This is a genomic window from Halarchaeum nitratireducens (assembly GCF_014647155.1).
Taxonomy (GTDB): domain Archaea; phylum Halobacteriota; class Halobacteria; order Halobacteriales; family Halobacteriaceae; genus Halarchaeum; species Halarchaeum nitratireducens.
Genome location: NZ_BMOQ01000008.1, coordinates 54,002 through 111,483, shown reverse-complemented (window position 1 = coordinate 111,483; position 57,482 = coordinate 54,002). Strand labels below are relative to the sequence as shown.

At 60.4% G+C, this 57,482-nt stretch carries 50 protein-coding genes, 10 pseudogenes and 1 CRISPR repeat array (1 of these 61 cut by a window edge); of the genes and pseudogenes, 33 read left to right on the top strand and 27 right to left on the bottom strand.

Features of this window, described 5'->3' with window-relative positions; all coding sequences use genetic code 11:
• The 3 genes from IEX91_RS14155 to IEX91_RS14145 form a co-directional block, all read left to right on the top strand.
• Positions 1-202, top strand: the 3' portion of a protein-coding gene (locus IEX91_RS14155; protein ID WP_188879796.1) for a carbohydrate ABC transporter permease. 725 nt of this gene lie to the left of the window's left edge; the window shows 202 of its 927 coding nt (coding positions 726-927); the start codon falls outside the window, past its left edge; its stop codon occupies positions 200-202.
• A complete protein-coding gene (locus IEX91_RS14150) occupies positions 202-1,167 on the top strand; it encodes a carbohydrate ABC transporter permease (protein ID WP_188879795.1) in 966 nt (321 codons plus the stop codon). Before IEX91_RS14155 ends, IEX91_RS14150 begins: the two co-directional genes overlap by 1 nt.
• Positions 1,168-1,230: 63 nt before the next feature.
• Positions 1,231-2,400 carry an ABC transporter ATP-binding protein gene (locus tag IEX91_RS14145; RefSeq protein WP_188879793.1) on the top strand — a complete coding sequence of 390 codons (1,170 nt, stop codon included), beginning with the start codon at positions 1,231-1,233 and terminating at the stop codon, positions 2,398-2,400.
• A 95-nt stretch (positions 2,401-2,495) separates the two neighbouring features.
• Here IEX91_RS14145 and IEX91_RS14140 read toward each other — a convergent pair whose 3' ends face one another.
• Both IEX91_RS14140 and IEX91_RS14135 read right to left on the bottom strand, forming a co-directional pair.
• Positions 2,496-3,527 (bottom strand): LLM class flavin-dependent oxidoreductase, encoded by a 1,032-nt coding sequence (locus IEX91_RS14140; RefSeq protein ID WP_188879791.1) that lies wholly within the window; start codon positions 3,525-3,527, stop codon positions 2,496-2,498.
• Positions 3,528-3,529: 2 nt separating this feature from the next.
• Entirely contained in the window at positions 3,530-4,738 is a 1,209-nt protein-coding gene (locus IEX91_RS14135; protein WP_188879789.1) for an enolase C-terminal domain-like protein, read from the bottom strand.
• A 181-nt stretch (positions 4,739-4,919) separates the two neighbouring features.
• Here IEX91_RS14135 and IEX91_RS14130 point away from each other — a divergent pair, with 181 nt between their 5' ends.
• The gene (locus tag IEX91_RS14130; protein WP_188879788.1) at positions 4,920-5,951 is read left to right on the top strand and encodes a zinc-dependent alcohol dehydrogenase; all 1,032 of its coding nucleotides are present in this window, start codon (positions 4,920-4,922) and stop codon (positions 5,949-5,951) included.
• A gap of 186 nt (positions 5,952-6,137) precedes the next feature.
• Here the strand turns inward: IEX91_RS14130 and IEX91_RS14125 are convergent, their stop codons facing one another.
• The gene (locus IEX91_RS14125; RefSeq protein WP_188879786.1) at positions 6,138-6,899 is read right to left on the bottom strand and encodes an IclR family transcriptional regulator; all 762 of its coding nucleotides are present in this window, start codon (positions 6,897-6,899) and stop codon (positions 6,138-6,140) included.
• Positions 6,900-7,149: 250 nt separating this feature from the next.
• Between IEX91_RS14125 and IEX91_RS14120 the strand changes: the two genes are divergently transcribed.
• The 3 genes from IEX91_RS14120 to IEX91_RS14110 all read left to right on the top strand — a co-directional run bounded on the left by IEX91_RS14120 (position 7,150) and on the right by IEX91_RS14110 (position 11,093).
• A complete protein-coding gene (locus IEX91_RS14120; protein ID WP_188879785.1) occupies positions 7,150-7,827 on the top strand; it encodes an IS6 family transposase in 678 nt (225 codons plus the stop codon).
• A 209-nt stretch (positions 7,828-8,036) separates the two neighbouring features.
• Positions 8,037-9,992 (top strand): CocE/NonD family hydrolase, encoded by a 1,956-nt coding sequence (locus IEX91_RS14115; RefSeq protein ID WP_188879784.1) that lies wholly within the window; start codon positions 8,037-8,039, stop codon positions 9,990-9,992.
• Between the two features lie 216 nt (positions 9,993-10,208).
• Positions 10,209-11,093: a sugar phosphate isomerase/epimerase family protein gene (locus IEX91_RS14110; RefSeq protein ID WP_188879782.1), complete on the top strand. Its 885-nt coding sequence runs from the start codon at positions 10,209-10,211 to the stop codon at positions 11,091-11,093.
• Between the two features lie 538 nt (positions 11,094-11,631).
• Here the strand turns inward: IEX91_RS14110 and IEX91_RS14105 are convergent.
• The 3 genes and pseudogenes from IEX91_RS14105 to IEX91_RS14095 form a co-directional block, all read right to left on the bottom strand.
• Positions 11,632-11,847 (bottom strand): annotated as a pseudogene (locus IEX91_RS14105) (ATP-binding protein); the annotation flags it as partial.
• Between the two features lie 267 nt (positions 11,848-12,114).
• On the bottom strand, positions 12,115-12,549 hold the full coding sequence (locus tag IEX91_RS14100; RefSeq protein ID WP_188879781.1) for a type II toxin-antitoxin system VapC family toxin: 435 nt from the start codon (positions 12,547-12,549) through the stop codon (positions 12,115-12,117).
• On the bottom strand, positions 12,550-12,798 hold the full coding sequence (locus IEX91_RS14095) for an AbrB/MazE/SpoVT family DNA-binding domain-containing protein (protein ID WP_188879780.1): 249 nt from the start codon (positions 12,796-12,798) through the stop codon (positions 12,550-12,552).
• Positions 12,799-13,090: 292 nt separating this feature from the next.
• Here IEX91_RS14095 and IEX91_RS14090 point away from each other — a divergent pair.
• Both IEX91_RS14090 and IEX91_RS14085 read left to right on the top strand, forming a co-directional pair.
• Positions 13,091-13,207, top strand: a pseudogene (locus tag IEX91_RS14090) (IS6 family transposase); the annotation flags it as partial.
• A 60-nt stretch (positions 13,208-13,267) separates the two neighbouring features.
• A complete protein-coding gene (locus IEX91_RS14085) occupies positions 13,268-14,413 on the top strand; it encodes a hypothetical protein (protein WP_188879779.1) in 1,146 nt (381 codons plus the stop codon).
• 128 nt (positions 14,414-14,541) lie between these two features.
• Here the strand turns inward: IEX91_RS14085 and IEX91_RS14080 are convergent, their stop codons facing one another.
• The gene (locus IEX91_RS14080) at positions 14,542-14,916 is read right to left on the bottom strand and encodes a Rid family detoxifying hydrolase (protein WP_188879778.1); all 375 of its coding nucleotides are present in this window, start codon (positions 14,914-14,916) and stop codon (positions 14,542-14,544) included.
• Positions 14,917-15,115: 199 nt separating this feature from the next.
• On the opposite strand from IEX91_RS14080, the gene IEX91_RS14075 reads away from it, so the two are divergent.
• Positions 15,116-15,934, top strand: coding sequence for an SDR family NAD(P)-dependent oxidoreductase (locus IEX91_RS14075; RefSeq protein ID WP_188879777.1), 819 nt, complete (start codon positions 15,116-15,118; stop codon positions 15,932-15,934).
• Positions 15,935-16,080: 146 nt separating this feature from the next.
• Here the strand turns inward: IEX91_RS14075 and IEX91_RS14070 are convergent, their stop codons facing one another.
• The 9 genes and pseudogenes from IEX91_RS14070 to IEX91_RS14030 all read right to left on the bottom strand — a co-directional run bounded on the left by IEX91_RS14070 (position 16,081) and on the right by IEX91_RS14030 (position 24,735).
• Complete coding sequence (locus IEX91_RS14070) at positions 16,081-17,247, bottom strand: mandelate racemase/muconate lactonizing enzyme family protein (RefSeq protein WP_188879776.1); 1,167 nt, start codon at positions 17,245-17,247, stop codon at positions 16,081-16,083.
• Between the two features lie 116 nt (positions 17,248-17,363).
• The gene (locus IEX91_RS14065; protein WP_188879775.1) at positions 17,364-18,209 is read right to left on the bottom strand and encodes a carbohydrate ABC transporter permease; all 846 of its coding nucleotides are present in this window, start codon (positions 18,207-18,209) and stop codon (positions 17,364-17,366) included.
• Complete coding sequence (locus IEX91_RS14060) at positions 18,206-19,144, bottom strand: carbohydrate ABC transporter permease (RefSeq protein ID WP_188879773.1); 939 nt, start codon at positions 19,142-19,144, stop codon at positions 18,206-18,208. The genes IEX91_RS14065 and IEX91_RS14060 overlap by 4 nt, the downstream gene beginning before the upstream one ends.
• Positions 19,145-19,153: 9 nt before the next feature.
• Positions 19,154-20,491 carry an ABC transporter substrate-binding protein gene (locus tag IEX91_RS14055; RefSeq protein ID WP_188879771.1) on the bottom strand — a complete coding sequence of 446 codons (1,338 nt, stop codon included), beginning with the start codon at positions 20,489-20,491 and terminating at the stop codon, positions 19,154-19,156.
• Between the two features lie 58 nt (positions 20,492-20,549).
• Positions 20,550-21,359 carry a creatininase family protein gene (locus tag IEX91_RS14050; protein ID WP_188879769.1) on the bottom strand — a complete coding sequence of 270 codons (810 nt, stop codon included), beginning with the start codon at positions 21,357-21,359 and terminating at the stop codon, positions 20,550-20,552.
• 2 nt (positions 21,360-21,361) lie between these two features.
• Positions 21,362-22,465, bottom strand: coding sequence for an ABC transporter ATP-binding protein (locus tag IEX91_RS14045; protein WP_188879768.1), 1,104 nt, complete (start codon positions 22,463-22,465; stop codon positions 21,362-21,364).
• A 181-nt stretch (positions 22,466-22,646) separates the two neighbouring features.
• Positions 22,647-23,414 carry an IclR family transcriptional regulator gene (locus IEX91_RS14040; RefSeq protein WP_188879767.1) on the bottom strand — a complete coding sequence of 256 codons (768 nt, stop codon included), beginning with the start codon at positions 23,412-23,414 and terminating at the stop codon, positions 22,647-22,649.
• A gap of 18 nt (positions 23,415-23,432) precedes the next feature.
• A complete protein-coding gene (locus IEX91_RS14035; protein ID WP_188879766.1) occupies positions 23,433-23,780 on the bottom strand; it encodes a hypothetical protein in 348 nt (115 codons plus the stop codon).
• A gap of 278 nt (positions 23,781-24,058) precedes the next feature.
• Positions 24,059-24,735 (bottom strand): annotated as a pseudogene (locus IEX91_RS14030) (IS6 family transposase).
• A gap of 589 nt (positions 24,736-25,324) precedes the next feature.
• On the opposite strand from IEX91_RS14030, the gene hemG reads away from it, so the two are divergent.
• A complete protein-coding gene (gene hemG / locus IEX91_RS14025; RefSeq protein ID WP_188879764.1) occupies positions 25,325-26,641 on the top strand; it encodes a protoporphyrinogen oxidase in 1,317 nt (438 codons plus the stop codon).
• 41 nt (positions 26,642-26,682) lie between these two features.
• Here hemG and IEX91_RS14020 read toward each other — a convergent pair whose 3' ends face one another.
• Positions 26,683-26,907 carry a plastocyanin/azurin family copper-binding protein gene (locus IEX91_RS14020; RefSeq protein ID WP_229772895.1) on the bottom strand — a complete coding sequence of 75 codons (225 nt, stop codon included), beginning with the start codon at positions 26,905-26,907 and terminating at the stop codon, positions 26,683-26,685.
• 114 nt (positions 26,908-27,021) lie between these two features.
• On the opposite strand from IEX91_RS14020, the gene IEX91_RS14015 reads away from it, so the two are divergent.
• Together IEX91_RS14015 and IEX91_RS14010 are read left to right on the top strand one after the other, a co-directional pair.
• Positions 27,022-27,657: an IS6 family transposase gene (locus IEX91_RS14015; protein ID WP_188879762.1), complete on the top strand. Its 636-nt coding sequence runs from the start codon at positions 27,022-27,024 to the stop codon at positions 27,655-27,657.
• A gap of 126 nt (positions 27,658-27,783) precedes the next feature.
• Positions 27,784-28,701: an HpcH/HpaI aldolase/citrate lyase family protein gene (locus tag IEX91_RS14010; protein ID WP_188879760.1), complete on the top strand. Its 918-nt coding sequence runs from the start codon at positions 27,784-27,786 to the stop codon at positions 28,699-28,701.
• 40 nt (positions 28,702-28,741) lie between these two features.
• On the opposite strand, the gene IEX91_RS14005 is transcribed toward IEX91_RS14010, so the two are convergent.
• Both IEX91_RS14005 and IEX91_RS14000 read right to left on the bottom strand, forming a co-directional pair.
• The gene (locus IEX91_RS14005) at positions 28,742-30,040 is read right to left on the bottom strand and encodes an OFA family MFS transporter (RefSeq protein ID WP_188879758.1); all 1,299 of its coding nucleotides are present in this window, start codon (positions 30,038-30,040) and stop codon (positions 28,742-28,744) included.
• Positions 30,041-30,196: 156 nt separating this feature from the next.
• Entirely contained in the window at positions 30,197-30,940 is a 744-nt protein-coding gene (locus IEX91_RS14000; protein WP_188879757.1) for a helix-turn-helix domain-containing protein, read from the bottom strand.
• Positions 30,941-31,158: 218 nt separating this feature from the next.
• Between IEX91_RS14000 and ggt the strand changes: the two genes are divergently transcribed.
• From ggt to IEX91_RS13970, 6 genes are all read left to right on the top strand, one after another.
• Positions 31,159-32,757, top strand: a complete 1,599-nt coding sequence (ggt, locus tag IEX91_RS13995) for a gamma-glutamyltransferase (protein WP_188879756.1) — start codon at positions 31,159-31,161, stop codon at positions 32,755-32,757.
• A gap of 238 nt (positions 32,758-32,995) precedes the next feature.
• A complete protein-coding gene (locus tag IEX91_RS13990; RefSeq protein ID WP_188879754.1) occupies positions 32,996-34,702 on the top strand; it encodes an ABC transporter substrate-binding protein in 1,707 nt (568 codons plus the stop codon).
• A 1-nt stretch (position 34,703) separates the two neighbouring features.
• Positions 34,704-35,663 carry an ABC transporter permease gene (locus tag IEX91_RS13985; protein WP_188879753.1) on the top strand — a complete coding sequence of 320 codons (960 nt, stop codon included), beginning with the start codon at positions 34,704-34,706 and terminating at the stop codon, positions 35,661-35,663.
• Positions 35,663-36,553, top strand: coding sequence for an ABC transporter permease (locus IEX91_RS13980; protein ID WP_188879751.1), 891 nt, complete (start codon positions 35,663-35,665; stop codon positions 36,551-36,553). Before IEX91_RS13985 ends, IEX91_RS13980 begins: the two co-directional genes overlap by 1 nt.
• Entirely contained in the window at positions 36,550-37,620 is a 1,071-nt protein-coding gene (locus IEX91_RS13975; RefSeq protein WP_188879749.1) for an ABC transporter ATP-binding protein, read from the top strand. The genes IEX91_RS13980 and IEX91_RS13975 overlap by 4 nt, the downstream gene beginning before the upstream one ends.
• Positions 37,617-38,741, top strand: a complete 1,125-nt coding sequence (locus tag IEX91_RS13970; RefSeq protein ID WP_188879747.1) for an ABC transporter ATP-binding protein — start codon at positions 37,617-37,619, stop codon at positions 38,739-38,741. The genes IEX91_RS13975 and IEX91_RS13970 overlap by 4 nt, the downstream gene beginning before the upstream one ends.
• 193 nt (positions 38,742-38,934) lie before the next feature.
• Here IEX91_RS13970 and IEX91_RS13965 read toward each other — a convergent pair.
• A pseudogene (locus tag IEX91_RS13965) lies at positions 38,935-39,315 on the bottom strand (amidohydrolase family protein); the annotation flags it as partial.
• A gap of 376 nt (positions 39,316-39,691) precedes the next feature.
• Here IEX91_RS13965 and IEX91_RS13960 point away from each other — a divergent pair.
• Together IEX91_RS13960 and IEX91_RS13955 are read left to right on the top strand one after the other, a co-directional pair.
• A complete protein-coding gene (locus IEX91_RS13960) occupies positions 39,692-41,047 on the top strand; it encodes an urea ABC transporter substrate-binding protein (protein WP_188879745.1) in 1,356 nt (451 codons plus the stop codon).
• Position 41,048: 1 nt separating this feature from the next.
• Positions 41,049-41,999: an acetamidase/formamidase family protein gene (locus tag IEX91_RS13955; protein ID WP_188879743.1), complete on the top strand. Its 951-nt coding sequence runs from the start codon at positions 41,049-41,051 to the stop codon at positions 41,997-41,999.
• Between the two features lie 201 nt (positions 42,000-42,200).
• Here the strand turns inward: IEX91_RS13955 and IEX91_RS13950 are convergent, their stop codons facing one another.
• Positions 42,201-42,428 (bottom strand): hypothetical protein, encoded by a 228-nt coding sequence (locus IEX91_RS13950; protein WP_188879741.1) that lies wholly within the window; start codon positions 42,426-42,428, stop codon positions 42,201-42,203.
• Between the two features lie 104 nt (positions 42,429-42,532).
• Between IEX91_RS13950 and IEX91_RS13945 the strand changes: the two are divergent.
• From IEX91_RS13945 to IEX91_RS13930, 4 genes and pseudogenes are all read left to right on the top strand, one after another.
• Positions 42,533-43,075 (top strand): annotated as a pseudogene (locus IEX91_RS13945) (IS6 family transposase); the annotation flags it as partial.
• A 179-nt stretch (positions 43,076-43,254) separates the two neighbouring features.
• Positions 43,255-43,890, top strand: a complete 636-nt coding sequence (locus IEX91_RS13940; protein WP_188879738.1) for an IS6 family transposase — start codon at positions 43,255-43,257, stop codon at positions 43,888-43,890.
• A gap of 344 nt (positions 43,891-44,234) precedes the next feature.
• Positions 44,235-44,537: a hypothetical protein gene (locus IEX91_RS13935; protein WP_188879737.1), complete on the top strand. Its 303-nt coding sequence runs from the start codon at positions 44,235-44,237 to the stop codon at positions 44,535-44,537.
• The gene (locus tag IEX91_RS13930; protein ID WP_188879735.1) at positions 44,538-45,050 is read left to right on the top strand and encodes a hypothetical protein; all 513 of its coding nucleotides are present in this window, start codon (positions 44,538-44,540) and stop codon (positions 45,048-45,050) included.
• A 56-nt stretch (positions 45,051-45,106) separates the two neighbouring features.
• Here IEX91_RS13930 and IEX91_RS13925 read toward each other — a convergent pair whose 3' ends face one another.
• Together IEX91_RS13925 and IEX91_RS16785 are read right to left on the bottom strand one after the other, a co-directional pair.
• On the bottom strand, positions 45,107-45,325 hold the full coding sequence (locus IEX91_RS13925; protein ID WP_229772894.1) for a hypothetical protein: 219 nt from the start codon (positions 45,323-45,325) through the stop codon (positions 45,107-45,109).
• Between the two features lie 3 nt (positions 45,326-45,328).
• Positions 45,329-45,373: pseudogene (locus tag IEX91_RS16785) on the bottom strand (hypothetical protein); the annotation flags it as partial.
• A 3-nt stretch (positions 45,374-45,376) separates the two neighbouring features.
• Here IEX91_RS16785 and IEX91_RS13920 point away from each other — a divergent pair.
• The 6 genes and pseudogenes from IEX91_RS13920 to IEX91_RS16780 all read left to right on the top strand — a co-directional run.
• Positions 45,377-46,345, top strand: coding sequence for a hypothetical protein (locus IEX91_RS13920; protein WP_188879731.1), 969 nt, complete (start codon positions 45,377-45,379; stop codon positions 46,343-46,345).
• Positions 46,342-46,914, top strand: coding sequence for a CRISPR-associated protein Cas4 (locus IEX91_RS13915; RefSeq protein ID WP_188879730.1), 573 nt, complete (start codon positions 46,342-46,344; stop codon positions 46,912-46,914). The genes IEX91_RS13920 and IEX91_RS13915 overlap by 4 nt, the downstream gene beginning before the upstream one ends.
• A 2-nt stretch (positions 46,915-46,916) precedes the next feature.
• Positions 46,917-47,909: a type I-B CRISPR-associated endonuclease Cas1b gene (cas1b, locus tag IEX91_RS13910; protein WP_188879729.1), complete on the top strand. Its 993-nt coding sequence runs from the start codon at positions 46,917-46,919 to the stop codon at positions 47,907-47,909.
• On the top strand, positions 47,910-48,170 hold the full coding sequence (gene cas2, locus IEX91_RS13905) for a CRISPR-associated endonuclease Cas2 (protein ID WP_188879728.1): 261 nt from the start codon (positions 47,910-47,912) through the stop codon (positions 48,168-48,170).
• A gap of 101 nt (positions 48,171-48,271) precedes the next feature.
• A CRISPR array of direct repeats spans positions 48,272-50,213; the repeat unit is 30 nt; unit sequence GTTTCAGACGAACGCTAGTGCGGTTGAAGC.
• A gap of 20 nt (positions 50,214-50,233) precedes the next feature.
• Positions 50,234-50,815, top strand: a pseudogene (locus tag IEX91_RS13900) (IS6 family transposase); the annotation flags it as partial.
• Positions 50,816-50,994: 179 nt separating this feature from the next.
• Positions 50,995-51,317 (top strand): annotated as a pseudogene (locus IEX91_RS16780) (hypothetical protein); the annotation flags it as partial.
• A 53-nt stretch (positions 51,318-51,370) separates the two neighbouring features.
• Here IEX91_RS16780 and IEX91_RS16660 read toward each other — a convergent pair.
• The 4 genes from IEX91_RS16660 to nrdR all read right to left on the bottom strand — a co-directional run bounded on the left by IEX91_RS16660 (position 51,371) and on the right by nrdR (position 55,112).
• Positions 51,371-51,595, bottom strand: coding sequence for a hypothetical protein (locus IEX91_RS16660; protein ID WP_188879726.1), 225 nt, complete (start codon positions 51,593-51,595; stop codon positions 51,371-51,373).
• A 187-nt stretch (positions 51,596-51,782) separates the two neighbouring features.
• The gene (locus IEX91_RS13890) at positions 51,783-53,477 is read right to left on the bottom strand and encodes a ribonucleoside-diphosphate reductase subunit alpha (RefSeq protein ID WP_188879725.1); all 1,695 of its coding nucleotides are present in this window, start codon (positions 53,475-53,477) and stop codon (positions 51,783-51,785) included.
• 2 nt (positions 53,478-53,479) lie between these two features.
• A complete protein-coding gene (locus tag IEX91_RS13885) occupies positions 53,480-54,490 on the bottom strand; it encodes a ribonucleotide-diphosphate reductase subunit beta (protein WP_188879724.1) in 1,011 nt (336 codons plus the stop codon).
• 133 nt (positions 54,491-54,623) lie between these two features.
• On the bottom strand, positions 54,624-55,112 hold the full coding sequence (nrdR, locus tag IEX91_RS13880; protein ID WP_188879873.1) for a transcriptional regulator NrdR: 489 nt from the start codon (positions 55,110-55,112) through the stop codon (positions 54,624-54,626).
• Between the two features lie 393 nt (positions 55,113-55,505).
• Between nrdR and IEX91_RS13875 the strand changes: the two are divergent.
• Together IEX91_RS13875 and IEX91_RS13870 are read left to right on the top strand one after the other, a co-directional pair.
• Positions 55,506-56,119, top strand: a pseudogene (locus IEX91_RS13875) (hypothetical protein).
• A 644-nt stretch (positions 56,120-56,763) separates the two neighbouring features.
• Positions 56,764-57,330 (top strand): annotated as a pseudogene (locus tag IEX91_RS13870) (MFS transporter); the annotation flags it as partial.
• Positions 57,331-57,482: the final 152 nt, after the last annotated feature.

The window sequence follows — 57,482 nt, the reverse complement described above, 5'->3', positions numbered from 1 at the left end:
GAACTTCTCGATGGTGTGGGTGATGACGAAGGGCGGCCCCGGTTACTCGAGCACGACGCTCCCCGTGATGATCTATCGCTCGGCGTTCGTGGACTTCAACATCGGCTTCGCGTCCGCGCTCTCCGTCATGCTGTTTGTCGTCCTGCTCGTCTTCTCGTACTACTACATCAAGGTCTACGACCGCGTCCAGGGTGAGTTCTAATGAGCACCGAAACCACCGATCCGACCGAGGAGTTCCGCGAGAATCAATCGTGGCTGTTCGACACGACCGCCGGCGTCTACCTCCGGAAGACGCTGGTCGGCCTCGTGACCGCCGGCGCTGGCCTGTTCGTACTCTTCCCGCTGTACTGGCTAGTTGTGACCGCGTTCAAAACGACGGCCGAGATCCAGCAGATCCCGCCGACCATCGTCCCCCAGAACTGGTCGCTCCAGGGGTTCAGCGTCGTCATCGAGTCCTCAATTCAGGCGGGCGGCTACCAAGTCTTCTTCGAGAACACGCTCGGCGTCACGATCACGTCGGCGATAGACATCAACGTCCTCCAGCTCGTCTTCAACAGTCTGAAAGTGTCCGTCGGCGCGGGTCTGATCGCGGTGGCGTTCGGGACCGTGGCGTCCTACGTCCTCTCGCGGCGTGACTTCCGCGGGAAGAACGTCCTGATGAGCCTCTTCCTCGCGTCGCTAATGTTCCCGGGGACGGCGATCATGGTCCCGGAGTGGGAGCTCATCAACATGCTCGATCTCTACAACACCCACGTCGCGCTGGTGCTCATCTACGGTGCGATGACCGCGCCGTTCGTCGTCTGGCTGATGAAAGGGTTCTTCGACGACTTCCCCGGCTCCATCATCGACGCGGCGCGGATGGACCAGTGCTCGCCCTACGAGACGTTCCGGTACGTCGTCGTCCCGATGGCGCGCAACTCGCTCATCGCGTCGTTCATCTTCGCGTTCCTGCTCGCGTGGAACGAGCTCGTCTTCGCGCTCACCCTCCTCGGGAACGCGAAGTACACCGTTCCGCCGGGCCTCCTCACGTTCGTGCAGGGGTTCAACACACAGTGGAACGTCGTCGCCGCTGCGTCCATCCTCGTCTCCGTCCCCGTGCTGCTCGGCTTGGCGTACATCCAACGCTACTTCGTGCAGGGGCTGACCGGCGGCGCGATCAAGGGATAGCCGTCGGTCACGTCGCGGCGCGAGACACTAATTTTAATATATGCGGGATAGTGGGTTACCTGTATGACGCGGCTGGAACTCGAACACGTAACCAAGCGATTCGACGGGCCGAGCGGTGACATCGTCGCGGTCAACGACCTCTCTCTGGAGGTCGACGACGGCGACTTCCTCGTGCTCCTCGGGCCGTCGGGCTGCGGGAAGACGACGACGCTCCGAATGATCGGCGGCCTCGAAGAGCCCACGGAGGGCGACGTCACCTTCGACGGCGTCCGGGTCAACGACGTGAAGGCCCGGAACCGCGACGTCGCGATGGTGTTTCAGGACTTCGCACTCTACCCACACATGACGGTCGGAGAGAACCTGGGGTTCGGTCTCAAGCGCGAGGACAACGGGCTCGCGGAGAACGAGATCGACGAGCGCGTCGCGGAGGTCGCGGAGATGCTCGAAATCGGCGATCTGCTCGACAAGAAGCCGTCGTCCCTCTCCGGGGGGCAAAAACAGCGCGTCGCGCTCGGCCGCGCAATCGTGCGCGAGCCGCGGCTGTTCCTGTTCGACGAGCCGCTCGCGAACCTCGACGCTCAGCTCCGAAAGACGATGCGAACGGAGATCGACGAACTCCAGTCCCGCATGGGGATCACGTCCGCCTACGTCACGCACAATCAGGAGGAAGCGATGACGATAGCGGACGAAATCGCTATCCTCAACGACGGTACGCTCCAGCAACACGACACGCCGGCGCGGATCTTCAACTCCCCGAACAACCTCTTCGTGGCGCAGTTCGTCGGGAGTCCCGACATGAACATCTTCGACGGGACGATGACCGAGGAGGGCGAGCGTTATCGCGTCGAGTTCGCCGGCCGCTCGTTCCACGTCCCGCGCGACCTCTTCGAGGACGTCGCCGAGGACGTGAGCGACGTCACCATCGGATTCCGGCCGCAGGACCTCTTCAGGGAGGCGAGCACGGAGGGCCGGCAGGGGCACGCCGGACCGGTCATCGACAGCGAGATCCGCGTCATCGAGCCGCTCGGGACGGACGCCATCGTCCACGCCGAGATCGACGAGGGGACACTGACGTCGACGCTCACGCGGTTCCACGAGATCGACGAGGGCGACGCCGCGACGTTCACCATCGCCCCCGAGCACATCTACGTCTTCGAGCGCGACACGGAACGCCTCATCAAGGGTCGCGTCGACACCGAGACGGACGAGGTCGGCGCCGTGATGAGCGACTGAGGGCCGACGGCGGGCGACGGCGGTCCGGAAAAGCGGGGTGGCTCGGCGTCGGGTGCGACGCGCGAACGGCCGAGCGGAGGAGCTCGGGGGTGGCGTTACTGGAACTGCGGCATCACTTCGTCGGCGAACAACTCCATGCCCTCGAAGTCGGGGTAGTCGACGAACCACCCCTGGAACTTCGTGACGCCGGCGTCAATGCGCGCTTCGATAGCGTCGGCGCACTCCTCCGGCGTCCCCATGATGAAGTAGTCGCGGGCGTCCGCCTTCGTCGTGATGTCCGGTTGGTCCTGGTACTCCTCCTCGAACTGGATGGGGAGCATCACGTCGAGGAGGCGTTCGAGTTTCTCCTCGTCGCGCGTGCAGATGACGTGGCCGTCCCACGAGTACGTGAGCTCGTCGGGGTCGCGCCCGACGGTGTCACAGTGGTCCTCAATGACGCCGATCTTGTGTTCGAGCGTCTCGACGTCGCCGTTGAACACGTCAGTGTTCCAGACGTCCGCATGCTTCGCGACGAGCTTCAGCGTCACCTGCTCGCCCTGCCCGCCGACAAGGATGGGCGGGTGGGGGTCCTGAACGGGGCCGGGCGTGCAGTAGGCGTCGTCGAGCCGATAGCGCTCGCCGTCGAAGCTGACGCCGCTTCCGTCGTCGTCCCATAGACGCTTCACGAGGCGAATCGACTCGTCGAGGCGCATCAGGCGCTCGAAGCCGTCGCGGTACTCCCAGCCGTAGGCCTCGTATTCGGGTTCGTGCCAGCCGGCACCGAGGCCGAGTTCGAGGCGGCCCTCCGAGACGACGTCGAGCGTCGCGGCCATCTTGGCGACGAGCGCGGGGTTGCGATAGTCGTTGCAGAGGACGAGCGATCCCATGCGGACGTCGTCGGTCAGCCCCGCGATGGCGCTGAGGAGTGTCCAGCACTCGTACTCCGCGTGGTCGCGCCCGAGCATCAGGTGATCGGGCGCCCACACGGCGTCGAAGCCGAGTTCCTCGGCCTTCAGGATGCCCGCTTCGGTCGTCTCCCAGTCGAGCGACTCGTACATCGGCGTGTCCCGATGGACGGGCTCGGTGGCTCCCTCGTCGGGCGCACCGGCGAACACGGGGACGTTGTACTCGAAGGATACCTCGGACATGGTCACTCGACGCGGAAGTGTTCGAGCGCCTCGCGGTTCAGCTCGGAGTTCGTCCCCGGGCCCTCGGGGACGGGGATGGCGCCGTTCTCCGCGTTCGGCGGGTTCGCGTAGATAGCGTCGGCATACGTCGACTCCTTCTCCTCGTTCTGCCGCTCCTCGTACCACTCGGGGATAGGGAAGTACTCCGCCATCGGCGCGTTCGTCGACGCCGCGATGAAGTGGAGGTGCGGGTTCGTCCCCGAGTGCGGGATGACGGGGACGTCGTGCGCGCTCGCCATGCTGTCGATCTTCAGCAGCTCGGTGAGCCCGCCACAGCGGTGGACATCGGGTTGGAGGATGTCGAGGGCGTCGCGTTCGAGGAGTTCCTTGTGCCCCCATCGGGTGAACTCGTGTTCGCCGCCGGAGATGGGCATCGGGGCGGCCTCACGGACCTCCGCGTAGCCGTCGATGTCGTCGGGGATGACCGGCTCCTCGACCCACTCCATGTCGTAGGGTTCGAGGCGGTCGAGCATCTTCTTCGCGTACCGAACCGACCAGCCCATGTAGGCGTCGCCGGCGATCGCGATCTCGTCGCCGACGGCGTCGCGCACCGTCTCGACGATGGCCTCGTTCTCCTTCATCCCCTTGCGGCCGGCCTCGGGTCCGTACCGGAAACGGAGCTTCATCGCTTCGAAGCCCGCCTCGGCGTACTGCTGGGCCTCCGATGCGAGTTTCTCGTAGTCGACAGGATGGAGGTTGCTCGCATACGCGGGGATCTCGTCTTTCGTCTTCCCGCCGAGGAGTTCGTACACCGGCTTCCCGGCCTCCTTGCCGGCGATGTCCCAGAGCGCGAGGTCGACCGCGCTGATGGCTTCGATGGCCGCGCCCTTCCTCCCGAAGGGGATGGTGGCGCGATACATCATGTCCCAGAGGCGCTCGCGGTCCGCCGGGTCCTCACCGACGACGAGCTTTGACAGCGTCTCTTCAACGATCGTGGAGATAGCGCCGGTCGCCCAGTTCCCGGCGCCATATCCCGTGATGCCGGCATCGGTCTCGACTTCGACGACGACGTCGCCGACCGGGCCCATCCACTTCCGTCGCGCCTGTGGGTTGTCGCCGTCGGCGTTGTTGTACTCCTCGTACCCGCTCATCACCGTGACGAGCGGGAACTCGACGAACTCCCCCCACGAGTCGGTGCTGACGTCGGTCGTCCGGATTTCAGTAATTTCCATGTCTGGCCTCCAGTGGCGTCGCGTCTCCTGCAACCATACATCAGCCGCAATGAGGTGGACTATTATAAATGTACGTAATGGGCGGGCGCCGCGTTCGGGGCGGACCCAGAATTATAAATAGCCAGGATAGGTAGAGCCAGGTAGTTCGTCGGCAAGCAGTCAGTCGACGGTGAAGCTACAAATGGATGCAATCGTCCAAACCGGTGCGGAGAACGTAGAGATACAGGAACGAAAGGTGCCGACACCCAACGCGGACGAGGTGGTAGTACGCGTTCACACGGCCGGGATCTGCGGCAGTGACGCGCACGCCTACAAGTACGACGAGAGCTATCACTGGATTCCCATCCCCCGGATCATGGGCCACGAGTACTCCGGGACCGTGGAGTCGGTCGGCGCGGACGTCACGACCGTCGAGCCGGGCGAGAAGGTCGTCGAGGAGCCGATCCACGACTGCGGCGAGTGCTTCCAGTGTAAGAACGGACAGCCCAACGTCTGCCAGGATTTCTCCATCACGGGGATGCACCGCGACGGCGCGTACACGGAGTACGTGACGGTCGATCCCGAACACCTCCACCGCGTCCCCGAGGGCGTCCCGCTTCGGGACGCGGCGCTCACGGAGCCGACGAGTATCGCGGCGCGCGCGGTGCTGACGCAGTCGGCCCTCGAACCGGGCGATGCCGTGCTCGTACAGGGACCCGGACCGATCGGCGTGCTGACCGCCGCGATCGCCGATTCGCTCGGCGCGAACGTCGTCGTCTCCGGGCTCGGGAAGGACACCGCGTATCGGCTCCCGCTCGTCGAAGAGCTCGGCATCGAGACGGTCAACGTCGCGGAGACGGAGCTGTCCGACGTCGTCGAGGAACGCACCCAGGGCGGTGGGTTCGACATCGTGTTCGACGCCACCGGCCACCACTCCGGCGTCGAGATCGGCGTCGAACACGTCCGAAAGGGCGGGCAGATCGTGATGGTCGGGATCCCGAACGGCGTCAGCGAAGTCGGGCTCGCGGACTCCGTGCGCGGCGAAGTCGACATCAACACGTCCTACGGGTCGACGTGGCGCAACTTCGAGCAGGCGCTCCGCTTGCTCGAGGACGGCGCCGTCAACGCCGCGACGATCATGGACACGTCGTACTCGACGGACGATCCGGCCGCGGCCTTCGAGGCGTTCCTCTCCTCGGAGACGTGCAAGCCGGTCTTCTCCTTCGACGCGTGACGTAGGCCGTCGCTCGACCCGCCCCGACTCCGCGCACGAACGAGTCGGGTGGTACACGCGTTCGGTAATACCGGAGCGTCGAGCACCGGCTACCGGGCGGGGAATTACAGAGATATAGTCGTAAAATCGCCGGCGGAAAGCGTTCGTCCACGCCGCTCGACTCGGGTAATACCGAATCACGGGCCGCTACGAATACTTCAAGTTGACCTCGATGACGTTCGCGGCGCTCTTCACGCGCTGGGGGAGGTCGTTCTTCAGTCGGTCGTCGTGCATCCGGCTGGCGGGCCCGGAGACGCTCACGGCGGCCAAGACGTCGTCGTTCTCGTCGAAGATCGGGGCCGCGACGCACCGCATCCCGTCGACGCGCTCGCCGTCGTCCGTCGCGTACCCGCGCTCGCGGATCCGCTCGAACTCCTCGTAGAGCGTTTCGCGATCCGTGATCGTGTTCTCGTTGATCCGCGGGAGGCCGTGCTCGCCGACGATCGCCTCAACGTACTCCCGCGAGTGATGGGCCAGGATCGCCTTGCCCATCGCCGTCGTGTGCACGGGGACGCGCATGCCCGAGTGGGTGTCGATGGTGACCGCGTCCTCGCCCTTCGATTTGTACAGGAAGACCGCGAGGCCGTGTTCCTCCATACCGAGGTTCGCGTGCTCGCCCGTCTCGGTGGCGAGTCGCTTGACCACGGGTCGTGCGACGCGGAACACGGGCATGTTCTCGCGCGCGTAGCCGCCGTATTCGAGGAACCGGGCACCGATCCGGTACCCGTCGGCGTCGGCGACGGCGAGATCGAGGTCCGTGAGCGTCGTCAAGTGATCGTGTGCGGTGCTCTTCGGCACGCCGATGTGCTCGGCGATGTTCGTCACCGTCGGCTCGTCCAACTCTTTGATCGCATCAACGACGTCGAACATCGTCCCCGCCGACTTGACACGCAGTTCCTCGCTCGACATACGAGTACAGAACCATCTAAGAATCATTAATCATTCGGTATTACCCAACGCCAGACGGCAGGCAAGACGAAGCGACCCCCGGTCGGGTGTGCTCGCGGCCGGCGTCGCGGCGTCGAGTCGGGTCGCCGTCAGTCGAAGGGTGAGGCGACACCGGACCGATGACGGGACGCGATAGCCGGGTCGTTTTGAGGGCACTGTCTAGTTAAGCCAGTTTGAGGAACGAGCAGGTCGTTGAGTAACTTGTCTAGAGATGCTCGCAGACCTGTTCAGCGAGTCCTTAGAACCAGATTTAGAAGAAGCTTGGGAGCGTGAGCGAACGGCGACGCCCGTCAGGGCGTTCGCCGTCCGGCTCCACGCGACCGATTGTTCGCTTCGAGAGCCAAAAGAGATTCTTCGGCTATTCGGCGTAGAACGCTCGCATCAAGCGATCTTTCAGTGGGTACATCGCGTATCTGATAGCGTTGGCGACCCGCCTGAGGCGCAACCGAAGCGGGTCGCCGTTGACGAAACCGCTATCAAAATCAACGGCAAGTGGTCTTGGTTGTACGCTGCAATTGACCTCGACACGAAGCTGATCCTCGACGTCAAGTTATTCGGACGGCACGGCACCGATCCGGCGGCTGCGTTTCTGCACGATCTCCGCGAGAAACACGACCTCTCCGACGCGGTGTTTCTCGTCGATCAGTTTGGTTATCGGACTGCCCTCGTTCGAGTAGGATTGAACGGTCGGGTGGACTATACCGACCGGAACCTTATCGAACAGTGGTTCCATACCCTCAAAATGCGTATCGACCGTTTCCATAACTCGTGGGTGGGCAGTCGGTTGAGTGCACGCGAATGGCTTGAACAGTTCGCGCATTACTACAACCACCAGAGACCGCATCAATCACTCGATGGAAGAACGCCTGTCAAGGAGGTGCTAAACTAGACAGTGCCGTCGGTGGTATTCACGCGGAATTATAATAGTATCTCATATTATGTAATTATTAATAATATATAACACATACTAATTTGGCCACGTCGACATCGAATATCGTCGAAAGCCGGCCGAAAGCGCACGCAGTCCACCGGAAGTCGCATCTCTGGCTATCTCGGAACTACCCAAACAATTAATATAGACAACAGTTCGTTAGAGACATGGACGAGACCGATGGCGAGCCGAAGCGGTACGATGCGGATGATATAACGTTCATTGCGGAGGAGTATCGTCCGCGGCCGACACAGATCGATCCGGAGGCAGCGGCGGAGTTGGGCGACGTCACGAACGCGTATTTTGATGGCTACCCACAACTCGTCGCAGGAGAGCCGCCTAGCACTGACCTCGACACCGACTACGACGGCCCGAGCGACGTCGAGGCCGGCTCGGACGAAGCACGACTTGACGCCGGTATCGACATCGAGCGCGACGTGATGGTGTCGCTCCATGACGACGCGGAGCTCGCGGTGAACACGTATCGGCCGTCCGAGGTTGGCGACGACGGCGTTCCAGCCCTTCTCGCGTGGGGTATGTGGGGGAAAGACGCACAGGAGGCGGTGTTCTGGCTTCGGGATCATCCCCAGCCCTACCAGGAAGCACCGTTCTGGGACGGAAGCCTCGAAGCGGGCGATACGCCGTATCTCGTTGAGCAGGGATACGCTCACGTCGTCCCCGACCCCCGCGGGATCGGTGAATCAGGCGGCGGGCCCGTGAAGAACCTCTTCGACCTCCACGACGCTGCGGATATCACCGACCTCGTCGAATGGATCGCCGACCGATCGTGGTGTGACGGGACGGTCGGCATGATCGGACCGTCCTCGTTCGCGTTCTCCCAAGCGATGGCGGGACAGGACCCACCGGACGCGTTAGAGGCTCTCTTCCCCATCGCGTTCTGGTTCCCGGGCGACTACACGTTCACGGGGATGCGGGACACGAGCCTCTACAACATCTTCCACGGTGGACATATGTACGACAGCACGCATCCGCTGTCGCTCGACGAATACGACTCGCCGATGACGAAGGACGCCCTCGACGACGACGAGTTTGATGCCCTCATCGAGACCGTGACGAGCGATCCGGACGTGAAGTACAACCCCAAATACCTCACAGCGTTCCAGTATCCGGAGAAGGATCCGATGGCCTTCGACCTCTTCGTCAACGAGTGGTTCCAGCCACACGGTGCGCCCGGCGACATCTCCGAACTCGACATGCCGACGTACGTCGGCGGTGTCCTCCCCGGCGGTGCCCACCACCGCCTTTACTGGAGCGCGTTCGAGGCATGGGAGCGCATGGGAACCCCCGACGACGAGAAGAAGCTGATCGTCCTCCCGCCGGGCGAACTCGCGCGACCGTGGGTCGACTACCAAGACGAGGTGGTTCGCTGGAACGATGAGCTACTGGGTGACGGAGAGACCGGGATCCTCGACGAACCGGCAGTGAAGACGTACGTCATGGGGGTCGATAAGTGGACGTTCGAGCACGACTGGCCGCCCGAGCGGACTGAGTGGACTGAAAAACACCTCCACGCCGACGGTAGTCTATCGAATGACGAACCCGACGGCGGCGACGTGAGCTGGTATCAGCCGCTTCCGCTCGACGACTCCGAGGTCACTTGCGTCACGTTCTCGGAGACGATGGACGAGCCACTCGAGCTCATCGGCCCGATCGCGCTCCATCTCGAAGCGGCCATCGACGACGAGGACACGAACTGGATCGTCGATCTCGTGGACGTCGGTCCCGACGGCGAGCGCCAGCTCGTCAGTCAGGGATGGCTCCGGGCATCGTATAGCGGTCTCGACGAGGATGCGTCGATGCGAGGGTGGCCGATTCACACGACCGAACAGACGCCGGTCAACGCAGGCGAGATCCGGCAGTACGACATTGCGATGGCGCCTACGGCAGCCGTTATCGAGGAGGGCCACGAGCTGCGACTCGTCGTCCGCAACCAGGACGACATGACGAGTCAACTCGCTGATCGGGGGGTCTACTTCCTCCCGCTGATGCGCGACGTCACGCATACCATCGAGACCGACGGCGGCTCCTACCTCGACCTCCCGGTCACCGGACGGGGCGACGAGATACGGGATCGACTCGACAACGGCGCCGCCCTCGACTGAGTGCTTCTCGGCAGCTACCGGCGGAGCTAGCCCCGTACGCTCTCTTGGTGTCGCCACCTCGCTCCCATTCTTGCTACTACCTGAAAATTTATGATAGTATTTGGTCAATGATACGGTGAATCATCAATGGCTGACGGAAACGTGTACACGGGACGTCGAACGTTCCTGAAAGCGACGGGTGTGGGATCCGGCGCAGCATTGGTCGGGAGTGGAACAGTGAGGGCGGACGAACGCGCAGAACAGACGGGGCGACACGACGACATCGAACTCCACGGAACGTACTGGACGCTCGCCGGGGACACGAACCCTGCACCGATACCGGGCCGCGAGTGGAGTCGGTTCAGCCTCGAGGAACGCGTCGAACTCGCCGCGGAAGTCGGCTTCGAGGGGTTCGGTCTCTGGCACGCCGACCTCCAACACATCATGCGGGAAAAGAGTCTCGCCGAGATCGCCGCGATATTCGACGACTACGGTATCGACTACATCGAGCTCGAGTTCCTCGGGGCGTGGTTCCTCGACGAGAGTGACGAGCGGCGCCAAGCGGCGGAGGAACGATGGCAGCTCCTCTTACAGGCAGCCGAGGCACTCGATGCCCACCACATCAAGGTCGGCAACATCCGCGGCTTCGAAGCACCGCGTTCGCAGGTCGCCACCGCCTTCGAGCGCCTCTGTCAGGAGGCAGCTCGCCACGGAACGAGTGTCGGCCTCGAAATCATGCCTGTCGACCCGAACGTGACGTCCCTCGACGAGGCCGCCGCGGTCACCGGCGCTCCGAGTAACGGCGGTATACTGCTCGACACGTGGCACATCAGTAAGATGGAGATCTCGATGGAAGACCTCACGCAGATCGACCGAGACAACCTCGTGCACGTCGAGCTCAACGATGGCTACAACTCCGGGGAGAGCATCACCTACCAGACGACACGCCAGCGCATGCTCCCCGGTGAAGGAACGTTCGACGTCTCCGGGTTCATCGACTCCGTTCAGGAGATCGGGTACGACGACCCGTGGGGCGTCGAAGTGCTCTCCGACTACCTCCGCGGACTCCCAATAGAGGCCGCGTTCCAACGCACCTACGATCAGACGATGGCCCAATTCTGACGCTGAAAAGTACTCGAAGTGCCTTGACCTCGTAGTGGACGTCGTCATCACGACTAAGTGACGCGTCGAGTGAGATCTTGCGCCCGTCCGAACCGGTCTCGTCGCGCGACGCTAGGTAGAGAATGCACGCGCTGTGAGCGGGATAAGAGACCGAGTAGCGCGAGCGACACCGCACGTGTGTCGTAGCAGAACGCCTACGCGAGGGTCTCCCGGGTGCGTCGACCCGTGACGTGGGCGACACCGAAGCGCGTGGGACCCCGAATTTTATATATCGAAATATGATTCATCAAAAACCAGCTCCACCATCCCATCTTTTGTGTTGTTTGGTTGTCTGACCCAGACAACAACGCACCACAAAAATTAAGCGAATAGATTGTATCGCTCTATCCACTCAGAATCGTGCCCTTAGAACGCCATACCACCGAGCACGCCGTTTTCTCCGTAATCAACGGCTGATCGAGGAAAGATAATGACGACGAGCGTGTATTCGGACGTATGAGTGGTAAGACCACGGACGAAGCGCTCCCAGACGGCGCCACGAGGCGACGTCGATGAACTCGTCGAGTTGGAACTGGGCAGTGGTCTCGGTCCCTTGGTAGACAACGGCGTCGTCTCGATCCCGAAGTGAATGTTGGGCGAGCTGGGTCTTACCGAGACGGCGCCGACCATAGATGACTGCCAGTTCCCCCCGATCGGATTCGTAGCACTCACGCAGTCGCGAGAGCTCCTCATCGCGGTCCACGAAACGCTCCATAGGCACCCGGCGTGCCCGACCGCTAAAATACTCTTGAATAGCCTAATTCAGAATTGGCTATTTCAGAATTGTCTAAAATATAGGTGGGGAGGTTCGTCTTCTCTCGCGTTTCATTTATTCGGACACCGTTCCGTCTCGCGCAACGAGAGAAAAGCGAGGTAAGTCGACCTCGCGGTTACCGAAGCTCTTCAGTCAGTCGTACCGCTCCGTCATGGCTGCGACAGAATCGTCGAGGTCGTCGAAGCGGGCATAGATTGCCCCCATTGGCTATTCGGGCTGATAGGGGTTGGTCGCGGTGTCGAGGCGGTAGACGTCGGCAGCGGCGTCGAAATCGTCGTCGAACGCGTAGAGGTAGCCGAGTCCCTCAGTCTGCATGTAGGCGACGATGCACGCGTCGACGAACGAGAAGCGTTCGTACTGCCGAAAGAGCGCCTTCGCGGTCGCGAATGCGTCACTGGACAACGACTCGAGGTGGAAGCGGGCGTTCTCCTCGATGCGGTCGAGGAAATCCGTCGCCGCGTTGTGGCTCGCATGCGTCGTGAGTCCGTTCAACGCCTCGGCGAGCACGTAGTCGAGGACGACTGCCTCCGGAAGCTCCGCAGTATCGACGCCCCGGAGGATCGGGAGGGCGGCGTCGTGATGACTGTCGCGTCGATATGCGGCCGCGAAGAGCACGCTCGTGTCGATGAGTGCGCGCGGCATCTACTCGACGTCGACGCCCCAAGCGTCGTGGTCAACTACCACGTCAGTCTCTTCCTCGCCCTCGTAACCGTCGAAGTCGCTGAACGTTCCGTTGCGCTGCTGGACGACTTCGACCCGCAACGCTCCGTTGTCTTCGACCTGCCAGCGGAGCCTGTCGCCGTCGTCAATGTCGAGCTCGCGGCGGATGCGGGCAGGGATGTTCGCCTGATTCCCCGAAACCGTGCTTTCTGAATCGACGCACTCACTCATACGAGAGACGAGGAGTGCAACGTCCATAAGTATAGTGTGCCACCACACTACCCTTCGCCTGCATCGTTCTTTGGCGCCACGACGGTGGCTTGTTCTCTTACAGGAACAGCGTCGTAACCGATTCGCTCGGTGGCCTGGTAATCCTAAGGGTACGACTCTATGAGAGTAGCGCGATATAATTTGAGATATTAGTTTTTGTTGTGCGTTGACGTCACGTCTGGACAACTAAACAACACTCTACCGCGGCCAAAACCATCTGTTAGTCTATGAATTATATATCGATATATCAAATTTTCGTCCTATCGTCTCTCGTACTTCCTCGTTTAGCAATAGTTTCAGCCACACCAATCCAGATACCGCAAAAACATGGCCGCAGGCCTTCGTCGTCTGGTGGAACTCGCTTAACTAAACACGATGGACGGTTTCTAGCGAAGCTATTTGTACAGTCATAACGCAGTTTACGCCGTCTATGCAGTTCACAATGTGGGCGTACCCATGGGACCTTCGTGATGAAGGTGTTGATTCCGCCGCTGCTCGCCTCCAGCAATGTGGCGTTGATGAAATCACTCTCGCGACGAACTATCATACCGTACAGGCGTTCACGCCACGTAACCCGAAGCGCCGTACGTTCTTCGCGCGTTCTAGCGCGTATTTCCAGCCAGAGGAAGACTATGGGTTGCTTGAGCCGGTTCCCTATGAAGGTATGGCTGGTGACTGGCTTGCTGAAATCGCTGTAGAACTTGCTGAGACCGACATCTCTCTCTCCTCATGGACCATCGGCTGTCATAACTCTCGGCTCGGGATGAAGAATCCGGAGGTCACACTTGAGACAGCACATGGAGACGACCTGGTCTTCGGTCTTTGTCCGTCTCAACCCGCTGTTCAAGAATATCTGTGTATGCTCGTCCACGACCTTGCCACGCGTGGTATCTTCGAGCGCATCGAACTGGAGACGTTCGACTACTTCTACGGAACAGGTTTCGGCTGGCATCACCAGAAGATTCATGCCGAACTCGGAACTCTTGGTGAGTTCCTCTTCGGTGTCTGTTTCTGCGAGCACTGTCGTGCGAACGCAGCTGATGCAGGTGTTCCCGTCAAGTCGGTTCGTGAGACCGTCGCTACGACTGTCGACGAGATCATCACTGGGGACGTGCCATCTACCCTCTCGCCCGAGCGGTGGGTCCGTGCTCACCCTGCTGTCGCGGACTATCTCGCTGTTCGCGAGCGGACTCTCGAGTCTCTCTACGCGGATCTTGCGTCGGCAGCTGGGGATACGCCGATCGGGTCTTACGTCGGGATGCCCGAACCCGGAAATGAGTGGCTCTGTGGTGTCGATCTCAAGCGTCTCGGGACGCACGTTGATTACTACTGCCTCCCGGCGTACGAGTCATCGCCGGACGCCGTTCTCGAGGCGTATCATACCGTCGAGGCGCTGACATCGGATGTGCCCGTCCATGTCGGTCTCCTACCAGGCCAACCGGCCGTTCACGACGGTGAGACACTTGAGACAATGGTCGTGGCGCTCCGCTCCGTCGACGTCCCCCGGGTCTCCTTCTACAACTACGGGCTTCTTCCTGAACAGTCACTCGACTGGATCGAAAATGCGAGTGAGTAACAGCAACCCATGACTGAAGTCGTGTGTATTTTCTCGGCTACTATCTACAATCGTTGAGGAGACCCGCCACACCCAGAGGCGTATGATATTGACTATTCGATGCGCGGATCGTCTACATGTTCGTGCCGCTACATCGAAGCAACGACTTCGATTTCGACACCAATGTCGATGGGAAGATCATCAACTTCGACGGCGCTTCGCGCTGGATATGGCTCACTCATATATTCGCCGTAGACCTCGTTAATATCGTCGTAGTAGCGCATGTCGCGTACGAAAACCGTCGTCTTGACCACGTCGTCGAGCGACGCTCCCGCTGCTTCGAGAACGGCGGCAACGTTCTCAAGGGTTCGTTCGGTCTGTTCAGTAAGTGTTTCGCCGACGATGTCCCCTGTTTCAGGGTCGACGGGTCCCTGCCCGGAGACATAAATTGTCTCACCGTCGATGATTCCCTGTGAGTACGGTCCGATACTCGCGGGCGCGTCCGGCGTTGCTATCTCTTCCATCCTATCGGTGGTATATCGGCGGAGGCCAAAAGTGTTCGGCTGCGTCACTCACCAGTCTGGTAGCGGCATGTTTTATGGTCACGTCTAGCGAAGTATATGCCGTACGCATGAACCAGCTCCGCCCAGCAGTTCACCAGCTGCGTCTATCGCCACCCGTATCTCCACCTGATTCAACCGACCTCATAGTGGAGGACGATAGATGATCGTAGACCTTGATGATGACGTGGCTATCGTCACCGGCGCTGCGTCCGGGATCGGGCGCGCAATCGCGGTACGGTTCGCTGAAGCCGGTGCGGACGTCGTTGTAGCGGATATCGATGCCGATGGTGGCGCCGATACTGTCGCCCAAATCGAGGACACTGGTGGTACTGGCGTCTTCGTCGACGTTGACGTGAGCGACGGTGACGACGTCGGTGCGATGGTTGAAGCGACGTCGGAGCGCTTTGGTGGCATCGACATCCTCGTCAATAACGCGGGCGGTTCGCTCGCTGGTGACGATAACCTCCACCGGATCGACGAGTCGACATGGCGGACAAACATCGATGTCAACCTGACCGGGTCCTTCCTCTGTTCGAAGGCTGTTCTCCCTGAGATGGCTGCAGGCGGCGGTGGACGCATGGTTCATATGTCCTCAGTGAACGCTCTCATGGGAATCGGGCTAACATCCTATTCGTCCGCCAAATCCGGGCTCTTCGCTCTTTCGCGGACCATCGCGACGCAGTACGGCCGCCACGGCATCCGGTCGAACGTTATCTGCCCAGGAACTATCGAGACGGAGAATCGGCGCCGCGAGATGGAAGCCAGCGGCGGGTCAGACGTTCGTGACGAGTGGCTCGAACAGTACGCGCTCGACCGTTTTGGCACACCAGATGACGTCGCTGATGCGGCGCTCTATCTCGCATCCGATATGTCCTCCTTTGTCACCGGAACTGAACTCCTCGTTGACGGCGGTCTTACGACCGGACTCGATCATAGCCTCGAGCAGGCCATCTACGGTGTCGACGAAGTCCCAGAATAGCTACCCGAGCCCCCCATCTTCGATATCGACCCCTTGTCAGTCCCGACATAGCCAAACGGCGAGTGCGGGGCTTGCAGCCGACGCAGAGTGCTCAGTGGGACGGCCTACTGTCGCGTCGGGTTCGCTATTCAGTCCCGATGGGAGCCCTATATCTGGAACCGTTCTACAGCGTCCTGGTCAACATCGATACCGAGGCCGGGCTCGTCAGGGACGCGTATTCGGCCGTTGGTGACCTCGAACGGGGACTCGATGACGTCGCCCTCCCAGGCGTAGTAGGTGGTGTCCGGGGGGAGCGAGAAGCCAGGGATACCGTGGGCTGCATGCAGGATCACAGCTGTTCGGATTCCAAGGTCGAACGCGCAGTGATGCGTGAACGGGATACCGGCATCCTCGACGATGGCGGCCTGCTGGCGTAGACCCCCGATGCCACCTGCTGGCGTGAGGTCGAGGACGGCGATATCCATGGCACCGGCTTCGATGAGCGAGCGGAGGTTATGGGGGATATACGTGTCTTCGTTCGGTGCAATAGGCTGGCGGAGCCGACTCGTAAGATTCGAGAGCTGCTGGTGGGCGTTGGTTCGGATCGGCTGCTCCATATACTGAAGGTAGATTCCAGAATCTTCGAGGGCAGCGCCGACACGGATCGCCTGATCGACAGTCCACCCCTGATTCGGATCGAGTCGGAACTCAAGCTCACCATCGACCTCGTCGTGCATCGCGCGAATCCGCTCGACGTCCTGCTTCCAGTTCTGTCCGGCTTTCGTCTTGAGGACGGAAAAGCCAGCGTCGAGCGCTTCGCGAGCCTTCACCCGGGACTCTTCCGGCGGAAGAATGCCGAGGCAGAACGCGAACTCTATTTCCTGTTCAGCCGCCGGTTCCGCGTCGGCGGCGTCTCGGTTCCGTGCCGTCGTTTGCTCGGGCGCGCTCCAGCCACCAAGGAGTTCGTAGACTGGTTTGCCGACCGCCTGCCCGACGATGTCCCAGCAAGCGGTTTCGACGGCAGCGAAGAATAGCTCGATGTTGGTGTATTCGATGAACACCTGTCGACGGAGGCGCTCTGTCTCGAAGGGGGATTGACCGATAACGAGCGGACCGATACCGTCTTCGATGATGGCCTCGGTCGCGCGCGGTGAGAGGAAGACGCGCATTTCACCCCATCCGGTGAGGCCCTCATCGGTATCGACGCGCACGAGAACGCGTTCCATCGACTCGACCTGTCCGTGGTTCGTTACGTAGGGGCCGATGCCGAGTGTCTCATCAAGTTCGCGCAGCGGTACATCGACAGTTGTGGCTGTAATGTCTGTGATTTCCACACAAGATATCGTGTACGCGAACAGCATAAAATCCACCGTTGGCTGTCGAATCTTCGACGTTCTCCAAGGCTAGAATCTGCCTGCAATGAACGGGAGAACCGAGAGCGGAAGGCCGCTCAGTCTTTGACCGCGCCGGCGGTCATTCCAGAGACGATATACTCCTCAAGGACGGCAAAGAGGATCAAGAGCGGGATGATACCGATTACCGATGCGGTAAGCATCATCCGCCAATCCGTCTGGAGCGCTCCAACCATTGAGAAGACACCACGTGGCACGTTGTACTTCGATTCCTCGGTGAGGAACGTGAGCACGAAGAGTAGCCGGTTCCACGCGTAGAGGAACGTGTAGGTGACGCTGGCAACCAGTGCCGGCTTCGTCAGCGGCAGGATGATCTTCGTCAGGATCTGGAGCATGCTCGCGCCGTCAATGCGTGCCGACTCCTCCAACTCGATCGGGATCGTCTTGAAGTAGCCGTAGAGCATCCAGACGTTGAACGGGAGCGTGAACGCAGCTGCCGGAATGATAACGGCGAGATATGAGTTGTAGAGGTTGAGAGCGACGAAGACATCGAACATTCCCACGATGAGCACGACGGGCGCGAACATTTGCACGACGAGCACCGCGAGAAGGAACGCACGCTTGCCGACGAAATCGTTTCGGGCACACGCATATGCCGCCGGAATTGCCAGCACGAGCGCGATTGCGACTGTTCCGAGGGAGATCAAGAAGCTGTTCCCAACCCAGATCAGGACGTCGGTCTGCGTCCAGACCGATAGATAGGCGCCAATAGTCGGGTCCGCCGGGATGAGCGTTGCTGGTGAGCTAAATATCTCCGACTGCGGCTTCAACGTGCTCGCGAACATCGTGTAGAACGGCAGCATGACGAGTCCGAGCAGGCCGATGAGGACACCGTAGATGCGTACACGACGGAGTGTACTCGGCTCGTGGCCGGCCATCGTCATAGCTCCTCACCTCCACTCGTGTAGACCCGGAGGTAGATGATGGCGAACACCGCCAGGATGAAGAAGCCGATGACGCTGTACGCCGCTCCCAGCCCGAGATTCCCCTGATCGAACGCCGTCTTGTAGATCCAGATGACGAGTGTTGCGGTCGTATTGACCGGGCCGCCACCCGTCATCGTCCAAATCACGTCGAAGCTCACGAACGTCCAAATCGTCGAGAGTAGCGTCGCAATGAACAGGACGTCCTTCAGCTGTGGGAGCGTGATGTAGCGAAACTGACTCCACTTTTCGGCGCCGTCGACTGCGGCGGCCTCGTATAGCTGCTCCGGAATGGACTGAAGGCCGGCTAGGAAGATGATAGCCATGAACGGCATTCCGATCCAGACATCGGCGACAACGACGCCGAGCCACGCTATATCTGGGCTACCGAGGATACCGATGCGTTCATGAATCAACCCGAGTTTCAGCAGGATCGAGTTGAGGTAGCCATACTGGGGGTGCTCGATCCATCGGAAGACCACAGCCGAAATTGCGTACGGGATTCCCCAGGGAATGAGGAATGCGGTCCGGAAGAACTTCCGGCCCTTTATGTTACCTTTCAGGTGGAGTGCGATGAGTAGACCGAGGATCGTTTTGAGAGCGACGGCAACGACGATCCAGCGGCCGGTTTGCCAGAGCAACTGGTAGAAGATATCGCTCGTGAATATCTGAGCGTAGTTCTGCAGACCGACGAACGTCTTGATTGACGACGACGCTGGCGCCTCGTAGAGCGAGAGCCGGAACGTCTGCAGGATTGGATACCCGACGACGGCTAGTAGGAAGAGCGCAACGGGTGCAATGAGCGCGTAGGTCCGATAGTTCTCCTGCAGGTAGGCGATCGCTTGCCCAGATCTCGTGTCTGGCCCGCGTTCGCTGTAATCTTCTGTGAGTCCCATATATAGTTACTATTCCGACATTAACTCTTCGAGGTCGGCTTGGGCGCTATCCAGTGCGGCTTGCGCGGACTTCTGCCCGGCAAGCGTCTCCTGAATCGCTTGTACCATCCGATTATTGAACTGTCCAAATTGCTTTAACTTCGGGCGAGCGCGTGCGTACTGACTCGCTTCGACGAACGGCGCCCAGTTCCCCGACTCGGTGAAGTAGTCCCGCTCACTGACTGCCTTCGTCACCGGCAGGAAGCCCTTCTGCTTGGAGTACTGGAAGCGGCGTTCCTCGTCGAAGTAGAACTTGATGAGGTCGTACGCGAGGTCCTTGACTTCGGTCTGGCTGAAGACAGTAACACTGTCGATAGTGAAGAGGCTGTAGCGGCCGGCCGGCCCCTTCGGTACTTGGACAATACCGTAGTTGAAATCGGCCTCGTCTTTCTCCTTCGCCGATTCGATATTAAGACCGGTGTAAACGTGCCCGATGACCATTCCGATCTCTCCGGCTTCGAATAGTTGGCGGATGTCCTGTCTCGTTGAGGAGAGCGGTGATGACTGCGTAACGCCGTATTCGGTGCTGAGGCCTGCGTAAAAGTCGAGTGCATCCGCAGCCTCGGACGTGTTAACCACGGGGTTGTTGTCGTCATCAACGAGGTCAGCGCCATACGACCAGTGGTAGTGGTAGTACTGAGATGCAGTCTCGATGGCATCCGCGCCGGCGAGCCCGAGTGCGGGTGTGCTCACGTTGTCGCTGGTTTTGATTTGTTTAGCGGCCGCGAGCATATCCTCCCACGAGTCGAGGCTCGGGTTTTCCGGGTCGAGTCCGGCCTTCTCGAAAACGTCTTTGTTGTAGTAGAGGCACTTGTTCGAGGCTGCCCACGGAACACCGTAGTAGTGGTCTTGGTAGCGAACCCCATCAGAGATGCCGGACGGGAACCTATCGAGGAAGTCCCCCTGCATGAGGTCGTCAAGCGGCTCGAGGGCGTCCTTGCCGACCATTTGCGGAATCCATCGTGCTGGCCAACGAGCGACGTCGGGGGCCTTTCCACCTTCAACGCGGTTGTTCACAGTGGATTGGGCATTCCCCCACGTGACGCTGGTGAACTCGAGGTTGACACCGTATTCCTCCTCAAAGGCCGTGTTGTTCTCCTCGAAGAACGACTTGATGTTGTCCCCAACGCCCATCGTCAGGAACTGCACCGTCTCCTTGTCTCCGTCACCGCTGGTGGTCCCGTCACTGTTGTTTCCGCCTCCGCCACAGCCTGCGATAGTGACCAAGCCACCGGCACCAAGCGCGCCGAGCAACTGCCGCCGGTCGATACTGTTCTCCGAACTCTCGTCTGTGTCGTGTGGCATCACGTCAGATGATCGCTGATCTACCATATATAGTTTATTGATTTTGTATTATTTTTTATGTTTATTGGGTGTTGTGCTCGTGAACCGCGACGAGAAGCGCACTGAACTCCTCCCGTATCGCGTCGTAGATTCGCTCGCCCTTCTCGGCATTCGCTAGCGATGGCTCTCCGATCGCTCCGGACTCCGAATAGTCCTTGAACGGACGATAGACGGACAACACTCCCCCCTCAAGCAGGTCCTGTCCGCTCCACTCGTAATGCTCATCCCACGGATTCGCCGCCATCTCCGTCGCGGACCCGACCAGGTCATCGCGAAGATGGAGCATGAGTGATGTCTCAAACTCACCCCCGTGGGCCATTCCACCTCGCTCGCTCTCGCGTATCTCCATCACCTCATCGGTCGCGAGCTGGAAGTACGTCGTTGCGAGTACCTCTGCTTCGGTCTGTTGCCCGACCGTGCTCACCGCCGCATCTATCAATGCGGCGTTTCCGCCATGCCCGTTCAGGAAGAGCACTGCGTCAAAGCCGTTTTCGAGGCCAGTCATCGCGATCTCTTCAAGCACGTTCCGCAGGTTCTCGAAGTTCAATGAGAGCGTCCCCCCGAAAGAGAGGTGGTGCGGCGAGAACCCACTCCAAACCGGTGGTGTTACCAAAACCGGCACCTCCGGGGAGGCAAGCTCAGCACCAGCGTGCGCCACTGCATCCACGAGCAGGGTGTCAGTCGCTACTGGGAGGTGAGGGCCGTGCTGTTCGATGCTGCCGACCGGGATTATCAGTACTGAACCGTCTGTAGCGGCGAGATCCTGAATTTCCGCGTACGATTTTCCTGCCCACTCAGTATCGGTCTTTCCGAGTTCTGTGTAGAAAACCATCCTCAGGCCTCGGAAACGAGCGGTTGATCGTTATCGGTCGAAATACGTGTTCCGTCCGGCGCGAAGAAATGAACGTCATTGGGGTCGAACGTCAAAGAGACCGAATCACCGCGTTGCGGACGGAATGTACTGTCTACCCGAGCAGTCAGCTCAATTTCATTCGGGCCGGTCTCCAAGTAGAGGAAGTTATCCGAGCCCATCGGCTCAACGACATCGACGACTGTGTTGAGGCGTCCGTCACCATCAGCGACCTCGAAGTCCTCTGGTCGAATACCCAACGTATACGACCCAGTATCAAGGTTGAGATCAAGTTCGGTCTCGAAGCCCGACCCACTAACCTGGATTCCGTCGCCTGTCGCCGTCACGTCGACATCAAAGAAGTTCATACTTGGAGAGCCGATAAAACCCGCCACGAACTCGTTGTTCGGGCGGTCGTAGCACCGCTCTGGGGGTTCCAGCTGTTGGAGTTCTCCGTGGTTGAGGATAGCGATGCGATCGCCCATGGTCATCGCCTCCGTCTGGTCGTGGGTCACGTAGACAGTCGTGACGCCGAGTTCTTCCTGAATCCGCTGGAGTTCGGTGCGCATCTGCGTTCGGAGCTTCGCGTCCAGATTACTGAGCGGTTCGTCCATCAAGAATACGTCAGGGTCGCGGACGATGGCGCGGCCGAGCGCCACCCGCTGCTGTTGGCCGCCCGAGAGCTGTTTCGGATGTTGTTCGAGGAGGTCCGAAATTTCGAGGAGCTCGGCGGTATCCTCGACCCGCTCGTCAATCTCCTCGTCTGAGTGTCCGCCAGAGAGCCGCAGCCCGAAGCTCATGTTTTCACGCACGGTCATATGCGGGTAGAGCGCGTAGTTCTGGAACACCATCGCGATGTTCCGATCCTGCGGGCGGACATCATTCACGACTTGATCCCCGATCTGAATCTTCCCATTAGTGACCGTTTCGAGACCTGCGATCATCCGGAGTGTCGTCGATTTTCCACAGCCGGATGGTCCGACCATCACGAGGAATTCACCGTCCTCGATTTCGAGATCGACGTCTTTGACCGCACGTACGTTGCCGTCGTAGATCTTGCCCACATTCGACAGTGTAACTCTACTCATCTTCGCACGCCAACGAAAGCCGTGTGGGGTATTAAAACTTGGCAGGAGGTGACATAGCTTCTCGGATCTATGTATTCCACTATCGTTGGAGACATTAGTCATTCGAGTACGTAGAAGAGCGAAACCGGGTGAAGTGAGATAGTCCCGGACGATTTTGTTCTACATATTGTGAAGAATGCCACTAGTAATTGTAGCGTAGTGAGATCAGATTGGCCTTCTCTTGGAGCATTCGGAGGTACTGCGAACACGTTGATGGTCCCATCCGCGTTTTCGCCGCCGCGATTCCAAGCGCTGCCCACGTGTTCCCCTCCGTATCGGTTAATGGGACTGAAATGCTCCGCATCCCAGGCTTTCGCTCCTCATCCTCGGTTGCGTATCCTTGCTCTCGGATCTGTTCAATCTCTTCAAAGAGGACGTCCGCGTCCGTGATGGTGTGTTCAGTTGCTCTGGGTAGGCCGTATCGGTCGATAGTTCGCTCGATTTCGTCGTCATCCATACTCGCTATCAGCATCTTGCCAAGCGCTGTCCAGTGCATGTATGTGTGTTCACCGACGTAGTTATCGTCGTACTCGGACTGCTCGCCATCGATCTGCCAGATTTGGACGCGATGGCCATTCTCCTCGACCCCTAGGCCAACGCGTTCACCGACTGTCCAGCAGAGGTCAAGCATCTCAGATTGGGCGTACTGAAAGACGCCGAGACGTTGCCGGATCTGACCGCCTGTGCGGAGAAACTGGAGGCTGAGGCGATATTCGCGCTCCTCCTCAATAACGTATCCAGTTTCAGCAAGAGTCTGCAAGTAGACGTACGCTGTGCTTACAGGCATATCGCGTGCTGCTGCAAGCTCGGAGGCGGTCATTGACCCGGATTCCTCTAACTCCTCAATGATGTCAAATGCCTTTATTATAGATGCAATCCGCCGCCCATTTTCTTTGTCACCTGCATCCATGCCTCTATAGTTGCAACATTAGTAAATATATCTTTCGAGGGTCCCCAACATTTCCACTATAGGTAAAATTTGAGCCGCCGCCGGGTCGATATAATCCACCGGCAAGGATTTACAATTATATGGTTGTAATTTCAGATGGCTGAATTCGTCCCTGTCTATGTTCTGGAGAGCGGTCTGTTTGACACGCCGACTTGGCCAATTCAATCCCAACTCAGCCGCCAGTGGCCAGATCCAGTCGGCCGGATCAGACGACTCCCCCGAGGGAGGGGCGCCGCCGACGGGGCCCGTACTTGCGTCCTTGTCAACCTCCTCACCTATAGCGGCGACTGCAGAGATAGGATCCTTCGAGACCACGGCGATACTCATTATACAGTATCACGGGGCTGCTCTCTATCTCGAGGACAGTATTCTCTCTGTTCCCGGAAAGGCTCAAAGGCACGGTGGATTGGCTCCCTATGCAAGCGCATCCTACGATTGAGCACACGAGCCGGTGCTTGATCCGTCGGTTGATCACTGACTGGTCTTCCCAACACGATACGTGCCGAGCCTCCACGCTCGCTCGTGACAATCCATCTCTAAGTACGTCAACGACTTGAGAGGGAAGTTGACGAAGACGGTTTGGAGACAGTGTTACGGAGCACTGTCTAGTTCTCCACCTCCTGCGCTGGCGTCTTTCCATCGAGAGCTTGATGCGGTCTTTGGCGGTTGTAGTAATGCATGAACTGCTCAAGCCACTCGCGTGCGCTCGGCCGACTGCCCACCCACGAGTGATGGAAGCGGTCGATTCGCATCTTGAGGGTGTGGACCCACTTTTCGATATGGTTCGAGTCGGTATAGTCGAGGTGACCGATCAACCCTAATCGAGAGAGGACAGTCCGATACCCATAGCTATCCACGAGAAACTCGGTGTCTGCGAGATCGTGCTTCTGCTGGAGGCGATGAAGAAACGCATCTGCCGGATCGGTGCCGTGACGTCCAAATAACGCGACGTCGGGGATCAGCATCGAATCAAGGTTAATTGCAGCGTACAACCAAGATTGTTCGCCATTGATCTCGGCAGCGGTTTCGTCAACAGCGACCCGCGACGGCGACGCCGTCGGCGGGTCGCGTTCGCTGTCAGCGAGTCGTGTACCCAATTCCGGACCGCTCCATGCGACCGGTCTACGCCGATTTCAGCAAGAATCGTTGTTGTCTCGCGGAGCGAACAACTGGTTTCGTGGAGGCGGACGGCGAACGCCCGGACGGGCGTCGCCGTCCGCTCATTGTCCCACGCTTCTTCTAAACCCGACTCTAAGCACTCGCTAAACGGGTCTGCGAGCATCCTTGAACGAGAAGGCCAACGGCCTGCTCGTCCCTCAAACGGGCTCAACTAAGTAGTGCCGTCCGTACGAATATATAGAGTATCAGCCGGTTGTATGCCGGGTCGAACAGTCACAAGTACCCCGTCACAGTCGCTTGTCTCCTCGGTCGTAACGTGGACTCGGTGGTCCGATCTACTACCGGAGGATGGAGAGTCTGTCCAGTCCGATTGGCTCGAGGACATAGAGGACGGGACACAGAACGAGAAACACCACTACCGACAGGCGATGATAACATCCCCATATTCTGTGGTACGTCATTGACTACAGTCTGGTTCGAACCACCGTTTAAGCGATGGCATCGAGGACTTCCTCGCGGACGACGCGCTCGTGTCTGGTTCGAACCACCGTTTAAGCGATGGATATCGCGGGCGACACCACGGAGTACGTTGACGTACCATCGCTAATCAGACCGCCCTCGTCCACCGCGGACCGGAGGCACGGTAGCCACGGCGACGACCCGGAGAGTAGGTCGATCGACGCGCCGGGGACCGTCGATCGGCAGCGTCGAGCTCCCCGCTGTCACGAGTCGGCGTTCGCCAGTGACCAGAGATGATCGGTATCGTCGGCGCTGGACTCACGGGCTTGTCCGTCCACCATTATCTTCGGGATGCGGGAATCGAGAGCGTCGTCTTCGAGGCGGCCAGCGAACCGGGCGGGGTCGTCCGGACGGTCCGTGCGGAGGGTCGGGTCTTGGAGTGTGGGCCTCAGCGGACGCGACTCACGTCCGATGTCCGCGATCTGGTCGACGCGCTCGCTCTCGGGAACCGGATGATGGAAGCCGCAGACGAGCCGTTATACGTCTACCGCGATGGTTCGCTTCGGCGCGTCCCGTTCTCGATTCGCGAGGCGGTCGAGACGGACCTCCTCTCCTGGCGGGGCAAACTCCGCGCGCTCTGCGAGCCGCTCACAGCCCCACCTCGTTCGGGGGAGTCCGTCGAAGGGTACCTCTCTCGTGCGTTTGGCCGCGAGGTCGCCGACCGGATCGGAGGGCCGCTCTACGCAGGCCTCTACGCGTCCGACCCCGCGCACATGCCCGTCGAGCACTCGCTCGCTCGCGCGCTCGATCGGTTCGACGTCGATGGCAGCGTCCTGTTCGCACTCCTCTGGACGCGACTCGGGGACCGAACGCCACCACCGGTCGTCTCCTTCGACGACGGCCTCCAGGTTCTCCCGGAAGCGCTCGCTGACGCTCACGCCGACTCAGTCCGCCTGGATTCGGCGGTCCGCTCGGTGCGTGCGACGAACGACGCGTACCTCGTGGAGACGGCGTCGTTCACTATTGAGGTCGACGAACTGGTCGTCACCAGTCCGGCGGCCGTGACGGCTGACCTCCTGGGCTCCCTCGACACCGCGGACATCGACGCGCTTCGTGAACTCTCGTACAATCCTCTCGCAGTCGTTCATCTCGCGGCCGACGGTCACCTGCGCGGGTCCGGCCATCAAGTCCCCTTCCGGGAGCCGTTCGTGACGCTCGGTGCGACCTGGAACGACACGCTCTTCGGTGAGCGAGTGCGGACCTCCGCGGACGACCGCACACGTCCGGACGCGTCGGGCCTCGGGCGCGACGGCGTCTACACCTGTTATCTCGGCGGCGAGAAGACGCCGGAGGCCGTCGAGTGGTCGGACGACCGCCTCGGTCACGTCGCGGCCCGAGAGTTCGAGATCGCGACGTCCGTCCCAGCGGAACCGGTCCGAGTCACGCGATTGACGCCCGGGATGCCCGCGTACGACTACTCGTGGGACGCTCTCGAGCGTGTTCATCTCCCGGACGACATCCACCTCTGTACGAATTACACGTCCCGGGCCGGGATCCCGGGGCGCATCAGGGCGGCGAGACGACTCGCTTCGAGGGTCATCGAACGCTGAAAACGGGCCGTCATCGCTCCACTTCGGTGTCCTGCCCGGGATCAGACGACCACGGTTACGCCCTTCATGCCCAGGGAGAGGTGCGGTTCGCAGTAGTACTTGTACGTCCCGGCCGTCTCGAAGGTGTACGAATAGGTGTAGCCTTCGTTCTTGACGTCGCTCTCGCTCTCCCAGGTTGCGCCCGACGGCTTGTCTTGGACTTGGCACTGTCTAGTTAAGCCAGTTCGAGAAGTGAGCAGTTCGTTGGTTTTGGTGTCTATGCTCAACCAAGAACTGCTCAGAGAGACGTTGTAGACAGCGAATCTTGAAGGTTGGGAGCGTGAGCGGCGCGGTGTTTAGTTAAGGCTGAAAAGTGAAGCGGAACTGATTTCTGCTGGTTAATGGCTGAAATCGCCCGCATCAGCGGTCGTAGCGACTGGATCGACTTATATTTTGTGGAGCGAGAGCGGACACCGAGCGAGCTGATGGAGCTCGGTATTCGACTCCATCTGTCCAGACTCTCACTTTCGAATACTATCTCAGAACTTGAGAAGCTCGGTGTCGAACAGTCACGGAAGGCCGTTCACGATTGGGTGCAAAAGGCCGATCTACAGCCCGCCAGCGACGCGAGTCCGGATCACGTCGCGCTCGACGAGACGGTGATCCGAATCAATGGTCAGCAGTTCTGGCTGTACGCCGCCATCAATCCCGAAGCGAACAAATTCCTCCATGTTCGGCTGTTTACGACGACTACGACGGCATTGACGCAGCAGTTTTTGCGGGAGCTTCGTGAGAAACACGACGTCTCCGACGCCGTGTTTCTCGTCGATCACGCCCAGCATCTAGCGGCTGCACTGCATCGAGCAGGACTCCGATTTCAAACGATTCGTCATGGAAATCGGAATGCTGCAGAACGTGTCCTTAGAGGAATAAAGCGTCGAACTTCCTCGTTTAGCAATAGTTTCAGTCACGTCGATCCGGCGACCGCCGAAACGTGGTTGCAAGCCTTCGCCGTCTGGTGGAACTCGCTTAACTAAACACGATGACGCAGAGACCATCGAAATTTAGTTGAAAGCTTTCACCTTTGCATGGAATCAGCTAATCTAAACATTACCCCGCCGGCCACCCGCACTTTTTTGCAGCGCTATCGCTGAGAGAGTGGCATGGACGCAAACACCGACTCGCTCTTCCGCTCGCATCTGGCAACGCCCGCGAACAGCCCGCAAACTATCAAGGATGCCGTTGAGAGCGACGCGGACCGCGTGTTCTTTGACCTCGAGGATTCTCTTCATGCGAGCGAGAAGGTCAAGGCTCGCGCTGGCCTCGTAGAAGCAGTGCGAGGCCACGATTGGAGTGAGACACCGGTGAGCTACCGCATCAACGGAGTTCGGACGCGCTGGTGGCACGAGGACGTTATTGACGTTACCGCAGCGGTCGGCCGCTCGCTTGATGCCATCATCATCCCGAAGGTCCAGGGGCCGGGAAATATTGAGACAGTGGAGACGCTCCTCCGAAGCGTCGAGTTGAACACTGGCCTCACGGTGGGAGATATATCTATTTTCGTACAGATAGAGGACGCAACCGGAATAGGAAATGTCGAGGATATCGTGACTGCGAGCGACCGTATCGCCGCCGTCATCTTTGGACCCGGGGACTACAGCGCCTCCATCGACTCAACAGGACACGTCCTCAACGCGGGCGGCGACTACCCCGGCCACTACTGGCATTACCCGCTCTCGCGCATCTCGCACGCCGCCGCGAGCTCGGGCGTCCCAGCCATCGACGGCCTCTACCCGGATATTGACGACATCGAGGGGTTCCGCGAGAGCTGCCGATACGCGCGAATGCTCGGCTACGATGGGAAGTGGGTCATCCACCCCGAGCAGACCGCGGCAGCGAACGAACTCTTCGCGCCGACCGCACAAGAGGCAGTCCGCGCCCGTGAGATCATTGAAGCTTACGAGGCGTGCGCGCCCGGCGAGGTACCGACGGTAAACGGCCGCATCGTTGACGAGGAGACCGTCGCGATGGCGCGCCGCATCGCGAGGAAGGCGGACCTCGCCGGCGTTGACGATTCGTAAAGTGATATATCTCGGACCGGAGAATATCTCTAGTAGCTTCTCAGGAGGACGTTTTCTCGCCGCTTGACCGGTCGGCTGCCGTTGAGGGCGCGGGCGGGCGGAGGGCGAGCGAGGCGACGCCCGCGATAACCGCGAGGGCGCCGCCGAGGAGGAATGTCTGGTTCCAGCCAAGCGAGGTGACGAACAGGCCGGTGACCGCCCCACCGAGGACGCCACCCCACATCTTCCCCGAGTAGAGGAGCGCATAGTTCGCCGACGAATGCTTCGAACCGTAGTAGTTCGCGACAAGCGTTGGGAAGAGCGTGTACTTCGGGCTCCAGAAGAAGGTCGCGACGACGACGGCTGCAACGAAGATGGCGGGCATGCCTTGGATGCCGAAGTAGACGACTGCGAAGAGGCCCAGCCCGCAAAGGAGGAATGACGTCGCCATCATGTACGCAGGATCGAAGCGGTCGCTAGCCTCGCCGAGGACGAGGCGTCCCACCGCGCTTGAGAGTGGGAGGAGAGTCGCGGCGAGCGTAACGATAACCGCGGCAAGGCCGAGGTGGTCCGCGTAGTCGACGATCTTCTCAGTGAGCATCAGCCCCGACCCGGAGACGGCGACGAACATCCCGTACATGAGCCAGAATTGCCAGGTGCGCAGCATCTCGCGCCACTCGTACTGTTTCCCGCGCTCGGTGAGCGACCCGTCGTCACTGTCACTGTCGCCACGTGCGGCGAGCCAATCGCTCGGCGGGTCGCGGATGATGAACGCGCCGGCGAGTACCACAAGGAAGATGAGGGCCCCGACGGTCTGTAGGACGTGCACGAAGGAGCTCGCAGGGAGCGCGGCACCGGTGTTCGCGCGGACGTACGGGACGAGCGCGGCGGGCCCCGCAGCGAACGCCATCGTACCGATGCCAGAGGTGAGGCCGCGGCGGTCCGGGAACCACTTGAGCGCGGTGTTGACGGCGATAGTATAGACGATACCGACGCCGATCGCGCCCAGCGAGTAGAATAGGTAGACCTGCCAGACGGTGTTCGCGTACGCGAGCGCGACGTAGCCGCCGCCCGCGAGGAACGCGGCGGCGACGCAGATGGCACGCGGGCCGTGTCTGTCGCGCCACCATCCCACGGGGAACTGTGAGCCGGCCTGGAAGATGACGAACAGCGTGAATACCGTGGAGAGGACCGCGGTGTCAACGCCGAGGTGGCGCGCGACGGGCGAGCGTAGACTTGACCAGACGTACTGGTACGGCCCGACAACAGCCATCATTCCTGCTGCTGCGACGATCAGCCACCACCGAGAGAATCCTAAGGCTTCTTTCGCTCGCGTGCCGTGGTCTGCATCTGTACTCATGCGAACCCCATAGATCCTACCATGCGGGGTGAAACTTAAATCCTCTGAATACTTTCGTGAGATCGTCCGCTACTAGCGTTCTACTGAGTGGAATGAACGCGTCGACATAGGCATGTTACCAATAAGTATTATACATCAATATGCGTGTAAAGCACGCTACTCGCCGAGCCACGAATGTTTCGCCGTCGCAAACGAGCGCCGGCGTTCCCCCTCAGGTGTGGGCACCACCGAAAGCGACGTGAGTGTGTCACGCACCTCCCCTTCGCCGTCGCTCCCGATGCCGTGCGGGAGCTGGACACCGACGCTGCCGACATCCCCGTCCACTTCGACGCCAACGGCTGCGATGGGACTAGAAGAACCCTTCGGCGTGTCGATAAAGACAGTGCGATCAAGCGCGTCCAAAGCAGGTTCGTCGTCGTCACACTCGTTGAGGATAGCGTCTCGATCCGCAACCGGAAGTTCGCCTAGGAGCGCGACGCCAAGCGGGGCGGCGGTCGGCTCAAGTCGCTCACCAAGGTCGAACGCGGCGTCAACGCCGCCACCATCGGCAACGTGCGTCACGACTCCCGTCGCGCCGTCGCGTTCAAGCAGGAAAGCGACCGCGTCGAATTGCCTCGCCACGGCGTTGACCCGGTGTTCCATTCGATGGAACAGCGCCGACTGCGAGCGGACTGCAACACCAGTCTCAAGAAATTGAAGCGAAAGGCGGTACGCGCCGTCGCGCTTGCGGACGTAGCCGAGTTCCCGAAGCGTGCTCACGTGGTTGTGCACAATGCTCTTCGGGACGCCGAGTTCGTCGCTTAACTCGGAGACCCCGGTCGGGCCGTGATGGCGAAGGTGAGCGACGATAGCGAACGACTTCGCCGTCGTCTCAACGGTGTAGTTGGCGGTGTAGGTCACACCCGAAGGCACGTCACGAGTGCACATAGCAGTTTGGGTGGCCAAAGTCGTTCCACTTAGTAGAACACGTGTCTGGGACGACGCTCAGAAGCGCCGACGGACCCGGGGTGATCTGCGCGAGCGCGGAGTTATCTTTTCACTGGCCATCACCCCTCACCGATATGTGCAAATATATCTTTATTAGATAAGCATTTGTATCTCGTTAGTGCGTTTGTCGTATGGGTTCTACACCAGACCTTGACCGATTCACCTCGCGTCGGTCAACCGTCTACGCCCGCGATGGCCTCGTCGCGACCAGTCAACCACTCGCCGCTGAGGCGGGCGCCAGCGTCCTCCGAGACGGCGGGAACGCCTTCGACGCCGCGGTCGCGACGGCGGCGACGCTGAACGTCGTCGAACCAATGAGCACCGGCCTCGGTGGAGACGTCTTCGCGCTCTACCGGAGCGCAGACGGCGACGTGGGCGCGCTCCGCAGCTGCGGCGGGGCGCCCGCCGATGCCACCCCCACGGCCGTGCGTGAACGCATCGACGGGAACGAGATGCCAGAACAAGGTCCGCTCGCTGTCACCGTCCCAGGGTCCGCACGAGGCTGGGAGCGCCTCCTTGAGGACCACGGTCGGACATCCCTTGGGACCGTCCTCGGGCCCGCGATACGGTACGCCGAGGAGGGGTTCCCCGTTTCCGAGGTCATTGCGGCGTCGTGGGCGGAGCACGTCGATACCTTCCGGACGGACGCCGACCACGAGGCCTTCACGATTGACGGTCGCGCACCCGATGTCGGAGAGGTGATGCGTCTACCCGACCTCGGGGAGACGATGCGGACGCTCGCTGACGGAGGCGCGGACGCCTTCTACGAGGGTGAACTCGCCGGGCACATCGCTGACACCGTCCGAGAACGCGGCGGACTGCTCGACACGGACGACTTGGCGGGCTTCGAATCGGAATACGTCGATCCCATCTCGACGACGTATGGCGGCGCGACGGTGTACGAACTGCCACCGAACAACCAGGGGCTCATCGCGCTTGAGGCTCTGAACGTCGCCGAGGAGCTCGACGTCGGGTCGTACCCCTACGATTCCGCCGAGCGGATACACTACCTTGCGGAGGCGATGAAACGGGCATTCCACGACGGTCACCACTACATCACGGACCCAGAGTACGAGACGGTGCCGTCGCTGGGGTCAAAGGCGTACGCAGCCGAGCGCGCGGCGACAGTGGACGACGCCGCGGGCGAGGTATCCATCGGCGGGCCGGGCGCGCCTGCGGAGGACGGTGACACGGTGTTGCTCACTGTCGCAGACGGCGAGGGGAACGTCGTCTCGTTCATCAACTCGCTGTTCGGTCACTTCGGAAGCGGCGTCGTCGTCCCCGACACCGGTCTCGTCCTCCAGAACCGCGGGAGTTCGTTCACGCTCGACCCCGAGCACCCGAACGTCGTCGCGCCGGAGAAGCGGCCGTTCCACACGCTCATCCCGGGTCTCATCCGCTTCGCGGAGGACGACTGGGCGGCGTTCGGCGTGATGGGCGGCTTCATGCAGCCACAGGGCCACCTGCAGCTGTTGACGAACCTCCTCGACTACGACATGGGGCTGCAGGCGGCGCTCGACGCGCCGCGCTGGCGCTACCAAGAGGACGGGTCGCTCGCCGTTGAGGAGCGTCTGGCGGACGGCGCTCTCGCGAAGCTCTCGCGGCGCGGTCACGATGTCCGAGTACTCCCGCCGAGCGAGTTCGGTGGGGCGCAGGTGACGCGCCGTCGGGAGGGCGTGCTCTCGGGCGCGAGTGACCCCCGGAAGGACGGCGCCGCAACCGGATTCTGAGGCGACTCGCGTCCCCGTTTTCGACCCACCCCGCCACAACGACTCAGAGTATATACCTTATACAGATGTAATGTGTATACATATGTATTTAGTCCTGTATCCACACCAGTAGAAAGATATAAGTGGTTGTTCGGGGATTGTTCAGGCGAATGTCTTGGTGAATGGCACACAATCCCTCCGTTTACAGTATGAACGTACAGCAATTACCGATAATCCCAACTGAAAGAACATTATGGTCATGGAATTCAACAAATCCGACCTCGAAGGACCACGCATCAATCGGCGGACAGCGACGAAACTCTTCGCTGCGGCTGGACTAACCTCGTTCGCGGGCTGTAGCAGCATCGGAGGCGATGGCGACACGACAAGCGACACAACAAGCAAGACGACGGCAGCGAGCGGCGGATCCGTCACGGCCGGCTGGAACACCGACACCGTCGAGTTCCTCGATCCCCACTATGTCGACAAGGGCCAAGAGATCGCCCTCCAGTCGAACATTTACAGCGGCCTCGTGAAGATCGGACCGGACGGTGGGATCGTCGGCGACTTCGCGAAGGACTGGTCGCTCCCGGACAGTTCGACGTACGTCTTCGACCTCCACGAACCCGGGACCTTCCACAACGGCGATACGCTCGACGCCGCCGCGGTGAAGGCGTCGCTCGAACGCCTGATGAGCCTCGACGACTCGCCGCACCTCGGCAAGGTCCAGTCGATCGAGAGCATCACTGTCGAGGACGAGACGACCCTTCGCATCAGCCTCTCGGAAACCATCGGGCCGTTCATCTCCTTCATGACGCGCGGGCCCGGTCGCGCCGGCACGATCGTCAACGCCTCCGTCGCGGAGGGGAACCCCGACGAGTACAATCGAATGCCCGTCGGCAGCGGGGCGTTCGAGCTCACGGAACGCGAGTCCGGCCAATACCTCCAGCTCGAGGCGTTCGACGACTACTGGGGGACCGACGGCGAGGGGAACGCGCTCCCGTACGTCGACTCCGTCCGGATCAACCTCATCCCGGAGCCCTCGACGATGTGGACGGCGCTCCGCGGCGGTGAGATCCAGTACTCGAATCAGGTCCCGGCGCAGAACGCCGCCCAGTCGGAGTCCATGGACTCGGTCGACATCGTCGGCGCGAACCCGGGCGCGTGGTACTGCGTCGCCCCGCTCTGTAACGACCCGGCGGAAGTCGAGTGGCAGCAGTACGCGAGCGGCAACCCGAACCCGACGGACAAGTGGCAGAACGAGGACCTCCCGACGACCGACCCGAAGGTTCGTGAGGCGATTTCCAAGGCCATCGACCGGGAGACGCTCGTCGAGCACGCACACTTCGGCTACGCGAAGCCCGCTCACTCGGTCTTCAACCCCTCTATCGCGTGGCTCTACGAGGAGGAGCCCGATCTCGGCCAGTACTACGACCGGGAGGCCGCACGCTCGCTCCTCGACGACGCCGGCTACACGGGCGACCCCCGGATGTCGCTCTCGCTCCTCGGCGTCCCGACTGACGAGCGCCGCATGACCGTCATCCAGCAGATGCTCTCCCAGGTCGGCATCGAGGTCGAACTCAACGTCCAGCAGGAGTCGGCCTTCTGGGACACCCTCTACCGCTACGAGAACGAGCTCGTGATGTACGACGGCTACGTCGACATCGACCCGTGGATGACGTTGTGGAAGCAGCTCAAGACGCCCGTGAAGGAGGGGTCGGCAGGCGCGTGGCAGGCGAACCTCTACCACAACGAGGAGTTCGACAGCCTGCTAGAGCAGGATTACCACACCTCGGACCAGGGGGAGCGCACGGACATCCTCCGGCAGGCCGAAGAGCTCTTCATCGAGGACACCGCGTGGGTCATGACGACCTTTCCCCTCATCCCGAAGGGGAGTGCCGCCTCTTTCACCGGGGTCGGCAACCAGGCGGGGCTGAGCAACTTCCACACCGCGCGCATGGGCTAAGATGGGGCTGGAGCGCTACGTCACGAAGCGGGTCTTGCAGTCGCTCGTCGTCATCTACGCCGTCGCGTCCATCGTCTTCGTCGCCGTCCGCTCGGTGCCGGGCGACCCCGCGCGACTCATCCTCGGTGGGAGCGCGGACGTCGACGCAATCCGGGCGATGCGCGCGAACCTCGGCCTCGACGAACCGATTCCTGTCCAGTACGCCAAGTGGATGGCGGACCTCGCGCAAGGCAATTTCGGACAGTCAATATATAGCGGCGATCCCGTCCTCTCGATGGTCGCGAACGCCGCCGAACCGACGCTCAGCATCGGGCTTGTCGGAATCACCATCGCCGTCCTCGTCGCCATCCCCGCCGGAGTCGTGAGTGCGACCCACTACAACGAGTGGGAGGACTACGCCGCGACTGGTGTCGCTTTCCTCGGTATCAGCATGCCGTCGTTCTGGATCGGCATCGTCCTCATCCTCACCGTCGGGAGCACTCTCTCCTTCCTACCGACGTACGGCTACGCGTCGCTGAAGGCGGGCGTCATCCCTTGGTTCACCCATACCATCCTCCCCGCGCTCGCCGTCGGCCTGCCCTACGCAGGCATCCTCACGCGAATGACGCGCTCCTCGATGCTCGAAGTGCTCGGCGAGGACTACATGCAAACCGCGCGCGCGAAGGGTCTCCCCGCCCGCACCGTCCTGCTCAAGCACGGCCTCCAGAACGCCCTCCTGCCTGTCGTCACCGTCGCCGGCATCCTCCTCGCACTGATGCTCGGCGGCGTTGTCGCCGTCGAGATGGTCTTCGGTGTACAGGGCTTCGGGCGGCTCCTCATCCGCTCCATCGAACGCCAAGACTTCCCGGTCGTCCAAGGCTCGGTCATTCTCATCTCCATCGTGTTCGTGTTCATGAACCTCCTCGTCGACCTATTGTACACGTTCGTCAACCCGAAGATCCGCTACGGCGGTGGTGAGTGATGGCGGAGTACGACGGCGCCGAACGTACCCTCGGCGTCCGCACGGAACGCCTCCGGCAGTTCCGCGAGACGATCCGCGGCGACTACCGCGCGACGTTTGGCCTCACGATTGTCGTCGCGTTCGTCCTTGCGGCGGTATTCGCGCCCGAACTCGCGCCCTACGACCCGATGGCCCAGGACTTCGCCATCATGCAGGCGCCAGGACTGAACGCTCACCCCTTCGGCACCGACTCGTTCGGCCGCGACCTCCTCTCGCGGCTGATGTACGGCGCGCGGATCAGCCTCGGCGTCAGCCTCGGCGCGGTCGCCATCGGCGGCGCCGTCGGCGTCACGCTCGGGCTCGTCGCTGGCTACTTCGGCGGTTGGGTGGACGACACGCTAATGCGCTTCGTGGACGTCCTCTGGGCGTTCCCGTGGCTCCTCGTCGCCATCCTCCTTGTCGCCGTCTTCGGGCAGAGCGTCTGGAACGTTGTCGCTGCCATCGCGTTCGCCTACATCGATGACTTCGCGCGCATCACGCGTGGCGAAGTGCTCTCCATCCGCGAGGAGGAGTTCGTCATGGCCGCGCGGAACGTCGGGCTCGACGACACCGCCATCATGTTCGACGAGGTGCTCCCGAACGCGCTCGCGCCCATCATCGTCCAGTTCACGGTGCTCGTTGCCCGCGCGATGCTCGCTGAGAGCACGCTCTCCTTCCTCGGCATCGGCGTGAAGCCGACGACGCCAACCTGGGGGGCGCTTCTTGGACAGGGCCGGGGGCTCATCACACAGGCGTGGTGGATCTCCATTATTCCCGGTGTCGCCATCATCATCACCGTCCTCGGCATCAATCTCTTCGGCGACGCGCTCCGCGACGCACTTGACGTCCGCGAACGGGGTGGGTCGCCGTGAGTGATCCCCTCCTCACCGTTGAGGACCTCGCAGTAACGTTTCCCGACCCCGACGGCTCTGACACGCGCGCCGTTGACGGCGTCTCACTTAGCGTCGAGGCCGGCGAGATACACGGTCTAGTCGGTGAATCCGGGTCGGGAAAGTCCGTCACCGCCCGCACTGTCCTCCGCCTCCTTGACGACGCGGATGTCTCCGCGAGCCGCCTCGCCTACCGGGGAGAAGACCTCCTTGCAAAGTCTGAGCGCGAGATGCGCGCGGTCCGTGGCGACGAAATCGGGATGGTGTTTCAGGACGCCCTCTCCGCGCTCAACCCAGTGATGACGGTTGGCGAGCAGATCGCCGAAGTCGTCCGCCACCACGGCGATGTCGACGAGTCCACGAGTCTGCTCAGCGAACTCCGCCGGAAGTACGTCACGGGAACAAGCAAATCCACGGCGTCGTGGCGTCGCGCCGTCGAACTCCTTGAGACGGTTGGCATCCCCGATCCCGAGCAGCGCGCGAGCGAGTACCCCCACCAGTTGAGCGGCGGACAGCGCCAGCGGGTGATGATCGCGCAGGCGCTCGCTGGAGACCCATCGCTCATCATTGCGGACGAGCCGACGACGGCGCTCGACGTCACTGTCGAGGCCGGTATCCTCACGGAGCTCAGAGAGCTCTGCGCGGATTTCAATGTCGCCATCCTCCTCATCACACACGATCTCGGCGTCGTCGCGCAGACCTGCGATCACGTGACGGTGATGTACTCGGGGTCAGTGATGGAGCACGGCCCAACGGACGACATCTTTGAAGCCCCTGCCCACCCCTACACGGAAGGCCTGCTCCGCAGCATCCCGGAGGGTGCCAAGCGGGGCGACGAGCTCGCTACGATACCGGGATCGGCGCCCGACCCCCGCGACCGGCCAGCAGGCTGTCCGTTCCGCGATCGCTGTCCGGAGGCGACTGAAGCCTGCACCGACTCTCTCCCGGAGCACGCGCTCTCGGCGGAACATCACACGTACTGCCACCACCGCCCGCACGAGGACGGCGGGCGCGACGACGTGCGGACGTCCCCACAACCAGAGCGATGAGCACGACTGACACCGATTCGACATCAGAGCAGAATGACTCAACCGCACCGCCGCGAGAACTCTTGCGGACGGCGGGGTTGAAGAAGTACTTCGCGCTCAACGACGGCCTCCTTGACCGAGTGTTCGGTGAGACGGCGCACGTCAAGGCCGTTGACGGCGTCAATCTTACGGTCCGCGCGGGCGAAACGGTCGGCGTCGTCGGCGAATCCGGCTGTGGGAAGAGCACACTCGGCCGGACACTGACTCGCCTCTACGACCCAACTGACGGGAGCGTTATTTTCGACGGCGAGCACATCGAGACCTACTCGGGGCGCGACCTGAAGGCGTTGCGCCGCCGCGTCCAGTACGTCTTCCAAGACCCGATGTCTGCGCTGAACCCGCGCAAGACCGTCGGGGAGAGTGTCGGGAAACCGCTCGAAGTACACGACATCGCGAGCGGGACGGAGAGAACCGACCGTGTCGCCAATCTCTTTGAGGAGATGGGGTTGATGCGCTCGCAGCTCGACGCCTACCCGCACGAACTTTCTGGCGGCCAGCTACAGCGCGTCGGCTTGGCGCGCGCGCTCATCACCGAACCCGATCTCGTCGTCTTCGACGAGCCGGTGAGCGCGCTCGACGTTACTCTGCAGGCACAGATACTGAATCTCATCAACCGCCTCCAAGGCGAGTACGACCTTTCATACGTCTTCATCTCACACAATCTCAACGTTGTCAGGCACGTCTGCGATCGCATCGCCGTGATGTATGCGGGCGAAGTCGTTGAGCGCGGCACCACCGAACAACTCTTCGAGAACCCGCAGCATCCCTACACGCGTGCGCTTCTCCGCTCCGTCCCGAGCGTCCGCGAGCGCCACGAGCGAGAGCGCGAGGAACTCCCGGGATCGCCGCCGAGCGCGACGAACCCGCCGAGCGGCTGCCGATTCCACCCGCGCTGTCCCGAGTTCATCGACGGCCGCTGCGTCTCCGAAGCGCCGGAGACGCGCTCCGTCGCGGGCGACCAGGGACACGAGGTGGCCTGTCACTGGGCCGAGCTGTCCGTCGAGAAACGCGAAGCGCACACGCCACCGGACGGCGCCGCCAGAGAGACCATCGAGCGCGAGGGCGCGAGCGGCGAGAAGTGACGGCGCAAGGTCGGCAGACGGGACGACGCCGAACATCCGTATCGCGGACCACTCGTCGAGACAGTCCGAATGGACAGAGGCTGCCTTTCTCCCCAAGCGAACGGTCGGTCTCAATCGAGCCGCGCTGGATCGGCACTCTTAGAGATGGAGGGCTATCCCACCCAGAGACGCGGATCGAGGCGGTCACAGACCCGACGTGTGCACAGAACGAACGGTCCGTTAGCCACTCTCTATCTTTGCGAGGGAGCCCATCGACGTGGTCCAGCCACGTTATCGCGTCCTCGTACGTCGCCTCGTCGCTAATGTTTGGATAGTCCGACCCCCACACGACGCGCTCACGACCGAACTCGTCCAAGAACCAACGGACGTGGTCGTGCATGTCGCCGTATGGGAATCCCTCCGCAGAGCGGTGGACCACCTCCGAGGGTTTCACCGCGGCGGACTCGTATTCGGACAGCGACGCGAACGCACCGTCGGAGGGCGAGCCGCCGGGCGCCGCGTGAGCGAAGTGGTCGAAGGCGTACATGAGGCCGGGGTACGCCTCGACGAGTGCGATCGATTGAGGACGGCGCCCTCCAGCCCGTGCAGGGCTAGGTGCTTGAGTGGCGCCATAAACAGACTATCTGAGGGTGTCGCCGGTGGAGGGAGAGATCTGAGCATCCCTTGAGGATTGAAAGTAGGATGAACGACATTTATACGAGCTTCATCCAAAAGTGTTCCATATATCCAGAATTTGTATCGACCGTTTCTATAACTTGAGAGTCGGCATTCGGTCAAGCGTCCGTGAATGGGTTAAACAGATTATGTACTACCACTCCTTAAGGAGAATTTTTATATATCCGCTCCGGAAATGGACTTCGTAGATACAATATGCGCTTGAAGATAACGAATGTCCGCAATATCCAATCAGAACAGTACAAGCTATCGGTCCGTTCGTCCGGTGGTGTCACGTGACTGGCACGGTGGACCGTCGCCAGTTCCTCGTGGGCGGCGCGTCCGTTGCGGGGACGGCGCTCGCGGGGTGTATCGGTGGATCGAACGGAGGGTCGAATGGGACGACGTCCGGCGGGACGTCAAGCGATTCCATCAACATCGGCGTGTTGGAGAGCCGGAGCGGCAATTTCGCCATCAACGCGAAGCCGAAGTGGAAGGCCGCAAAACTCGCCATCGAGGAGATCAACGACAACGGGGGCATCCTCGGGCGGCAAATACGGATCTTCGACCCAGACCCGCAGTCAAGCGACCAACGCTACACGCAACTTGCGCGCCGCCTCATCGAGAAGAACCACGTCGACCTGCTGAGCGGGGCGTTCGCGAGCAGTTCACGCGAGGCCATCCGTCCCACTGTCGATAAGAACGAACAGCTGTACTTCTACCCGAACGAGTACGAGGGGGGCCTCTGCGACAGCTACACGTTCGCGTTCGGGTCCGTCCCGATCCAGCAGTACAGCACGCTCATCCCGTACATGATCGACCAGTTCGGGCCGAAGGTGTACACCATTGCGGCCGATTACAATTTCGGACACATCTCCGCGGAGTGGATCAAGCGCTACGTCAAGGCGGCTGGCGGGTCGGTCGTGGAGACCGAGTTCGCGCCGCTCTCGGTGTCGGACTACGGGTCAAGCGTCAACAAGATCCAGAAAGCCGATCCAGACTTCATCGCAACCGTGATGGTCGGGTCGAACCAGTCGAACTTCTTCAAGCAGAAGGCCACGGCCGGCCTTGACCTCCCGATGGCGTCGGCGGTGAACCTCGCTCAGAGCTACGAACATGTCCGCTTCGACCCGCCAACAATGGCGGGGATGCACTCGGCACCCTACTACATGCCGGAGGTTCCAACCGACCGCAACCAGACGTTTGTGGAGAAGTTCCAGAAGCGCTGGCCGGATACACCCTACATCCCGGAGATGGCAGAGTGCGCGTACCTCAGCCCGCACATCTACAAGCAGGCAGTCGAGGCAGCGGGGGCGACGGATCAGGCGGCGGTCATCGCCGAACTGGAGAAGGGACTTGATGTCAACGCACCCGAGGGCAACATCCACCTGAAAGGGACGACCCACCACATGAGCCACGTGATGCGGTTGGCACGCGTCGAGGACGACCACTCGATCACGTTCCTTGGAAAGCAGACGATCGAACCGAGCTTCCTCGAAGAGATGGGCTGTGACCTAACGAGTGAGTCGAGCACGAAGCAGTACTCACCACCAAAAGACTACACGCCGCCGTCGAACTACGACTCTTCGAACTACTCCGCATCCGGGAGTTCCGGCGAGTACCCAAAAAACGTCGACCGCTACCAAGCCTGAAATGACCGACGCAAACATCGATCACCAGATCGAACGCACCGACACGAACGTTCGGCACGACTGGAGCCCCGACTATGACCCCATCGCGCGCGTCGAACCCGGGGACACCGTCGCCTTCGAGTGTCGCGACTCGATGGACGGGCAAGTGACGCCCAAGACGACGGCCTCGGATGTCGCAAATACCACCTTCGACCCCGTCCACCCGATCACTGGGCCGGTCGCCGTCGAGGGCGCAGAACCCGGTGATGCCGTCGCGATCGAGATCCTTGATCTCGAACACGAGGGTTGGGGATATACGGCGTTCTGGCCGGAGGACCGCGGCTTGCTTCCCGAGGAGTTCGATGAGTGCGGCATCCACATCTGGGACCTCAACGGAGACGTCGGGCAGTTCGTTGACAGTATCGGCGTTCCCCTTGATCCCTTCCCAGGCATCGTTGGTCTCGCACCGGCTGAATCGGGCCGTCACTCAACGATCCCGCCGCGCGCGACCGGCGGCAACCTTGATGTCAAGCACCTCACGGAGGGCGCAACACTCTACCTCCCTGTGGAGGTGGCGGGCGCCATGCTCTCTGTCGGCGATTGCCACGCCGCGCAGGGCGACGGCGAGGTATGTGTTAATGGTATTGAGGCGCCAATGACGGCGACTGTCCGCGTTGACCTAGTGAAGGACGCGCGCTTCGAGACGCCACGCTTTGAGACGACCGGCCCGTACGCGCCGGCCGGCCGCGATGGGGGGACGGCGTACGCGACGACCGGCGTCGGGGACGACCTCATGGTCGCCGCGAAGGATGCGATCAGCGGCATGATCGACTATCTGAACTCCGAATACGGCCTCTCACGGTCGAACGCGTACGTACTCTGTTCGGCCGCCGTTGACCTGAAGATCAACGAGGTGGTGAACGCGCCGAACTGGGTGGTGTCGGCGTATCTCCCTACGAGCCTCTTCGAGTAACGCGAGAACAGTCACCCGCGAGGACTTCCCCTCGAAGGACGCCCTCAATGAGCTGTCGGCAGAGTTAGCAGCGGAGAACGAGGCGGACGAATCCCCTAGAACCGACGTCAACGACGAGACTGTGGAGCTGCCGGAAGCGAAGGCTGGTATCCGAGCAGTCGACAGTACGAGCGATTCCGAGGTCCATGGGCCCACTTGAGGCTACCAGTAGGCGGACGCCTCTTGGGGGTATGAGCTTGGAATGGATGGCGGGCGTTTTCTGTGAGGCGCAGCAGCAACACAGGCGACGATCGGGACGTATTCAGTCGGGTAGCTGAGGTCGACGACAGTGTGATAGATGGTCGTTGTGGTCACAGGAGAGTAGAGCGGCGTGGTTGAGGAGACATCCGAGTCGGTGTCGAACGGAGTGTTGGTCGAGGGGTCAGCCATGAGCAATCGGTTTAGCCGCGTATTGGTATTTAAACTCGAGTGAGGTCCTGTCGGTCGTGTTTAGTTAAGGCTGAAAAGTGAGGCGGGATTGATTCCTGCTGTCCATGGCTGAAATCACCCGCCTCAGCGGTCGTAGCGACTGGATCGACTTGGAGTTTGTGGAGCGAGAGCGGACGCCGAGCGAGCTGATGGAACTGGGTATTCGACCTCATTTGTCGGGACTCTCACTTGCCAATACCATCTCGGAACTTGAGAAGTTCGGTGTCGATCGGTCGCGGAAAGCGGTTCACGACTGGGTGCAGAAAGCCGATCTACAGCCAGCCAGCGATGCGAGTTCGGATCACATCGCACTCGACGAAACGGAGATCCGAATCAACGGACAGCAGTTCTGGCTGTACGCCGCCGTCAATCCCGAAACGAACAAATTCCTCCATGCTCGGCTGTTTACGACGACTGCGACGGCATTGACGCAGCAGTTTTTGCGGGAGCTTCGTGAGAAACACGATGTCTCCGACGCCGTGTTTCTCGTCGATCACGCCCAGCATCTAGCGGCTGCACTGCATCGAGCAGGACTCCGATTTCAAACGATTCGTCATGGAAATCGGAATGCTGTAGAACGTGTCTGTATAGAAATAAAACGTCGAACTCGGCACTGTCTAGTTAAGCCAGTTTGAGGAATGAGCAGGTCGTTGAGTTAGTTGGTCAAGATGCTCGCAGATCTGCTCAGCGAGTGCTATGACGCGGATTTAGAAGAAGTTTGGGAGCGTGAGCGGGGCGGTGTTTAGTTAAGGCTGAAAAGTGAGGCGTGATGACTTTCAGCTGATCTATGGCAGAAATCACACGCCTCAGCGGTCGTAGCGACCGGATCGACTTGGAGTTTGTGGAGCGAGAGCGGACACCGATCGAGCTGATGGAGCTCGGTATTCGACTTCATTTATCTGGACTCTCGCTTTTGAATACCATATCTATACTTGATAAGTTCGGTGTCGAACGGTCGCGGAAGGCCGTTCACGACTGGGTGCAGAAGGCAAATCTACAGCCAGCCAGTGACGCAAACCCGGATCACATCGCGCTTGACGAGACGGTGATCCGGATCAATGGACAGCAGTTCTGGCTGTACGCCGCCGTCGATCCAGAAACAAACAAATTCCTGCACCTACGGCTGTTTACGACGACTACGACAGCATTGACGCAGCAGTTCCTGCGGGAGACTTGCGAGAAACACGACGTCAAAGACGCCGTGTTTCTCGTCGATCACGCCCAGCACCTAGCAGCTGCACTACATCGAGCAGGACTCCGATTTCAAACCGTTCGCCATGGAAATCGGAACGCCGTAGAACGTATCTTTCGAGAAATAAAACGCCGAACTTCCTCGTTCAGTAATAGTTTTAGCCACGTCGATCCGGAGACCGCAGAAACGTGGTTGCAAGCCTTCGCCGTCTGGTGGAATTCGTTTAACTAAACACGATGATATCGGTGCCGTTGTTAGTCTCGTACTGTTCTTCGTCGGCGCGTTCCTAACTGTTCACGGTCTCCTTACTGGCATCGAGAAGTCATTACGAGACAGTGAATGGGAATATACAGAGGACTGATCGGGTTCAACCGACCAGCCACCCTAGAAGCGCCTATTGAGCCATTCCACGTCCAAATTATTTTTGTGCTCGCCACATCCTCGATGAGTCACGATCGACTGGACGTACGATCTCGAAACCCACCTCGTACGGGAGAGATAACATGATGAGGACTAATTGGCTCACAATGTACACACGACAATCGCTAAGTAGGGGGATGTACAATGTACATATCATGAGCGCTGAGAAGAAACGCGTCCAGTTCCGCGCCCCTGACCGACTCATCGACCGAGCGGACGCACTCGCGAACGTCCTCGGTGAGGACCGAACCGATATCCTCGTCACCGCGCTCCGAGAGTACCTCCAAGAGGCAACGCACGACGATGCACTCGTCCAAGAGATCGCCGCCGCCTACTACGACGATGAGATCACCTACGACCAGCTCAAGTCACTCGTCGGCGCCGAGGAATCCGCGAATCTCCGCGTTCTGAAGGAGCAACTCGACGACGACTACATCGACGACGTCGCTGACCACTAAATGACGGTTCTCGTCGCGGATACTTCCGGCCTCGTCAGCCTCGGAACAGCGGTCAACCACGCTCCGAACCCACTCGATCTATGTCTCGACGTCTACGACGTCCACGTCCCAACGATCGTCGTCGACGAGCTCCGAGAGAGCGCCTCCTATGCCGACGCCCACGGTAATGCGGCGACCGCAGTCCTCGATCGTGAAGATGCAGTCTCTGTGACGGCGGTCACGCTCGATGCCGATTTCCCACTTGATGATGGTGAGAACGCCGCCGTCACGCTCGCGAACGACCTCGATGCAGCGCTCTTCCTCTGTGACGAGTTCAACAGCGTCGGGCTCATACACGCCTCGCTCGCTGACACCCGGCTCGTGACGACGCCGACACTCCTCTCGGTCTTCGTCCGGACCGAACAGCTTCCCTCGATGGACGCGATCGAGATTCTCGAAGCGATCAGCGCCGCTCGCAGTTGGGAGTCGAACAGCTATGTGCAGCGCGCTCAAGCACTCCTCAACGACGAGTAAACCGGGCGTTCGGCACGGTACCGCGGTAGGTCTGTTGGATACCCCCAGAGAGTACGCTACCACCAGTCGAGGGTGCCGTTCCGCTCGTCAAGGAACGCTTCACCGACGGTCGCACTATTCGGGAACTGCACCGGCTCGCCAGCACGTTGCGTGAGTGTTCTCTCGAAGAACTCTGTCTCCGGTTCGAACTCCGGATGAACATGTAGTCCATGGTCGCCATCGAACGTGAACAGGCCCGCGTCGAACGCCTGATGGTGCAGCCAGTTGAGAACCATCACGTTATCTGGATGTTCAGCGACCTGTAGGTCCTTGGCGCGTGGCACGACGTGGGAAAGCGTCACAAACGGCGACCCAGTGAATTCGGTCAGGAGACACTGGTCGTCGTACATGCGGAGGACGCGATCACGAAATCCCGCGCTCACCTCGACCGTCTCTACCTCTCGACGCGCGTCCGCGCCCGTGACCGGACGGCACTCCTTACGACTGCCGAGGAACTCATCGACGCGAACGTCCCGTTTGTCCTCGTCTCGACGCAACTGATCGAGGCGGGCGTCGACGTGAGTTTCGACCGCGTCTTCCGTGACCTAGCGCCCCTCGACAGCGTCGCACAGGTCGCCGGCCGGTGCAACCGCTCGTACGAGCGCCACCCGGACCACGGTCGCGTAACGGTCTGGCAGTTGGACGACCCCGACGAGGACCCCCGGACGCGGACGCCACCGAGCAGTGCGGTGTACGTCCGCGGTACCGGCAGCGGCCTCGACCTGCTCACGCGAACGCGAGAGGCGCTCGCCGACGCCGGCGTCGAGACCGACACGTGGCACGGCGAGGACCGCGTAACCGAAGACGCCCTCGACGTCTATCAGGAATCGGTCGGCGAGTCGATGGACGCCGTCAGCGACGACGACGAGTTGCTGGAGGCCTACACGGACGCGAACGGTCGGCGGCTCCGCGGCGCGTCCGTCATTGACCAGACGTACAGCTTCGAGGTGTACGTCTGCCGGACCGAGGCGGACTACGAAGCGGTCGAACGGCTCCGCGATGCGATCGAATCCTACGAGTTCGGCGACGCCGCCGCGCTCCGGAAAACGCTCGCCGACATCCGCGTCTCCATACCCGTCTATCGCCCGGACTCGGATGTCGCCGGACGTCTCCGCGGTCTCCCAGCCCTCGTCCCGGCGGACCGGAGACCGAACGACGCCGCCGAGACGGAACGCGTCTATCCACCCGGCAGCAACGACGCATACTTCGACGTCGAAACCGGCTTCGAGGCCGCCGAGGTGAGCCAGTTCTTATGAGCGAATGCGACTCCGATCCCGACGGTCCAGAGGGCCCAGTAGAGCGACTACTGGCGACCGCGCGCGGCGAGCCGCTGGCAGACCCGTTCCGCGTGACGGGCGTCATGATGCAATACTATCACGTTTGTGAGCGCGAACTCTGGTTCGAGGCCAACGACGTCGAAATCGACCGCGACAACCCCGCTATTGCGCGTGGAACGCTCATCGACGAATCCGCGTACAGTGACCGCAAGGGTAGCCTTCACCTTGGGATGATCGCCCCCGATCTACTCCAAGACGGCCGCGTCGTTGAGGTGAAACCGTCGTCGTCGGTCGTCGAGCCCGCGCGAATGCAGCTCAGCTACTACCTCTGGTATCTCGAACGGGTCGCCGGCGTCGAACGCGACGGGGTGCTCGCACACCCTCGAGAACGCCGCCGTGAGCCCGTCGAACTAACTCCTGAAGTGCGTGAGGAGGTTGAATCGGCGATCCGGGGTATCCACGGCGTGGTAACACGCGATACGCCGCCCGACGCGATCGAAAAACCCGTCTGCGACAGCTGTGCGTACCACGATTTCTGCTGGTGTTGACAATGGACGAGAACAGACACGTCTTCTCCGACGGCACGCTCGAACGGCATCAAGATACGATCCGCGTTCGGACCGACGACGGCGAGACGAAGCCGGTTCCGATCGAGAACACCAACGCGGTGTTCCTCCACGGCCAGATCAACTACAACACTCGCGTCGTCTCGTTCCTCAACGACCACGGCGTCGCCGCACACGTCTTCGGCTGGAACGACAAGTACGTGGGATCAATCCTCCCAGAGCGCGGCCAGACATCCGGACAAACTGTCGTCGAACAGGTCCGCGCGTACGACGACCCTAACCACCGGCGTCGGCTCGCCGCCGCGTTCGTCCGGGGAAGCATCCACAATATGCGCCGAAACGTCGCCTACTACGACAACCGCGGACGTGACCTGTCGGACGCACTCGACGGACTCGACGACGCCGCCGCGAGCCTCGACGCCACCGCCGACATCGAGACGATCATGGGACACGAAGCGACGGCACGCCGCGCCTACTACGGCTCGTTTGACGCCATCCTCCGCGACGGCTGGGGATTCGAATCGAGGGAGTACAACCCCCCGCCGAACGCGGTGAACAGTCTTCTCTCCTACGGCAACTCACTCGTTTACACCAGTTGCATCTCGGCGATACGCAAGACCGCACTCGATCCGACCGTGAGCTATCTCCACGAGCCCGGGGAGCGTCGGTTCTCGCTCGCGTACGACATCGCCGACCTGTTCAAGCCCGTCATCTCCGACCGCGTCACCTTCCGGTTACTCAATCAACGACAGCTCTCCAGCGACGACTTCCGAGAGGACGTCGGCGCCGTCCTCCTCACCGACGACGGACGAGAGACGTACACACGTGCGTTTGAGGATACGCTCGCTCGAACCAAAGACCACGAGAAACTCGGCCGATCCGTTAGCTACCAGTATCTACTCCAGATTGAGGCGTACAAACTGAAGAAACACCTCCTGACTGGTGAGAACTACGATCCGTTCGAGAGGTGGTGGTAAATGTACGTCGTGTTCGTCTACGACGTCGCTGCCGATCGCACCCGTAAGCTCCTCAAACTGGGCCGCCGCTACCTCATCCACGTCCAAAACTCGGTGCTCGAAGGCGAGATCACGGAAGGAGATTTAGCGCAGTTTGAAGCCGAAGTCGACGCGCTGCTCGAACCCGGGGAATCCGCGATCATCTATAAATTCGCCTCTGAGACGTACGTCAATCGATCCACGTTTGGCGACGACCCCGCAGCGGACGCGAAATTCCTATAGTATCCATCGACCCCCCGGGGTTCTGAGGTGGATTAAGGAGCGATGGTAGCTTCTTTACGACAACGGGCAAAAGATAGGATGCCTACGGCAAATAGGGGATGGTTTCAGACGAACGCTAGTGCGGTTGAAGCGTCTAGCTCTCGCGCCGGGACGAACCGAACCATCTCGTTTCAGACGAACGCTAGTGCGGTTGAAGCTCTCCGTCCGCGTCGGCGGTCGTCGAATAGACGCGGTTTCAGACGAACGCTAGTGCGGTTGAAGCAGTTTCGGTCATCGAATCACCGAGCGAGGATACCGGTTTCAGACGAACGCTAGTGCGGTTGAAGCCGCTCGTCCGCGACCGGATCGCGGGGGGTCGAGTGTTTCAGACGAACGCTAGTGCGGTTGAAGCTTCTTGGGGGCGATGGTCCATATCGGGCGAGATAGTTTCAGACGAACGCTAGTGCGGTTGAAGCTCGTCACCGACTCCGTCGCCGGCATCGTCAAAGGGTTTCAGACGAACGCTAGTGCGGTTGAAGCACCCTCTTTCCGACGCGATAGGCGGCGGCTCCACCGTTTCAGACGAACGCTAGTGCGGTTGAAGCGGACTGAAAGGTGTCGACGGCGCGAGCGACCTCACTAGTTTCAGACGAACGCTAGTGCGGTTGAAGCTCGACCGACGATAAGCTCGAAGCCGCCGAGACAGGGTTTCAGACGAACGCTAGTGCGGTTGAAGCACGATCGGCATTGGCGTGGGCTCCGGCGACGACGGGTTTCAGACGAACGCTAGTGCGGTTGAAGCTCCAGCCCACCCCCCTGCGACTACGGCCGAGGAGTGTTTCAGACGAACGCTAGTGCGGTTGAAGCGAACCGGGGCGTGAAGGCGTGCCGCGACCCAGAGGAGTTTCAGACGAACGCTAGTGCGGTTGAAGCCTGCGTGCGAGCGCGCAGTTGGTCCCGTCGAGCGAGTTTCAGACGAACGCTAGTGCGGTTGAAGCCATAAGGACGTGAGCGGCTACGAGCCCGAGATTCGGGTTTCAGACGAACGCTAGTGCGGTTGAAGCCCGGCCCCGACCGCGAGGATCACTACCTGGAGCGCGAGGTTTCAGACGAACGCTAGTGCGGTTGAAGCGACGTCGAGCCGCACTACGTCGGAGTCGCGTCACACTGTTTCAGACGAACGCTAGTGCGGTTGAAGCCTACATCCTCCTCGGCCGGATCGGTGACCGGTCGATGGTTTCAGACGAACGCTAGTGCGGTTGAAGCCGGCGTCGATGGACCTGAAGTGTCCGAAAGCGTGGTTTCAGACGAACGCTAGTGCGGTTGAAGCTATCGCACCGTAGATAAGTGCGAAGATAACCCCCAGTTTCAGACGAACGCTAGTGCGGTTGAAGCGACCCACCGCCGGAGGGTCCGCGTCGTCACGTCGATGAGCGTTTCAGACGAACGCTAGTGCGGTTGAAGCGCCCGGAAACGCGTTGGTCCGCTCGTCTGCGACCGGATCGTTTCAGACGAACGCTAGTGCGGTTGAAGCGAAACAACAGAGACGGTCACCCCAAGCAGTGGGTCGAGTTTCAGACGAACGCTAGTGCGGTTGAAGCGTCCTGCACTGGGAGGAGCTGCCACGTCGCGCCGTGTTTCAGACGAACGCTAGTGCGGTTGAAGCGTGACGCCGCACGATCTCCGTCGGACGTGGGGCCAGGTTTCAGACGAACGCTAGTGCGGTTGAAGCTGCATCCACGCTGGAACAGTGAGGGGATCGGCGTGGTTTCAGACGAACGCTAGTGCGGTTGAAGCGTGAGTGAGAGTGACGGGATGAAGACGACGCCGAGGTCGTTTCAGACGAACGCTAGTGCGGTTGAAGCGACCACCCGCCGCGTCAGTCCCGACCGGAGGGAGGGTTTCAGACGAACGCTAGTGCGGTTGAAGCCCGTAGACCTCCGCGATCTGCCGTCCACCCGACCCGCTGGTTTCAGACGAACGCTAGTGCGGTTGAAGCACCGCGTCGTCGCGCCAGACGGGCTGGTACTCGCGGTTTCAGACGAACGCTAGTGCGGTTGAAGGCCGGGTGGGCCGAGGTCGTCGCCGTCCGCCTCCATAAAGCTGGGTGTTCGCTCCGCGAGACAACAACGACTCTGGACGCACTCGGCGTTGATCGATCGCATGGAGCGGTCTGGAACTGGGTACATCGGCTGGCTGACAACGAACGCGACCCGCCGACGGCGTCGCCGTCGCGGGTCGCTGTCGACGAAACCGCTGTCCGAATTAACGGCGAACAGTCTTGCTTGTACGCTGCAATTGATCTTGATTCTATGTTGATTCTTGACGTCACGTTATTTGGACGGCATAGCACTGATCCAGCAGCTGCGTTTCTTCACCGGCTCCAGCAAAAACACGATCTCGCGGGTACCGAGTTCCTCGTTGATGGCTATCGGACTGCCCTCTCTCGATTAGGGTTGAGCGGTCATCTCGACTATACCGACTGGAACCATATCGAAACGTGGGTCCACACCCTCAAGATGCGTATCGACCGCTTCCACCACTCGTGGGTGGGCAGTCGATCGAGCGCACGCGAGTGACTTGAACAATTCATACATTATTACAACCGCCAAAGACCGCATCAAGCTCCCAATGGAAAGACGCCAGCGCAGGAGGTGCAGACCTAGACAGTGCCAGTTAGCTATAGTAATCACCAGAAGTATCTACACACTTCCCTCGCTGGATCTTCGAGAACCAGCGCATACACCAGTCTCTAGCGGCCGCCACTGCAAAGGGTTCTGGATTTTACTATAGCACAGACCAGCTCGGCGTACGCGCTCTACGGGAGCGATCCCATCTACTAACCCGCCTTGGCCCATCAACGGGGCCTGAACTATTGGTGCTGGCGGTCAGGTGGTACCGTCAGGATCGACACGATTGGTTCCTAATCAACTACACCGACCCGAACACCGGCTTTCACGCTGGCTGGCACCAGGATCAGGACTACCCCAATCTCGGGCGAACGCACTTCCAGTACTCGGCCGCCGACGAAGAGGACCGCTGGGGCATTAGGACTGCTAGGGCATTACCTTTGAACACGAGACCCCCTCTCTGATTCTCTGGGAGATTATCGAAGAGCTCCTCGAGGACGTTGGCCTGACTTACCAGTATATGCAGGAGGGCACATGAACCCCCGATTATACCCACTGAGCGATCTCTCGCGAGTTCTTTCAAACGCTATTTCAGGATACGGAGAACGTGGTGACGGCGAGAACCATCGATGCAACGTCGCGCGCGAGCTCAAGCGGTTCGCCGAGTGGTCCGACGACGACCGCTGTGACGACTGGACCGGGATCGGCCCCGACGACGTCGACCGAGAGCCGACCTGCGACGATTTCGACGAACGCATTTGGGAATACGCCCGGTATCTCGACGGCGATAGCTAGCTCAAGCAGAATACGGTACAAACTGCTCTGTTGAATAGCGGTGATTGAATACGAGGTCTGAGATTGAGTCGCCGTATGGATAGCAGAGACTGGTTGTTTCAACACCGATCTCGCCTCTACCCACCTCAGAGATCGCTATTCGACAGAGCAGTACAAACAGGGTGGCGTAGTTTACATGGACTACTCTATCATACCGATCAATGGGAGATCAGCTCTCACAGGCCTTGCATTCGAGGATGTCTCGGCTGAACTTCTGTGCGGCGTTCACGCTGTGTTGGTAGTAGAGACTCTTCACCCCCTTCTTCCAGGCCTCGATGTAGAGCTGGTTGATCTCCTTGACGCTCACTTCGCTCGGATCAATCGAGATATTCAGGCTCTGTGACTGATCGATGTGTTTCTGCCGCTGCGCTGCCTGGTTGATGATCGCCATCTGTGGAATCTCAGCGAAGGTCTTGAACACCTCCTTCTCCTCGTCGGTCAGGCAGTCGAGGTGTTGCACGCTCCCGTCGTTCTGTGCGATGCTGTCCCAGACCTCGCGCTCATCTCTTCCTCGCTGCTTCAGTATCGCCTCGAGGAACCGGTTCTTCTGCGTCGATTTCAACTTCGCACCGTCGCGGACGAAGTAGTTCGATTTGAGCGGTTCGATGCTCGGACTGACCTGCCCGAGGATGACACTGCTGGATTTCGTCGGGGCCACGCTCATCGTCGTCGCGTTCCGGCGACCGTAGCCCTCAAGCACCTCCGGCTCACCGAACTCCTCGGCGAGCCGACGACTCTCCTCGTAACTTCGCTCCTTGATGGTGCGGAAGATCGCCTCGTTTTTCTCCATCGCCTCCATGCTGTCGAACGGAATCATCTCGCTCTGGAGGTAGCTGTGCCAGCCGAGGACGCCGATACCGATCGCCCTGTGCCGTTTCGCAAACCGCACTGGGCGTTCCATGAACTGCGTCCCCTCCGCCTCTTGGATGAACTCCTCCATGACGGCGTCGAGGAACCGCGTCAGCGTCTCGACTGCGTCGGTGTCCTTCCACTCGTCGTAGTGGAGCGCGTTCATCGACGAGAGACAACAGACGAAACTCTCGTCTGGTGTGGCCGGCAGCGCGATCTCGGTACACAGGTTGGAGGCGTTGATCTCGTAGCCCTTGTCCTTGTAGACCTGCGGCTTCCCGTCGTTCATGTTGTCGCGGAAGATGATGTACGGGACACCGATGTTGATCCGCGTCTCGATGATTTCTGCCCACGTCTCTCGCTTCTCCTCGTCACCGTCGACCATCGCCTGGAACCAGTCGTCACCGATGATGACGCCGTAGTAGATGTCCTGTATGGGGTCGCCTTCAGTCTTGATGTTGAGCCACTCGTCCAGGTCGTCGTGTTCGACGTCGATGTACCCCGCGAACTGGCCGCGTCGCGTCTCCCCCTGGCTGACGACGTTGATGATCGTGTCGAACAGCTCGGTGAAGCTGTAGCTCCCGTTGCTCTTGCCGTTGTTCGTGATCGGACTGCCTCGGGGCCGGATCTCGCCGAGGTAGCCGCTGGTCCCGCCGCCCAGCTTGGTCATCTCGCCCACTTCGGCCTGCGTGTAGAGGATGCTCTCCATGTTGTCCTCCATGTAGCTCCCGAAGCAGCTGATGGGCAGGCCGCGGTCCAGACCGAAGTTCGACCAGATCGGACTCGCGAGGCTGTAGAAGCCCCGACTCATGTAGTCGTAGAACTTGTCCGCGAAGCCGTCGTCGTCGAGGATTTCTTCCGCTCGCTCGCCGATCTCCCTGACCCGTTCCTCGGCGGTGACGCCCTCGAGCAGGTACCCCTCGTCGAGGAACGCCCTGCTATCCTCGTTCAGCCAGTAGAACGGTTCGTCGTGCTGTTCGTGTACGTCGTCGAGTGCTGTGTCTGCTTGTGCCATCGTTAGAACATGTCCTCCGCGGTGACGCTCTGCGCGTGCTTATTGTACGTGGTCGATCGCTTGCTGAAGAAGTCGTTGTCCTTCGTCATCATGATGTCCTCGTCGAACCACCGCGTCTCCTCGAGCAGGTCGTCGTCCGGGTCGAATATCGGCTCGACACCGACGTTCTCGAGGCTCTGGTTGAACCGATCCCGCAGGAACGCATTGACGTGCGCCCGGGGAAGAAACTCGAGTTCGCCCTCACCGAAGATCCAGTCGAGGATCTTCATCTCCGCCTCGAACGCCTGCTGACAGGCCGCTTGGATCTCTGCTTCGAAGTCCTCGTCGAAGAGCTCCGGATTCTCCTCGCGGATCATCTCCACGAGTTCAACACCGAAGAGGCCGTGAATCTGCTCCTCCTTGCTGGTCGCTTCGACGGCGTTCGCGATCCCCTTGAACTTCTTCTCGTGTTTGTCGAAGCTCGTCATGATGAGGAACTGCGAGAACAGCGAGACGTGCTCAACGAACGTGGAGAACAGGAGGAGACTCATCACGTACTCCTGTGTGTCGTCGCTCTCGGTCTTCTCGAGGTATTCGTCGAGGTAGCCGATCCGCTCCTCGATCGCGGGGACGTCGGTCACCTCCTCGAAGTCCTCCGCAATTCCGAGGATGTCGAGGAGGTGGCTGTACGCGTCCATGTGTCTGACCTCACTCTCGGCGAAGGTCATGCCGACATTCCCGATCTCTGCTTTGGGCATCTCGTCGTAGATGTCTGCCCAGAACGTCTTGACCTGGACCTCGATCTGCGCGATGGCCAGCATCGTCCGCTTGATGACGGTCTTCTCGGCGGGAGTCGTGTTGACCTTGAAGTCTTGAACGTCTCCTGAGAAGTTGAACTCCGTGTGAACCCAGTAGCTGTTCCGTATCGCGTCTTTGTATTCGAGGACGTCGGGGTATTCGTACGGTTTGAGATGCGTTCGTTCGGAGAAGATGTCGGGCTCTGGATCCCCACCTGTGGTCTCGTTTTCAGTCATTGGCACGTACTCCGGAGGAGTCGTCCTCTGTTGGTTGGTTTCTGTTTCCGCCGTTCGCTGTACGTCTGGACGTGGGCCATGCTCGCCCGGTCGAGAATCGACCGAACATTCGTTTGATTTGCGTGTGTTTGTGTCATAGTGAACCGTTCGAGGCTTCGAAGTCATCGAGTTCTGCATCTAGGACTGCATCAAGTTCTCTCAGGAACTCCTCCGGCTCAGAGAATGCTTTGTAAACGGAGACGAATCGAATGTAGGCTATCTTATCGAGCGTGCGGAGGTTCTCGGAGACGAGTTCACCGATGAGACTCGAAGAGACGATACGTGCCTCTCGACCTTGCAGTTCGCTCTCGATATCGTCAACGAGAGCAGTCACTGTTGTCTCGGTCACATCCCGCTTCTCAACGGCTCGCTCGATGCCTGCGCGGAGTTTCTGTCGGTCAAAAGATTCGATGGTTCCGTCGCGTTTTTTCACTTGGAGGGACTCCCACTCCGGACGTTCGTAGGTCGTAAAGCGGAACGAACAGCGTTGACACTCGCGGCGCCGTCGGACAGAGGTTCCGTCGGCACTAGCCCCTGTATCGATGACGCGTGTTCGCTCGTTCCCGCAGTCCGGACAGTTCATAGTTGCCACTGCTTAATCCTCCAGGGTCTTAACCCCATATGTGGTGTCTCTCGATTTTGACCGCAATATCTGGTGGTAGGAGCTGCCACATAAATCCTTCCCAACTCGATTGATGTAATACAACTAAACTTGAGGTACTCAAGGATTGGGATCATATGCATTGAGTGGCCCAGCCTCAACTACTGCGGTGCGCGTAGTGAGAATACGCTCGCGATCTACTGGTGGCACTCAATGAGGATATTCGGCCGCCGTCGATTACGACGGACGGCGCGGGATGGGCGAGATGTCTAGTGAACTGGTCACGTCGCAACTGACGCACTAGACGAGATTGAGACTGTCCGCTACATGGGCTTTTCCGCTGATAGGCTACAGTGCTGCGCCAGCACTAGATTCATCCCGCTAGACGGACTTCTTTCCAGTAGGAGTCTCGAAGAGACGGTTGACTACCTCGCCGAGGAACTCGCGGAGAAAGCCGAGGAGTATCTCCACGAAACATCCCTCACTCCCAGCGAATACGAGGCCCTCAAACAGAGTATCGCAGAACTCACCCCGATCTTCACGACTGAACGCGCCTACTTCGTCCTCGGAAGCTACGGTCGACCAGAGATTCACCGACTCCAACTCGTCAAGGACCGCCTCAATCGCCGCGCAGACACCTACGCCTTCCTGATAGTCGATATCCGAAGCGAATGGGTGAATACCTACCTCAAGTTCCGAATCTTAGCGGACTACACCGACTACATCGTAGGCGTCACCGAACACGACCAAGGTGGGTTCCTGATCGAACAGGGCTACTTCACGGTGCTCAAGGAGTACTTCGCGAAAACGTACGTCCTCAAGCGTGAGTATGAGTCCGTCAGCTCCGACGAGGTCGACACCGGCGTCAATCTCGAAAAACTATACAGCGGAATGCAAACTGCGATTTTCGACATGCTCTGGGACGTGGACCGCTCTACAGCTGGACTACCGAAGAAGAGCTGATCGAGTGTGTCAGAGAATTACCGTAGTGGGCCAAAAGAGCCGACTAGAGCCTCTGAGGAGCCAAATTCCAACGTATAGAGCGCCGGAGAGACATCCCGACCCAGTATCCGGTATTCGGTTAAATCCATAATTTTATCAGGTATTAGTAACGTTAATCAACGTTGTCTGTTCAGATAAGTACGTATATGGGCGAGTTCGCAATTGGAGACCAGACACTCTCTTATGAGCAGATTGCTCAATCTGACGCACAACATCGATACCTGCTCGAAATTGAGTTCCGCCCCTCTCCATCGAAGTAACGAGAAACCAAACGCCACTAACTCGATATCGAGCGGCGACAGGACGCGACCCAGGATCGAATTGAAACTGCTCTCCGTGAGTGGTTCAACCACAGATCTGAGAGTGTCGTGCTCGAATCCTACGAGGTCCTTGAGCAAATCGACTGTCGACGAGGAGGACTCGTCGAGACAGATTCGGAACTAGGTGAGTCAGGGGCTCCGAGTACGCCCTCGTCGAAGTATACCGAACCCGGTGTGGTGGCCTCTGAACTCGCTGAAGATGACCGTGTCGCCTACTCTACGTCAGAGGTCCAGATAGCAGCGTCTACGGCTACATCAGTGAGGGGATCGTCGAGAAGTCCCCCATGGGAAGAGGGACCGCCGTCGCGAAGTCCATCGGGATGGCGATGATCGAACCGCTGGAGACGCAGATCAACGCGACGCTCGACCAGACGGCGTTCCTGTTCGGTATCGAGTTCTCCGCGTTCGTTCTCGCCCAAGTCCTCTTCCAGGCCGTCATCGGATCGATGAGCGACCGGTACGGCCGCAAGCCGTTCATCCTCGGGGCGCTCGTCGTGCTCGTCCCGTCGGTGCTCGCGCAGGGAATCGTCACGACGCCGCTCGGCCTCGCCCTCGCGCGCTTCGTACAGGGAATCGCCGCGGCGGCGGTGTTCGCGCCAGCGATGGCGCTGGCGGGCGACCTGGCCCGCGGCCGGAACTCGGGGACGACGCTCTCCGTGCTCACGATGGCGTTCGGTCTCGGAACCGCGGTCGGCCCGCTCTCGGCCGGCTACCTCGTCGAGATCCACGTGCCGTTCGGCACGACGTACGCCGCGCCGTTCGCGCTCGGAGCGGCGCTCGCCGTCGTCGGGTTCGTCCTCGTCTACACGCAGGTCGACGAGACCGTCACGTCCGGCGCGGGCGGGTCGACGGAGCCCGAGTCGGTGGCGACCGACTAGCGATTGACATTCTCTCCGCGCTTCAGCGCAGGTGGGATGTCAACAAACAGGTCCGTCAATGGTTGTGCCAACCAGCCGTTGCTCCTATCCTCGGAAGGGCTGGGAGATACGTTCTGACAGATGACCTCAGCACCGTTCACACCTGCGGTCGC

Coding starts and splice junctions, on each gene's coding strand:
- IEX91_RS14150 (WP_188879795.1), top strand. CDS start 202: ATGAGCACCGAAACCACCGATCCGACCGAGGAGTTCCGCGAGAATCAA.
- IEX91_RS14145 (WP_188879793.1), top strand. CDS start 1,231: ATGACGCGGCTGGAACTCGAACACGTAACCAAGCGATTCGACGGGCCG.
- IEX91_RS14140 (WP_188879791.1), bottom strand. CDS start 3,527: ATGTCCGAGGTATCCTTCGAGTACAACGTCCCCGTGTTCGCCGGTGCG.
- IEX91_RS14135 (WP_188879789.1), bottom strand. CDS start 4,738: ATGGAAATTACTGAAATCCGGACGACCGACGTCAGCACCGACTCGTGG.
- IEX91_RS14130 (WP_188879788.1), top strand. CDS start 4,920: ATGGATGCAATCGTCCAAACCGGTGCGGAGAACGTAGAGATACAGGAA.
- IEX91_RS14125 (WP_188879786.1), bottom strand. CDS start 6,899: ATGTCGAGCGAGGAACTGCGTGTCAAGTCGGCGGGGACGATGTTCGAC.
- IEX91_RS14120 (WP_188879785.1), top strand. CDS start 7,150: ATGCTCGCAGACCTGTTCAGCGAGTCCTTAGAACCAGATTTAGAAGAA.
- IEX91_RS14115 (WP_188879784.1), top strand. CDS start 8,037: ATGGACGAGACCGATGGCGAGCCGAAGCGGTACGATGCGGATGATATA.
- IEX91_RS14100 (WP_188879781.1), bottom strand. CDS start 12,549: ATGCCGCGCGCACTCATCGACACGAGCGTGCTCTTCGCGGCCGCATAT.
- IEX91_RS14095 (WP_188879780.1), bottom strand. CDS start 12,798: ATGAGTGAGTGCGTCGATTCAGAAAGCACGGTTTCGGGGAATCAGGCG.
- IEX91_RS14085 (WP_188879779.1), top strand. CDS start 13,268: ATGCAGTTCACAATGTGGGCGTACCCATGGGACCTTCGTGATGAAGGT.
- IEX91_RS14080 (WP_188879778.1), bottom strand. CDS start 14,916: ATGGAAGAGATAGCAACGCCGGACGCGCCCGCGAGTATCGGACCGTAC.
- IEX91_RS14075 (WP_188879777.1), top strand. CDS start 15,116: ATGATCGTAGACCTTGATGATGACGTGGCTATCGTCACCGGCGCTGCG.
- IEX91_RS14065 (WP_188879775.1), bottom strand. CDS start 18,209: ATGACGATGGCCGGCCACGAGCCGAGTACACTCCGTCGTGTACGCATC.
- IEX91_RS14060 (WP_188879773.1), bottom strand. CDS start 19,144: ATGGGACTCACAGAAGATTACAGCGAACGCGGGCCAGACACGAGATCT.
- IEX91_RS14050 (WP_188879769.1), bottom strand. CDS start 21,359: ATGGTTTTCTACACAGAACTCGGAAAGACCGATACTGAGTGGGCAGGA.
- IEX91_RS14045 (WP_188879768.1), bottom strand. CDS start 22,465: ATGAGTAGAGTTACACTGTCGAATGTGGGCAAGATCTACGACGGCAAC.
- IEX91_RS14040 (WP_188879767.1), bottom strand. CDS start 23,414: ATGGATGCAGGTGACAAAGAAAATGGGCGGCGGATTGCATCTATAATA.
- IEX91_RS14035 (WP_188879766.1), bottom strand. CDS start 23,780: ATGAGTATCGCCGTGGTCTCGAAGGATCCTATCTCTGCAGTCGCCGCT.
- hemG (WP_188879764.1), top strand. CDS start 25,325: ATGATCGGTATCGTCGGCGCTGGACTCACGGGCTTGTCCGTCCACCAT.
- IEX91_RS14015 (WP_188879762.1), top strand. CDS start 27,022: ATGGCTGAAATCGCCCGCATCAGCGGTCGTAGCGACTGGATCGACTTA.
- IEX91_RS14010 (WP_188879760.1), top strand. CDS start 27,784: ATGGACGCAAACACCGACTCGCTCTTCCGCTCGCATCTGGCAACGCCC.
- IEX91_RS14005 (WP_188879758.1), bottom strand. CDS start 30,040: ATGAGTACAGATGCAGACCACGGCACGCGAGCGAAAGAAGCCTTAGGA.
- ggt (WP_188879756.1), top strand. CDS start 31,159: ATGGGTTCTACACCAGACCTTGACCGATTCACCTCGCGTCGGTCAACC.
- IEX91_RS13990 (WP_188879754.1), top strand. CDS start 32,996: ATGGAATTCAACAAATCCGACCTCGAAGGACCACGCATCAATCGGCGG.
- IEX91_RS13985 (WP_188879753.1), top strand. CDS start 34,704: ATGGGGCTGGAGCGCTACGTCACGAAGCGGGTCTTGCAGTCGCTCGTC.
- IEX91_RS13980 (WP_188879751.1), top strand. CDS start 35,663: ATGGCGGAGTACGACGGCGCCGAACGTACCCTCGGCGTCCGCACGGAA.
- IEX91_RS13970 (WP_188879747.1), top strand. CDS start 37,617: ATGAGCACGACTGACACCGATTCGACATCAGAGCAGAATGACTCAACC.
- IEX91_RS13955 (WP_188879743.1), top strand. CDS start 41,049: ATGACCGACGCAAACATCGATCACCAGATCGAACGCACCGACACGAAC.
- IEX91_RS13950 (WP_188879741.1), bottom strand. CDS start 42,428: ATGGCTGACCCCTCGACCAACACTCCGTTCGACACCGACTCGGATGTC.
- IEX91_RS13940 (WP_188879738.1), top strand. CDS start 43,255: ATGGCAGAAATCACACGCCTCAGCGGTCGTAGCGACCGGATCGACTTG.
- IEX91_RS13935 (WP_188879737.1), top strand. CDS start 44,235: ATGAGCGCTGAGAAGAAACGCGTCCAGTTCCGCGCCCCTGACCGACTC.
- IEX91_RS13930 (WP_188879735.1), top strand. CDS start 44,538: ATGACGGTTCTCGTCGCGGATACTTCCGGCCTCGTCAGCCTCGGAACA.
- IEX91_RS13925 (WP_229772894.1), bottom strand. CDS start 45,325: ATGGTTCTCAACTGGCTGCACCATCAGGCGTTCGACGCGGGCCTGTTC.
- IEX91_RS13915 (WP_188879730.1), top strand. CDS start 46,342: ATGAGCGAATGCGACTCCGATCCCGACGGTCCAGAGGGCCCAGTAGAG.
- cas1b (WP_188879729.1), top strand. CDS start 46,917: ATGGACGAGAACAGACACGTCTTCTCCGACGGCACGCTCGAACGGCAT.
- cas2 (WP_188879728.1), top strand. CDS start 47,910: ATGTACGTCGTGTTCGTCTACGACGTCGCTGCCGATCGCACCCGTAAG.
- IEX91_RS13890 (WP_188879725.1), bottom strand. CDS start 53,477: ATGGCACAAGCAGACACAGCACTCGACGACGTACACGAACAGCACGAC.
- IEX91_RS13885 (WP_188879724.1), bottom strand. CDS start 54,490: ATGACTGAAAACGAGACCACAGGTGGGGATCCAGAGCCCGACATCTTC.
- nrdR (WP_188879873.1), bottom strand. CDS start 55,112: ATGAACTGTCCGGACTGCGGGAACGAGCGAACACGCGTCATCGATACA.